At 67.9% G+C, this 57,226-nt stretch carries 46 protein-coding genes (2 of these 46 cut by a window edge); 17 read left to right on the top strand and 29 right to left on the bottom strand.

Annotated elements, in window-relative coordinates; all coding sequences use genetic code 11:
• The 3 genes in view from BLS74_RS34310 to BLS74_RS34320 are tightly spaced (at most 35 nt apart) and all read left to right on the top strand, a layout consistent with a single transcriptional unit that may run on beyond the window.
• Window positions 1-51 carry the 3' end of a hypothetical protein gene (locus tag BLS74_RS34310; RefSeq protein ID WP_170855528.1) on the top strand. The gene continues 126 nt to the left of window position 1, outside the view, so only the last 51 of its 177 coding nucleotides appear in the window; its start codon lies off the left edge, out of view; its stop codon occupies window positions 49-51.
• 35 nt (window positions 52-86) lie between these two features.
• Window positions 87-347, top strand: a complete 261-nt coding sequence (locus BLS74_RS34315; RefSeq protein ID WP_170855529.1) for an AbrB/MazE/SpoVT family DNA-binding domain-containing protein — start codon at window positions 87-89, stop codon at window positions 345-347.
• Complete coding sequence (locus tag BLS74_RS34320; protein WP_170855530.1) at window positions 344-742, top strand: PIN domain-containing protein; 399 nt, start codon at window positions 344-346, stop codon at window positions 740-742. Before BLS74_RS34315 ends, BLS74_RS34320 begins: the two co-directional genes overlap by 4 nt.
• Before the next feature lie 10 nt (window positions 743-752).
• Here BLS74_RS34320 and ruvC read toward each other — a convergent pair whose 3' ends face one another.
• The 8 genes from ruvC to BLS74_RS07060 form a co-directional block, all read right to left on the bottom strand.
• Window positions 753-1,301 (bottom strand): crossover junction endodeoxyribonuclease RuvC, encoded by a 549-nt coding sequence (gene ruvC, locus BLS74_RS07025; RefSeq protein ID WP_093104029.1) that lies wholly within the window; start codon window positions 1,299-1,301, stop codon window positions 753-755.
• Between the two features lie 7 nt (window positions 1,302-1,308).
• Complete coding sequence (locus tag BLS74_RS07030) at window positions 1,309-2,379, bottom strand: phosphatidate cytidylyltransferase (RefSeq protein ID WP_093104030.1); 1,071 nt, start codon at window positions 2,377-2,379, stop codon at window positions 1,309-1,311.
• A complete protein-coding gene (locus BLS74_RS07035) occupies window positions 2,376-3,134 on the bottom strand; it encodes a lysophospholipid acyltransferase family protein (protein WP_093104032.1) in 759 nt (252 codons plus the stop codon). Before BLS74_RS07035 ends, BLS74_RS07030 begins: the two co-directional genes overlap by 4 nt.
• A 102-nt stretch (window positions 3,135-3,236) precedes the next feature.
• Entirely contained in the window at window positions 3,237-3,986 is a 750-nt protein-coding gene (gene mtgA / locus BLS74_RS07040) for a monofunctional biosynthetic peptidoglycan transglycosylase (protein WP_093104033.1), read from the bottom strand.
• The gene (gene aroE, locus BLS74_RS07045) at window positions 3,983-4,825 is read right to left on the bottom strand and encodes a shikimate dehydrogenase (protein ID WP_093104035.1); all 843 of its coding nucleotides are present in this window, start codon (window positions 4,823-4,825) and stop codon (window positions 3,983-3,985) included. The genes mtgA and aroE overlap by 4 nt, the downstream gene beginning before the upstream one ends.
• A gap of 2 nt (window positions 4,826-4,827) precedes the next feature.
• Window positions 4,828-5,691 carry an energy transducer TonB gene (locus tag BLS74_RS07050; RefSeq protein WP_093104036.1) on the bottom strand — a complete coding sequence of 288 codons (864 nt, stop codon included), beginning with the start codon at window positions 5,689-5,691 and terminating at the stop codon, window positions 4,828-4,830.
• Window positions 5,688-7,751, bottom strand: a complete 2,064-nt coding sequence (locus BLS74_RS07055) for a ribonuclease catalytic domain-containing protein (RefSeq protein ID WP_093104038.1) — start codon at window positions 7,749-7,751, stop codon at window positions 5,688-5,690. The genes BLS74_RS07050 and BLS74_RS07055 overlap by 4 nt, the downstream gene beginning before the upstream one ends.
• Before the next feature lie 49 nt (window positions 7,752-7,800).
• A complete protein-coding gene (locus BLS74_RS07060; RefSeq protein ID WP_093104039.1) occupies window positions 7,801-8,397 on the bottom strand; it encodes a YqiA/YcfP family alpha/beta fold hydrolase in 597 nt (198 codons plus the stop codon).
• 49 nt (window positions 8,398-8,446) lie between these two features.
• Here BLS74_RS07060 and rodA point away from each other — a divergent pair, with 49 nt between their 5' ends.
• The 3 genes from rodA to BLS74_RS07075 all read left to right on the top strand — a co-directional run bounded on the left by rodA (window position 8,447) and on the right by BLS74_RS07075 (window position 12,431).
• Window positions 8,447-9,601 (top strand): rod shape-determining protein RodA, encoded by a 1,155-nt coding sequence (rodA, locus tag BLS74_RS07065; RefSeq protein ID WP_093104041.1) that lies wholly within the window; start codon window positions 8,447-8,449, stop codon window positions 9,599-9,601.
• A gap of 33 nt (window positions 9,602-9,634) precedes the next feature.
• A complete protein-coding gene (tldD, locus tag BLS74_RS07070) occupies window positions 9,635-11,095 on the top strand; it encodes a metalloprotease TldD (RefSeq protein ID WP_093104042.1) in 1,461 nt (486 codons plus the stop codon).
• Between the two features lie 217 nt (window positions 11,096-11,312).
• Window positions 11,313-12,431, top strand: coding sequence for a 3-deoxy-7-phosphoheptulonate synthase (locus BLS74_RS07075; RefSeq protein ID WP_093104179.1), 1,119 nt, complete (start codon window positions 11,313-11,315; stop codon window positions 12,429-12,431).
• Between the two features lie 16 nt (window positions 12,432-12,447).
• Here the strand turns inward: BLS74_RS07075 and BLS74_RS07080 are convergent, their stop codons facing one another.
• Together BLS74_RS07080 and mpl are read right to left on the bottom strand one after the other, a co-directional pair.
• Window positions 12,448-12,948 (bottom strand): cupin domain-containing protein, encoded by a 501-nt coding sequence (locus BLS74_RS07080; RefSeq protein WP_093104044.1) that lies wholly within the window; start codon window positions 12,946-12,948, stop codon window positions 12,448-12,450.
• A 4-nt stretch (window positions 12,949-12,952) separates the two neighbouring features.
• Entirely contained in the window at window positions 12,953-14,356 is a 1,404-nt protein-coding gene (gene mpl, locus BLS74_RS07085; RefSeq protein ID WP_093104045.1) for a UDP-N-acetylmuramate:L-alanyl-gamma-D-glutamyl-meso-diaminopimelate ligase, read from the bottom strand.
• A gap of 67 nt (window positions 14,357-14,423) precedes the next feature.
• Here mpl and BLS74_RS07090 point away from each other — a divergent pair, with 67 nt between their 5' ends.
• The 7 genes from BLS74_RS07090 (at window position 14,424) to BLS74_RS07120 (ending at window position 20,689) form a co-directional block, all read left to right on the top strand.
• Window positions 14,424-15,017 carry a hypothetical protein gene (locus BLS74_RS07090; RefSeq protein WP_093104047.1) on the top strand — a complete coding sequence of 198 codons (594 nt, stop codon included), beginning with the start codon at window positions 14,424-14,426 and terminating at the stop codon, window positions 15,015-15,017.
• Window positions 15,014-15,547, top strand: coding sequence for a TlpA family protein disulfide reductase (locus BLS74_RS07095; RefSeq protein WP_093104048.1), 534 nt, complete (start codon window positions 15,014-15,016; stop codon window positions 15,545-15,547). The genes BLS74_RS07090 and BLS74_RS07095 overlap by 4 nt, the downstream gene beginning before the upstream one ends.
• A 122-nt stretch (window positions 15,548-15,669) precedes the next feature.
• Window positions 15,670-16,137, top strand: a complete 468-nt coding sequence (gene accB, locus BLS74_RS07100; protein WP_093104050.1) for an acetyl-CoA carboxylase biotin carboxyl carrier protein — start codon at window positions 15,670-15,672, stop codon at window positions 16,135-16,137.
• A gap of 2 nt (window positions 16,138-16,139) precedes the next feature.
• Window positions 16,140-17,489, top strand: coding sequence for an acetyl-CoA carboxylase biotin carboxylase subunit (gene accC / locus BLS74_RS07105; protein WP_093104052.1), 1,350 nt, complete (start codon window positions 16,140-16,142; stop codon window positions 17,487-17,489).
• A gap of 16 nt (window positions 17,490-17,505) precedes the next feature.
• Window positions 17,506-18,390: a 50S ribosomal protein L11 methyltransferase gene (prmA, locus tag BLS74_RS07110; RefSeq protein WP_093104053.1), complete on the top strand. Its 885-nt coding sequence runs from the start codon at window positions 17,506-17,508 to the stop codon at window positions 18,388-18,390.
• A 42-nt stretch (window positions 18,391-18,432) separates the two neighbouring features.
• On the top strand, window positions 18,433-19,743 hold the full coding sequence (locus BLS74_RS07115) for a zinc-ribbon and DUF3426 domain-containing protein (protein ID WP_093104055.1): 1,311 nt from the start codon (window positions 18,433-18,435) through the stop codon (window positions 19,741-19,743).
• Between the two features lie 43 nt (window positions 19,744-19,786).
• On the top strand, window positions 19,787-20,689 hold the full coding sequence (locus BLS74_RS07120) for a carbohydrate kinase family protein (protein WP_093104056.1): 903 nt from the start codon (window positions 19,787-19,789) through the stop codon (window positions 20,687-20,689).
• A 103-nt stretch (window positions 20,690-20,792) separates the two neighbouring features.
• Here BLS74_RS07120 and BLS74_RS07125 read toward each other — a convergent pair whose 3' ends face one another.
• From BLS74_RS07125 to ccsA, 8 genes are all read right to left on the bottom strand, one after another.
• The gene (locus BLS74_RS07125) at window positions 20,793-21,272 is read right to left on the bottom strand and encodes a histone H1-like DNA-binding protein (protein WP_093104058.1); all 480 of its coding nucleotides are present in this window, start codon (window positions 21,270-21,272) and stop codon (window positions 20,793-20,795) included.
• Between the two features lie 193 nt (window positions 21,273-21,465).
• Window positions 21,466-22,692: a ribonucleotide-diphosphate reductase subunit beta gene (locus BLS74_RS07130; protein ID WP_093104059.1), complete on the bottom strand. Its 1,227-nt coding sequence runs from the start codon at window positions 22,690-22,692 to the stop codon at window positions 21,466-21,468.
• A gap of 150 nt (window positions 22,693-22,842) precedes the next feature.
• A complete protein-coding gene (locus BLS74_RS07135) occupies window positions 22,843-25,770 on the bottom strand; it encodes a ribonucleoside-diphosphate reductase subunit alpha (RefSeq protein ID WP_093104061.1) in 2,928 nt (975 codons plus the stop codon).
• A gap of 349 nt (window positions 25,771-26,119) precedes the next feature.
• Window positions 26,120-26,716 carry a 1,6-anhydro-N-acetylmuramyl-L-alanine amidase AmpD gene (ampD, locus tag BLS74_RS07140; protein WP_093104180.1) on the bottom strand — a complete coding sequence of 199 codons (597 nt, stop codon included), beginning with the start codon at window positions 26,714-26,716 and terminating at the stop codon, window positions 26,120-26,122.
• Complete coding sequence (locus tag BLS74_RS07145) at window positions 26,703-28,223, bottom strand: sigma-54-dependent transcriptional regulator (protein WP_093104062.1); 1,521 nt, start codon at window positions 28,221-28,223, stop codon at window positions 26,703-26,705. The genes ampD and BLS74_RS07145 overlap by 14 nt, the downstream gene beginning before the upstream one ends.
• 4 nt (window positions 28,224-28,227) lie before the next feature.
• Window positions 28,228-29,919 (bottom strand): two-component system sensor histidine kinase NtrB, encoded by a 1,692-nt coding sequence (locus BLS74_RS07150; RefSeq protein WP_093104064.1) that lies wholly within the window; start codon window positions 29,917-29,919, stop codon window positions 28,228-28,230.
• 12 nt (window positions 29,920-29,931) lie between these two features.
• On the bottom strand, window positions 29,932-30,168 hold the full coding sequence (locus tag BLS74_RS07155) for a PP0621 family protein (protein ID WP_093104065.1): 237 nt from the start codon (window positions 30,166-30,168) through the stop codon (window positions 29,932-29,934).
• Window positions 30,165-30,974, bottom strand: coding sequence for a cytochrome C assembly family protein (ccsA, locus tag BLS74_RS07160; protein ID WP_093104067.1), 810 nt, complete (start codon window positions 30,972-30,974; stop codon window positions 30,165-30,167). The genes BLS74_RS07155 and ccsA overlap by 4 nt, the downstream gene beginning before the upstream one ends.
• Window positions 30,975-31,054: 80 nt before the next feature.
• On the opposite strand from ccsA, the gene ffh reads away from it, so the two are divergent.
• A complete protein-coding gene (ffh, locus tag BLS74_RS07165; RefSeq protein WP_093104068.1) occupies window positions 31,055-32,437 on the top strand; it encodes a signal recognition particle protein in 1,383 nt (460 codons plus the stop codon).
• A gap of 54 nt (window positions 32,438-32,491) precedes the next feature.
• Here the strand turns inward: ffh and mdoH are convergent, their stop codons facing one another.
• The 6 genes from mdoH to BLS74_RS07200 form a co-directional block, all read right to left on the bottom strand.
• The gene (gene mdoH / locus BLS74_RS07170; RefSeq protein ID WP_093104070.1) at window positions 32,492-34,492 is read right to left on the bottom strand and encodes a glucans biosynthesis glucosyltransferase MdoH; all 2,001 of its coding nucleotides are present in this window, start codon (window positions 34,490-34,492) and stop codon (window positions 32,492-32,494) included.
• Window positions 34,493-34,884: 392 nt separating this feature from the next.
• Window positions 34,885-36,291: a sigma 54-interacting transcriptional regulator gene (locus BLS74_RS07180; RefSeq protein WP_093104073.1), complete on the bottom strand. Its 1,407-nt coding sequence runs from the start codon at window positions 36,289-36,291 to the stop codon at window positions 34,885-34,887.
• The gene (locus tag BLS74_RS07185) at window positions 36,288-36,944 is read right to left on the bottom strand and encodes a hypothetical protein (RefSeq protein ID WP_093104075.1); all 657 of its coding nucleotides are present in this window, start codon (window positions 36,942-36,944) and stop codon (window positions 36,288-36,290) included. Before BLS74_RS07185 ends, BLS74_RS07180 begins: the two co-directional genes overlap by 4 nt.
• 31 nt (window positions 36,945-36,975) lie before the next feature.
• A complete protein-coding gene (locus tag BLS74_RS07190; protein ID WP_093104076.1) occupies window positions 36,976-38,403 on the bottom strand; it encodes a sensor histidine kinase in 1,428 nt (475 codons plus the stop codon).
• Window positions 38,403-39,773, bottom strand: coding sequence for a tRNA (N6-isopentenyl adenosine(37)-C2)-methylthiotransferase MiaB (gene miaB / locus BLS74_RS07195; protein ID WP_093104078.1), 1,371 nt, complete (start codon window positions 39,771-39,773; stop codon window positions 38,403-38,405). The genes BLS74_RS07190 and miaB overlap by 1 nt, the downstream gene beginning before the upstream one ends.
• Window positions 39,774-39,874: 101 nt before the next feature.
• Complete coding sequence (locus BLS74_RS07200) at window positions 39,875-40,345, bottom strand: hypothetical protein (RefSeq protein WP_093104079.1); 471 nt, start codon at window positions 40,343-40,345, stop codon at window positions 39,875-39,877.
• 220 nt (window positions 40,346-40,565) lie between these two features.
• Between BLS74_RS07200 and BLS74_RS07205 the strand changes: the two genes are divergently transcribed.
• From BLS74_RS07205 to BLS74_RS07215, 3 genes are all read left to right on the top strand, one after another.
• Window positions 40,566-41,819, top strand: a complete 1,254-nt coding sequence (locus BLS74_RS07205; RefSeq protein WP_093104081.1) for an efflux RND transporter periplasmic adaptor subunit — start codon at window positions 40,566-40,568, stop codon at window positions 41,817-41,819.
• On the top strand, window positions 41,816-44,971 hold the full coding sequence (locus BLS74_RS07210; RefSeq protein WP_093104082.1) for an efflux RND transporter permease subunit: 3,156 nt from the start codon (window positions 41,816-41,818) through the stop codon (window positions 44,969-44,971). Before BLS74_RS07205 ends, BLS74_RS07210 begins: the two co-directional genes overlap by 4 nt.
• Window positions 44,972-45,080: 109 nt before the next feature.
• On the top strand, window positions 45,081-45,368 hold the full coding sequence (locus BLS74_RS07215; RefSeq protein WP_244503784.1) for a GSU2403 family nucleotidyltransferase fold protein: 288 nt from the start codon (window positions 45,081-45,083) through the stop codon (window positions 45,366-45,368).
• A 29-nt stretch (window positions 45,369-45,397) separates the two neighbouring features.
• Here the strand turns inward: BLS74_RS07215 and BLS74_RS07220 are convergent, their stop codons facing one another.
• The 5 genes in view from BLS74_RS07220 to BLS74_RS07240 are tightly spaced (at most 10 nt apart) and all read right to left on the bottom strand, a layout consistent with a single transcriptional unit that may run on beyond the window.
• Window positions 45,398-46,339 (bottom strand): alpha/beta hydrolase family protein, encoded by a 942-nt coding sequence (locus BLS74_RS07220; RefSeq protein WP_093104083.1) that lies wholly within the window; start codon window positions 46,337-46,339, stop codon window positions 45,398-45,400.
• Window positions 46,332-47,138 carry an alpha/beta fold hydrolase gene (locus tag BLS74_RS07225; protein ID WP_093104084.1) on the bottom strand — a complete coding sequence of 269 codons (807 nt, stop codon included), beginning with the start codon at window positions 47,136-47,138 and terminating at the stop codon, window positions 46,332-46,334. The genes BLS74_RS07220 and BLS74_RS07225 overlap by 8 nt, the downstream gene beginning before the upstream one ends.
• Window positions 47,135-47,854, bottom strand: a complete 720-nt coding sequence (locus BLS74_RS07230) for a 4'-phosphopantetheinyl transferase family protein (protein WP_093104085.1) — start codon at window positions 47,852-47,854, stop codon at window positions 47,135-47,137. The genes BLS74_RS07225 and BLS74_RS07230 overlap by 4 nt, the downstream gene beginning before the upstream one ends.
• 10 nt (window positions 47,855-47,864) lie before the next feature.
• Window positions 47,865-52,880, bottom strand: coding sequence for a non-ribosomal peptide synthetase (locus BLS74_RS07235; RefSeq protein ID WP_093104086.1), 5,016 nt, complete (start codon window positions 52,878-52,880; stop codon window positions 47,865-47,867).
• Window positions 52,877-57,226: the 3' portion of a type I polyketide synthase gene (locus BLS74_RS07240; protein WP_093104088.1), read on the bottom strand. Its footprint extends 2,973 nt past the window's final position; the window shows 4,350 of its 7,323 coding nt (coding positions 2,974-7,323); the start codon falls outside the window, past its right edge — the gene reads right to left on this strand; the stop codon is at window positions 52,877-52,879. The genes BLS74_RS07235 and BLS74_RS07240 overlap by 4 nt, the downstream gene beginning before the upstream one ends.

A 57,226-nucleotide genomic window follows, 5' to 3' on the forward strand; every position in this document is an offset into this window, starting at 1 on the left:
TTCGCGGCCTTCGGCTTCTTCGCGGTGCTGATCGCGGAGCGCGTGGTTTGACGTGATATCCTTACCTTTTGGTAAGGAAGGTTAGTATGCAAACCACCCTGACATCAAAGGGCCAGATGACGCTGCCAAGTGCCGCCAGGGCGCGGCTAGGCCTGGAGGCAGGCGATCGGCTTCTGGTGACGGTGGTGGACGACGACACCATCGTTCTGAAAAGGCCGACACCAACGCCTGTCAAGGCGCTGCGGGGTCTGCTGGCGCGGCCCAAGCGGGCGCTGACCGTCGAAGAGATGGACGTTGGGGTTGCGGCCCACCTGGGCGAGAAACATCGCCCCGGCACGGCGAAGTGATCGCGCTCGATACCAACCTGTTGGTGAGGCTCCTCACCAACGACGATGCGCGGCAGGCGGCCAAAGCCGAAGCTTGGCTTCGCGATAACGCCAGCGCGCGTTCACCGGCTTACGTCGATCACGTCGTTCTTTGCGAGCTGAGTTGGGTCTTGGAGCGCAGCTATGGCTACGCGCGTGATGCTGTTCACCAAGCCATGAGCGCATTGCTGAACCATGATCAACTCAAGGTCGAATCACCGGGCCTGGTTCGGCAGGCGCTTGGCCTGTACGAAGCTGGTCCGGCCGACTTTTCGGACTACCTGCTGGCCGTGCGTGCGCAGGCCGCCGGCTACGCGCCGGTGCTGACCTTCGATAAGAAGGCGGCCAAAACACCAACGCATCGGTTGCTGCGCTGACGCGCCCGAATCAGCGCGTCCGCCCCTGCCTGTACATCCCGCTGGTGCTGCGTGCGAGCACCGCGGCCTGGCCGAGCCGGGCCATCGAGCTGCCGACATGGGCGTGCGTGATCGCGATGCCGAGCGCATCGGCCGCGTCGCTGCCGGGCAGGCCGGGTAGTTGCAGCAAGCGCTTGACCATCTCCTGCACCTGCGCCTTCGCGGCCTTGCCGTGGCCCGCGACGGCCTGCTTCATCTGCAGCGCGGTGTATTCGGCGACCGACAGGTTGCTCGTCACCAGCGCCGTGAGGCAGGCGCCGCGCGCCTGCCCGAGCAGCAGGGTCGATTGCGGATTGACGTTGACGAACACGATCTCCACCGCTGCTGCATCGGGCTTGTAGCGCTCGACGACTTCGCAGATGCCGTCGAACAGCACCTTCAGCCGGGCCGGCAGCTCGCCCTGCGCGACGCGCTTGGTGCTGATGGTGCCGCTCGCGACATAGCGCAGCGTGTGGCCGTCCATGTCCACCACGCCGAAGCCGGTGGTCTGCAAGCCGGGGTCGATGCCGAGGATGCGCATGCGAGCCTTATGCGCCGAAATACCAGCGCACCGAATGGAAGAACACGGGTGCCGCGAAGCAGAGCGCATCGACGCGGTCCAGCAGGCCGTTGGCGCCCGTCACGCCGACGCCGCGTTGCCCCCAGTTGGGAATGCCGCGGTCACGCTTGAGCGCCTTCATCACGAGGTGGCCCATCGAGCCGGCGACGCAGGCGATCAGCGACACCGCGAGCGCCTGGCCGAACTTGAAGGGCGTGATGAAGGAGAACAGCGCGCCGACCAGGCTCGCGATGCCCATGCCGATCGCCCAGCTGGTCCAGTTGAAGCTGCGGCTCACGTGGGGCGCGACGGGTTCCTGTCGGAACAGCCAGTGCCCGAGCTTGCCGAGCCGGGCCTTGGCCTGTTCCTCGGGCGCCGGTGCGGAAGCATCCCCGGGCATGGTGCTGCGCCGCGAGATCAGATGCTGCGTCAGCACGCAGGTCTGGACCACGAACACCAGGAAGAACACGAGGAAGGGGCTCTTGCCCTCGTAGCCTGGAAAGGACAACAGGAGCAGCGCCGGCACATGGCTCATGCCGTAGACGCAGACCATGATGCCCCACTGCAGCTTGGCGTTGCGTTCCAGGAAGTGGTTGGGGTCGTCGGCCAGCGCGCTCACCACGGGAATCGCGATGAACACATAGACCGGGATGAACACGGTAAACAGGTCGAAGTGCGCGGTTGCGACCAGCCAGAACTGGATCGGCAGTACGACGAAGAAGGCCAGGATCAGGCTGCGATGGTCGCCGCGCCGCGTCGGCGACAGCGTGATGAACTCGCGCAGCGCGAAGAAAGAGATCAGCGCGAACAGCACGGTGGCGACCGTTTCGCCCAGCGCCCAGCCGATCCAGAAGATCACCACCATGACCCAGGTGGTGCGCAGCAGGGTGAGGAAGTGCAGCAGTTCGCGTTGCCAAGTCTCGTCGTGCACCGGGTTGCGGCGCTCCCTGAAGGTCAGCAGGAAGGCCACGGTGCTGACGATGACGAGCAGGCCGAAGACGATCAGGAACAGGGCCGCGACCTGGTGGTTCGGCGCGAGATGGCGCAGGTATTCGTTCATACGTAGCGCAGCGCGACGACCGCTTCGCGCGCCCGATCGAGGAAGGGCCGGCGGTCTTCACCTTCTTCGAGGCGAACCGGCTCGCCGAAAGTGACCGAGCAAAGAATGGGCACCGGCACGACCTCGCCCTTGGGCATCACGCGCTGCACGTTGTCGATCCAGGCCGGCACCAGCACCGCCTCCGGGAACATCTGGGCCAGCGTGAAGAGGCCCGACTTGAACTTCTGCGGCTCGCCCGTGTGGCCGCGCGTGCCCTCGGGAAAGATGATGATCGAGTCGCCGCTCTGCAGCGCCTCGATCAGGGGCTGCAGCGGCGCGAGGGCTTCGGCGCTGCCGGGCACTACCGCAGCCGCCGGTTCCGCGATCTCGGCCGCCGGCGGCGCGAGCGGCAGTTCCGTTTGCACCACCCCGTCGAACGAGGGCTCGATGCGCTCCGCGGGCCCTGGCGCCGCGGTGGGCGGCGGAACCGGCGCGCTGCCGCCACGCTCCACATAGATCGCGTTGAACACTTCGGTCGTGATCCAGTGCTTGAAGGGCGTCGTGGCCCAGTAGTCGCGCGCCGCGATCGGCCGCGTGATGCTGCGCAGTTCTTCGGGCAGCGCGGCCCAGATCATCACGAGGTCGAGATGGCTCTGGTGATTGGCGAAATAGATGCGCTGCTCGGCCTTGGGCGGACAGCCCCACCAGCGCGCCTGGGCGCCGGTGAGAAGCCGGATCGCGACCAGCAGGGCCCACCCCGTGAACTTTGCAAGCATGGCGGCGATGATACGGGCCCGAACCCGTTCACCCTGAGCTTGTCGAAGGGTCGAAGGGCTGCGCAAGGCTTCGACAGGCTCAGCCCGAACGGTTTGGGGAACTCAGGGCAGTTCTGCAGACGGCATGCGCGCCGCGATCGTGGCCGCGCGGCCCGAGAGATAGGCCGAGCCGGACCGGCGTTCGTAGACCTTGGGGCTCGGCAGCATCACCGCGAGCCGCGCCGCTTCGCCGGCGCTAAGCCGCGCGGCCGGCTTCCTGAAGTAGTGCTGTGCGGCCGCTTCGGCGCCGAACACGCCTTCGCCCCATTCCACGCTGTTGAGGTAGATCTCGAGGATGCGTTCCTTGTCGAGCAGAAGCTCCAGTGCCGTGGCCAGCACCAGCTCCTGGCCCTTGCGCAGCAGCGTGCGCTCGCCCGAGAGCAGCAGGTTCTTCGCGAGCTGCTGGGTGATGGTCGAGCCGCCGCGCAGCTGGGGCGGGCGCGGTTCCTTGCCGCGTGCCCGCATCTTGGCAGCACGCCGCGCGGCGATCTGCTCGGCCTTGGCATTGCGCTGGCGCGCGCGCTCGATGGCCTCCCACTCGACACCCTGGTGGTAGATGAACTGGTCGTCTTCGCTGGCGATCACCGCGCGCTTGAGCGTGTCGGAGATCTGCGTGTAGGGGACCCAGCGCTGCTTCCAGTCCCGTTCCCCATTGCTGCGCCCCTCGGTGGCGAGTTGCCAGGCCTCGGAGCGCTGGAAGGCGGTGGACTGCGGATCGATCGCCGCCATCGCGGCGATGCGCGCGATGAAAAAGACTTCGAGCGCGAAGCCCGCGACGATCAGGCACAGCGCCCAGCGAAGAAGCGCTTTCACGTCCGATCAACAATGGCGCGTAGCTCGGCCAGCACCTGTGCCGCGGGCGGCCGCACGCCGCGCCAGAGCGCAAAGGCCTCGGCCGCCTGCTCGACCAGCATGCCGAGGCCGTCGCGCGGCACGGCGCCGTGGTCGCGCGCCCAGTTCATGAAGCCCACGGCGGCCGGGCCGTACATCATGTCGACCGCCAGCGCGCCGCGCTTCAGCACACTCGCCGCGACCGGCACTTCGCCGCCCGCCAGGCTCGAGGCCGTGGCGTTCACCACGATGTCGAAGTTGCCGGGCACCGCGTGCAGTTCCTGTGCTTCCAGCGTGACGTGGTGCGCAAGCGCGAGCGCCGCATGGCGCTGCACCAGCGTGATGGCCTTGGCCAGCGTGCGGTTGGCGACCACCACGCGGCGAGGGCTGCCTTCCAGCAGCGGGCCCAGCACGCCGGCCGCGGCACCGCCGGCGCCGAGCAGCAGCAGCTCGCTGCCGGCGAGCGACACTCCTGCATGGACCGTGATGTCGTTGACGAGGCCGGCGCCGTCGCTGTTGTCACCATGAATGCCGTCTTCCTCGAAGCTCAGCACATTGACGGCGCGCGCCAGCGCGGCGCGCGGGCTCAGGTGCTGGGCGAGTGCCGCCGCGTCGAACTTGAAGGGCACGGTGATGTTGCAGCCGCGCGCGGTGCCGGCCGGGTCGGCGCGGAAGGCCGCCACCGCTTCATCGAAGCCGTCGATCGGCACCAGCCGGCGGCCGTAGTCCAGCGTCTGGCCCGTCAGTTCGGCAAAGCGCGCATGGATCCACGGCGAGCGGCTGTGCTCCACCGGATTGCCCATCACGCAGTACAGGTCCATGCTCATTGCCTCGATGAGGAAGACACCTGGGTTTCGAGCGTCTCGTCGCGGGTGAACTTGAAGCGCGAGGGCAGCACGATCTGGTCGGTCTGCCGGCGCATCGCGTCGGTGAACTTGCCGAAATTGCCGATGCTGCGCACGATCGCCTGGGCGCGCCGGTCCAAGGCCTGGTTGCCCGAACCTTCGATGACCTCGGTGCCGAGGATCGAGCCGTCGAAGTTGACGGTCACCATCATCGTGAGCTCGCCGTACAGTTTTTTGCCGGCGAGCTCGGGGAAGTTCTCGGTGCCGCGTTGCTCGATGCGCCTGCGCAGCGCGTCGACGTAGACGGCATACGTGGCTTCGCGGGTCGCCGGGCTCAGATAGCGCTTCTTGGGCCGCGCGTTCTCTTCGTTCACGCGGCGTTCGATCTCGGCCAGCATCTTGATCAGCTGGCGGCGCTTTTCCTCGCGCGCCGCGTTCTCGCTCGGGCTGCCCTGGTTGCGCGGGTCGGGCATCGGCATGGCGGCGAGCTGCTGTTTGATCTGCGCCAAAAGCAGCATCTGCTGCGCCTGCATCGCCTCCACCTGGCGCTGCGCGTCTTCCATCGAGTCGCCGACGGCGGTGAAGGTGGAGGGCGGCAGCGGACTGGTGGCGCGGCCGCGTTCGAGATCGCCGCCGCCGGCCAGCGAGGTCTGGGCGATGGCACGGGCCTTGTCGGGGCGCTCGTTGGTCTTGGCGTTGACCAGGATGACTTCGAGCGGCGTTTCGGTGAACACGCGGTTGAAAGTCTCCGGGTCGGCAAAGCGCAGCCCGAGCAGCAGCGCGTGCGCCGCGACCGACAGGCCGAGCGCGATCTGCAGGCTGCTCAGGTCGCGCAGGTTCATGCTGTTACCTTCTCCGGGGCAGCCTCGTCGCTGTCGGCGAGGTCGACCGCAATGGCGATCGGCCCGGCCACTTCTTCCTCGTCCTCGCCGCTCTCGTCTTCCGCGGCAGCCTCGGCCGGCGCCGCATCGAGGCGCTCGATGACGGTGCCGTGCACGTCGAGCGCGATCTCGTCGATCTCACCGAGCCTGACGCGCACGCGAGCGCCGCGCATCAAGCCTTGCGTGCCGGTGACCTGGAACACCAGCGGCAGCGTGTCGGCGCGCACCAGGGCGCCGTTGCCCACGTCCTTGATCAGGGTCGCGTCGAGTTCGGCGATGCCCCGCTGCTGGAGGTACTTGAGCGTCCAGAAGCGCTCCATGCCGCCCTGGTGGGCGTTGTAGGCGGCGTAGGCCGCGTCGAAACCCGAGAGGATCGAGAACAGGTCGGCGTCCTTGGGCTTGAAAGGCGCAGCCAACGCCGCGGTCTTGCCGTGGCGCGCGGCCGCGATGATCTGCCACTGGTTCACGAGGTCGGTATAGCGGCGCAGCGGCGAGGTGCTCCAGGCGTAGCTCTTCACGCCGAGGCCGGCATGCGGCAGGGCCCGCGTGCCCATGCGCACCTTGATGCCGGGCGCCAGGCTGGCCTGGCTGCGGTAGAGGCCGGGCACGCCGAGTTCGCCGAGCCAGCCGCCCCAGCTGCTGTTGGCCAGGATCATGGCCTCGGAAACGATCAGGTCGAGCGGTGCGCCGCGCTGGCGGGTGCTGATCTGCACCTGCTCGTTGCCGGTGGGTTCGCTGCCGTTGCCGATCAGTCGGAAGTTGTAGTCGGGCCGGTTGAAGCTCTCGGGCTTGCCGCGCACCACTTCGCGCTGCGCCTTCAGCTGCTTCGCGAGGCGGAACAGGAAGGACAGCGGGGCGCGCGCGCGTTTCGCGACCTCGGGCGTGTTCTCGCCGTCCATCGAGGCATCTTCGAGCCAGCCCTGCGTGACGACGCCGTCGAGCTGATCATGGCGTAGGTTGGCCACGATCGGCACGCGCTCGAGCTGGGTCTCTGCGCCTTTCAGTTCCAGCGTCGCTTCGTCGAAGCTGGCGTAGAGCGAGACGGCCGGGCAGTCGCGCCCTTCCTGCAGAGTGTAGGCCTCCACCACGTCGTCGGGCAGCATGGTGATCTTGTGGCCCGGCATGTAGACCGTCGACATGCGCGCGCGCGCCACTTGGTCGATCGGGCTGCCCGGTGCCAGCGCCAGGCCGGGCGCCGCGATGTGGATGCCGACGCGCACCGTGCCGCTGCCGAGGCCCGTGACCGAGAGCGCATCGTCGATCTCGGTGGTCTGCGAATCGTCGATCGAGAAGGCCTGCACCTCGGCGAGCGGCAGTTCGTCGGTGATGGCTGGCGCTTGCAGGGCCGGGAAGCCGGTGCCCTTGGGGAAGTTCTCGAACAGGAAGCGGCGCCAGTGGAACTGGTAGGGCGAATCGATCGCGCCCGCCTGCTTGAGCAACTCGAGCGGCGGCCGCTGCGTCGCACGCGCGGCTTCGACCACGGCCTTGTACTCGGGCGCGTTCTTGTCGGGCCGGAAGAGGATCTTGAAGAGCTGCTCGCGCACCGGCGCGGGGCAAACGCCTTCCGCCAGCTGCGCGGACCATTCGGCGATCTGCGCCTGTACCGCTTTTTTCTTCTCGATAGCGGCCAACGCCTGCTGCACGATCTCGGCCGGCGCCTTCTTGAAGCGGCCCTTGCCCGCGCGGCGGAAATAGTGCGGCGCCTCGAACAGCGCCAGCAGCGCGGCGGCCTGCTGCGCCAGCGTCGGATGAGCCTGAAAGTAGTCAACCGCGAGCTCGGCAAAGGCGAACTCGCCTTCGGGCGCGAATTCCCAGGCCAGGTCGAGATCCATGCCGGCGGCCAGGGTGCGCGCTTCGGCCAGCAATTCGGCCGGAGCCGGCTTCTCGAAGCGCAGCACGATGTTGGCGCCCTTGACCTTGACGCGTTTGCCGGACTCGAGCTCGACCTGCGCCGAGGCCTCGGCCTCCGACAACACGCGGCCGCCGAGGTACTTGCCGGCTTCTTCGAACAAAACAAACATGGCGCGGATTGTCCCATGCGCGGCGATGAACGCCGGCCGCGGACCGCGTTCAGGCCGGGTCGATGAAGGCCATCACATCGTCCAGGTGATGGCGCTCGAAATCGGACAGCGCATGGTCGCTGCCCTCGAGCAGCTTGATGCGGCTTCCGGGGTAGCGGGCCGACATCTCGCGCCAGTCCAGGAGCTCGTCGCCCTTGGCGATGACGGCGAAGACCTGCTCGGGCTGTGCCAGCGGCCCGAGTTCGAGCGCACGCAGTTGATCGATGTACTCGGGCCGGAAAAAAAAGTGCTCGGCCGGGTCGTGCCAGGAGCTCTGCTCGCCGATGTAGTTCGCCAGGTCGCGTGCCGGATGGACCGCGGGGTTCAGCAGCACGGCGCGGCAGCCTGTCATGCCGGTCACATGGGTGGCATAGAAGCCGCCGAGCGAGGAACCCACGACCGCCATCGAGCTGCGCGGCCATGGCGCGATGCCGTTCATCACGAGTTCGATGGCCTCGCGGGGGGAGGGCGGCAGTTGCGGGCACCACCACTGCAGTTGCGGGTGCCGTTCGGCCACGCGCTGCGCCATCTGCCGCGCCTTGGTCGACAGCGGCGAGGAGCGAAAGCCATGGAGATACAACAAATGGGTGGCGGGCAACGGGTTCATGCTGCTGGATTGTTACGGAAGCGCGCCGGGACGCGGATAATCCGCGCCCATGTCAGCCGTGTTCAACCAGCCGTCGCTCGCGCGTCGCATCGTCCCCGTGTTCCAGGGCTTCGACGGCTTTCTCGCTTTCGCCGTGCTGCTGCTGGCCTGCGCCGGCATGCTGACCATGTATTCGTCGGGTTTCGACCACGGCTCGCGCTTCGCGGACCACGGCCGCAACATGCTCCTGGCCGGCTTCATCATGTTCGTGGTGGCGCAGGTGCCGCCGCAGCGCCTGATGTTCTTTGCCGTGCCGCTCTACGCCCTGGGCGTGGGGCTGCTGATCGCGGTGGCGCTGTTCGGGATCACCAAGAAGGGCGCCACGCGCTGGATCAATGTCGGCATGGTGATCCAGCCGAGCGAAATCCTGAAGATCGCGATGCCCCTGATGCTGGCCTGGTGGTTCCAGCGCCGCGAGGGCCAGTTGCGCACGCTCGACTTCGTGGTCGCCACCGTGCTCTTGGCGGTGCCGGTCGGCCTGATCATGAAGCAGCCCGACCTGGGCACCTCGCTGCTGGTGCTGGCGGCCGGCCTGTCGGTGATCTTCTTCGCCGGGCTCTCGTGGAAACTGATCGTGCCGCCGGTGGTGATCGGGCTGGTCGCGGTGGCGCTGATCGTCGGCTTCGAGTCGCAGCTGTGCGCCGACGGCGTCGACTGGCGCGTGCTGCACGACTACCAGAAGCAGCGCATCTGCACGCTGCTCGACCCGACCAAAGACCCGCTGGGCAAGGGCTTCCACATTATCCAGGGCATGATCGCCATCGGCTCCGGCGGCGTCGGCGGCAAGGGTTTCATGCAGGGCACGCAGACCCACCTGGAGTTCATTCCCGAGCGCACCACCGACTTCATCTTCGCGGCTTATTCCGAGGAATTCGGTCTCATCGGCAATCTGGCGCTGATCGCGGCCTTCGTCTTCCTGATCTTTCGCGGCCTCGCGATCGCGCTGGATGCGCCGACGCTGTTCTCCCGCCTGCTGGCCGGCGCGATGACGATGATCTTCTTCACCTACGCCTTCGTGAACATGGGCATGGTGAGCGGCATCCTGCCCGTGGTCGGCGTGCCTTTGCCCTTCATCAGCTATGGCGGCACCGCGATGGTGACGCTCGGCCTGGGGCTCGGCATCCTGATGTCCATTTCGCGCGCCAAGCGGCTGATGCAGTCCTGAGCGCCATTCGGGGTGCGAGCCTAGAATCCTTCGATGATTTCACGCGAACCCACCATCGAGCGCCTCGCCACGGCGCAGCAGCTCCTGCTCACGCCCTTCGGCCTCGACGAGTCGCACCTGTCGCGCGCCCTGGCCGAAATCACCGCCCACAAGGTGGACGACGCCGACCTCTACTTCCAGTACACGCGCAGCGAGGGCTGGAGCCTGGAGGAGGGCATCGTCAAGACCGGCAGCTTCAGCATCGACCAGGGCGTCGGCGTTCGCGCGGTCAGCGGCGAGAAGACGGCCTTCGCCTATTCGGACGACATCTCCGAGGCCTCGCTGCTCGATGCGGCGCGGACCGTGCGCACCATTTCCGCTGCCGGGCGCAACGGGCGGGTGAAGGCTCCGGCGCGCAAGGTCGCGACGAGCCGTTCGCTCTATGGCGGCGTGGACCCGATCTCGACGCTCGACAGCACCGCCAAGGTCGAGTTGCTCGGCAAGGTCGAGAAGCTCGCGCGTTCCAGGGATCCGCGCGTCGCGCAGGTGATGGCCGGCCTCGCGAGCGAATACGACGTGGTGCTGGTCGCGCGCGCCGACGGCACGCTGGCGGCCGACGTGCGGCCGCTGGTGCGGCTGTCGGTCACGGTGATCGCCGAGCAGAACGGCCGCCGCGAGATGGGCTCGGGCGGCGGCGGCGGCCGCTTCGGTCTCGCCTATTTCGACGATGCGCAGATTGCCGAGTACGTCGACCAGGCCGTCCAGCAGGCGCTCACCAACCTGGAATCGCGTCCCGCGCCCGCGGGCGAGATGACCGTGGTGCTCGGCCCGGGCTGGCCCGGCATCCTGCTGCACGAGGCCATCGGCCACGGGCTGGAAGGCGACTTCAACCGCAAGGGGTCGAGCGCCTTCTCGGGCCGCATCGGCGAGCGCGTGGCGGCCAAGGGTGTGACCGTGCTGGACGACGGCACCATCGCCGACCGCCGCGGCTCGCTCAACGTCGACGACGAAGGCAACGCGACGCAGCGCAATGTGCTGATTGAGGACGGCATCCTGAAGGGCTACATCCAGGATTCGCTCAATGCGCGCCTGATGAAGGTCCCGCCCACCGGCAACGGCCGCCGCGAGAGCTACGCGCACGTACCGATGCCGCGCATGACCAACACCTACATGCTGGGCGGCGACAGGGTGCCGGAAGAAATCGTCGCCAGCATCAAGAAAGGCCTCTACGCCACCAACTTCGGCGGCGGCCAGGTCGACATCACGAGCGGCAAGTTCGTGTTCTCGGCCAGCGAAGCCTACTGGGTGGAGAACGGCAAGATCCAGTATCCGGTGAAGGGCGCCACCCTGGTCGGCAACGGTCCCGATGCGCTGACGCGCGTGACGATGATCGGCAACGACATGGCGCTCGATACGGGCGTCGGCACCTGCGGCAAGGAAGGCCAGAGCGTGCCGGTCGGCGTCGGCCAGCCCACGCTGCGCATCGACGGCCTGACCGTCGGCGGCACCGCCTGACGCCCGCAAACAACAGCCGAGCCCAAAACCCTGTGCTACATTCGGCCCCTATGTCTTCGCGCGTCGCGTTTTTCTTTTCGTACTTTTGGTTCCCGGTTTCCGGCGGACGAGAGGCGAGCGCGTAAAGCACACTGACACACCCTCCCAGAACCGCCGGCGCCTCGAGCCCCGGCGGTTTTTTTATGCCCCGATGATTTTCAAAGTGAAGGAAGAAGCGATGAGCACGAACACTGCCCCGGCCACCGAGAACTGGTATGCGAGCGTCGAGAAAACCAGCCGAACCGACGACGAACGCATCAAGGACATCACCGTGCTGCCCCCTCCCGAACATCTGATCCGTTTCTTCCCGATCCGCGGCACGCCGGTCGAATCGCTGATCACCGGTACCCGCCGCGCCATCCACAACATCATGGCCGGCAAGGACGACCGGCTGCTGGTCGTGATGGGCCCGTGCTCGATCCACGACCCGGCCGCAGCGCTCGAATACGCAAGGCGCCTGAAGGCCGAGCGCGAGAAGTACGCCGGCACGCTGGAGATCGTGATGCGGGTCTACTTCGAAAAGCCGCGCACGACGGTGGGCTGGAAGGGGCTCATCAACGACCCCTACCTCGACGAGAGCTTCCGCATCGACGAGGGCCTGCGCATCGCGCGCCAACTGCTCATCGACATCAACCGGCTGGGGCTGCCGGCCGGCAGCGAGTTCCTCGACGTGATCTCGCCGCAGTACATCGGCGACCTGATCTCCTGGGGCGCGATCGGCGCCCGCACCACCGAGAGCCAGGTGCACCGCGAACTGGCTTCCGGCCTGTCGGCGCCGATCGGCTTCAAGAACGGCACCGACGGCAACATCCGCATCGCGACCGACGCCATCCAGGCGGCGGCGCGCGGGCACCACTTCCTCTCGGTGCACAAGAACGGACAGGTGGCGATCGTGCAGACCAACGGCAACAAGGACTGCCACGTGATTCTGCGCGGCGGCAAGGCGCCCAACTACGACGCCGCGAGCGTGGCCGCCGCCTGCGAGGACCTCGAAGCCGCCAAGCTGCCGCCGACGCTGATGGTCGACTGCAGCCACGCCAACAGCAGCAAGCAGCACCAGAAGCAGATCGACGTGGCGAAGGACATCGCCGCGCAGATTGCGGGCGGCAGCAAGAGCGTGTTCGGCCTGATGGTCGAGAGCCACCTGAGCGCGGGCGCCCAGAAGTTCAGCGCCGGCAAGGACCGCGTGGCCGATCTGGAATACGGCAAGAGCATCACCGATGCCTGCCTGGGCTGGGACGATTCGGCCCAGGTGCTGGAGCTGCTGTCGCAAGCGGTGAAACAGCGCCGCGGCTGAATCGGTGCGACGGCGCTCAGATCAGCGCCGCCAGCTCCGGCCAGTGGTGGCGCAGCAGCGCCGCCTCGTCGCCGTCGGGCTGCATGAACGAGAAATCGCTGAAGTCGAAACCGGGTCCCACGGTGCAACTGACCAGCGTGTAGTCGTCGGTGGCCTGCGACACGATGGGCCGGGCTGCTTGCCACTGGCCTGCCGGAACGGTGTGCTGCGGTCGCGTTCCGTGGACATCGACCGGGCCCAGCCGCAGGTGGACCGGCGGCGTGCGCAGCGCCCCATCGCTGGTCCAGAGCGCGAGCGGAACCCCTTCGAGATGGATCCACACTTCGTCGGACGCCACACGGTGCCAGCGCGAATGCTGGTGGGCTTCCAGCAGGAAATAGATGGTAGTGAGCGCCTGGCGGGCCGGCCGCCCATCGGCGGGCATGACCTGCGCTGTCGAGCGGAACACCTCGCGGAACCAGCCGCCCTCGGGATGAGGCTGCAGATTCAGGGTATCGATGAGCTCCTGTGCGCGCATGAGCCTATTCTGCCGCGCCTGTCGCGCGCAAGGCGGAAAGAAGCTTCTCGTGCACGCCTCCGAAACCGCCGTTGCTCATGCAGACGATGTGATCGCCGGGCCGCGCGACCGCGACGATCTGCGCCACCAGCGGCTCGATCGCGCCGGCCACCTGCGCCCGGTCGCCCATCGGCGCGAGCGCTGCGGCAGCGTCCCATTCCAGTCCGCCGCTATGGCAGAAAGCGAGGTCGGCCGCTTCGAGGCTCCAGGGCAGCTGGGCCGCCATGGTGCCCAGCTTCATGGTGTTGCTGCGCGGTTCGAAGGCGGCCAGGATGCGCTCGCCCTGGTGGCCGTCGGCGTCGAGCTTCTTTCGCAGGCCGTCGAGCGTGGTGCGGATCGCCGTCGGGTGGTGCGCGAAGTCGTCGTAGACCGTGATCGCTGCGCCCGCGCGCGCGACGGTGCCGCGCAGCTCCATGCGGCGGCGCACGTTGCGGAAGCTGGCCAGAAAGCCGGCCGCTTCGGCCGGCGCCACGCCCACATGCTCCGCGGCGGCGATCGCGGCGAGCGCATTCATCTGGTTGTGCAGGCCGGACAGCGCCCATTCGACGCGGCCGACCTGCTCGCCTTGGCGCAGCACCTCGAACGCGTCGTGCGGCCCATGGGCCTGCCATTCGCCGCCGGCGCCGAATCGGGCCAGTTCGCTCCAGCAGCCCTGGGCCAGCACGCGCTGCAGGCTCTCCTCGGTGGCGTTGACGACCACGCGGCCCGTCCCCGGCACGATGCGGACGAGGTGGTGGAATTGCCGTTCGATCGCCCCCAGGTCGTCGAAGATGTCGGCGTGGTCGAACTCCAGGTTGTTCAGGATCGCGGTGCGCGGGCGGTAATGAACGAACTTGCTGCGCTTGTCGAAGAAGGCCGTGTCATATTCGTCGGCTTCGATCACGAACTTGTTCTTGCCGAGCCGGGCCGAGACGCCGAAGTCGAGCGGCACACCGCCCACCAGGAAACCCGGCGCCAGGCCGGCGCGTTCGAGGATCCAGGCCAACATCGAAGTGGTGGTGGTCTTGCCGTGCGTGCCGGCCACCGCCATCACATGCCGGCCCTGCAGCACGTGTTCTGCCAGCCATTGCGGGCCGCTGGTGTAGCTGGCGCCGGCGTCGAGGATGGCTTCCATCAGCGGGAACTTGGGTGTGCCGTCGGCGAGCCGGGCGCGGGACACCACGTTGCCGATGACGAAGACATCGGGCCGCAGCGCCATCTGGTCGGCGTCGTAGCCTTCGATCAGCTCGATGCCGAGCGAGCGCAGTTGGTCGCTCATCGGCGGATAGACGCCGGCATCGCAACCGGTCACCCGATGGCCGGCTTCGCGCGCCAATGCGGCGACACCGCCCATGAAGGTGCCGCAGATGCCGAGGATGTGAATATGCATCGGTCGATTCTAGGGACGCAGGGCGGCCGGTCTTCTGCCGGTGCCTTACTGCGGGCAAAATGGGCCGATGGACACGTCCAAGCAGGAAATTGCCGCCGCTGCGGCCCGCCTCGTCGTCGAGGAAGGGCTGGAGTACGGCCCCGCCAAGCGCCGCGCGCTGCGCGACCTGGGTCTGCCTGTGCGTACGCCGCTGCCGAACAACGACGAGATCGAGGCCGAGGTGCGGGATTACATCCAGCTCTATTGCGCGGACACCCAGCCCAAGGAATTGCACGCGCTGCGCCAGCTGGCGCTCGAATGGATGGAGCGGATGGCGCAGTTCCGGCCTCACATCGGCGGCGCCGTGTGGCACGGCACGGCGACGCGCCTGTCGGACATCTACATCCAGCTCTTCTGCGACGACCCGAAGTCCGCCGAGATCGCGCTCATCGACCACCATGTCGACTACGAGCCGCGCATGGTCACCGGCTTCCATGGCGAGCAGGTCGAAGCCCTCAGCGTTCATGTGGCGAGCCGGGCACTCGGCGAGGAGATTGGCGTGCACCTGCTGGTGTACGACCTCGACGATCTGCGAGGCGCGCTCAAGCCTGACGCGCAGGGCCGCATCCCGCGCGGCAACCTGGCCGCGCTCAGGCGGCTGATAGAAAAGGACAGTGGATGACTTCGAGCCCCACGCGCCGGGCCTGGCTCTATGGCGGCGTCGCCGCGGTGGCGGCCGTTGCCGGTCTGGGCGGTGCTCTGTGGCACCGCCGGGGCGGCGCGGCCGGCGGCGAGCAGCTGGACGCCGCATTCTGGGCGCAGCGCTTCGATCGGCCCGAAGGTGGCGAACTGGTGTTCGAGAGTCTGCGGGGCAAGCCGCTGTTGCTCAACTTCTGGGCCACCTGGTGTCCTCCTTGCGTCGAGGAGATGCCCATGCTCGATGCGTTCTTTCGCGAAAATGCGGCCAACGGCTGGCAAGTTGTCGGTCTGGCGATCGATCAGCCCACCGCGGTTCGCAAGTTCCTGACCAAGACGCCGGTCAGCTACCCCATCGGTTTGGCGGGGCTGCAAGGCACGGAACTGGTCAAGAATCTGGGCAACACGGCCGGCGGTCTGCCCTTCACCTTGGTGCTCGATGCCGGTGGAGCAGTGGCGGCGCGTAAAATGGGCAAGCTCGAGCCGGGTGATCTCCAGGCATGGCGACGGGCCTAGTTCACGGCTAGAATCGCTCGCCCGTTCGGGCAGTTGATGGCGAAACGCCGAAATACGCCGAAAAACACCGATTTTTAGGCGAGTTAAATCCTAATAGCCGGCAAAGCCGGCGCTGGAGTCCCATGGATCTGCGCAAGCTCAAGACACTGATCGATCTGGTGTCCGAATCGAATATTTCCGAACTGGAAATTACTGAAACCGAAGGCAAGGTCCGCATCGTCAAGGGCGGCGTCGCCGCACCGGTTCAATACATTCAAACCGTCGCCGCGCCGGCTCCGGCCATCGGCGCTGCAGCACCGGCCGGTGCCATCGCCGCGCCAGTCGCGGCGGCGCCGGCCGCAGAGGCGGCGCCCGTCGGCCATGCCATCAAGTCGCCGATGGTCGGCACCTTCTACCGCTCCTCCAGCCCCGGTGCACCCGCATTCGTCGAGATCGGCAGCCAGGTCAAGGAAGGCGACACGGTCTGCATCATCGAGGCGATGAAGATCCTCAACGAGATCGAGGCCGACAAGGCCGGCACCATCACACAGATCCTCGGCGAAAACGGTCAGGCGGTCGAATACGGCCAGCCGCTGTTCATCATCGAGTGACCATGTTCAAGAAGATACTGGTCGCCAACCGCGGCGAAATCGCGCTGCGCATCCAGCGCGCCTGCAGCGAGTTGGGTATCAAGGCCGTGATGGTCTATTCCGAGGCCGATCGCGATGCCAAATACGTGAAGCTGGCCGAGGAAGCGGTATGCATCGGCCCGGCCCCTTCCTCGCAAAGCTATCTGAACATGCCGGCGATCATCTCGGCGGCCGAAGTGACGGACTCCGAGGCGATCCACCCGGGTTACGGCTTTCTGAGCGAGAACGCCAACTTCGCCGAACGCGTGGAGCAGAGCGGTTTTCAATTCATCGGCCCCACGCCCGAATCGATCCGCATCATGGGCGACAAGGTGTCGGCCAAGCAGGCCATGATCAAGGCTGGCGTCCCCTGTGTGCCCGGCTCGGAGGGCGAACTGTCCGACGATGCCTCCACCAACAAGCGCATCGCCCGGGCGATCGGCTATCCGGTCATCATCAAGGCGGCGGGCGGCGGCGGCGGGCGCGGCATGCGCGTGGTGCACACCGAGGCGGCGCTGGTCAATGCGATCCAGATGACCAAGGCGGAGGCCGGCGCGGCCTTCAACAATCCATCGGTCTACATGGAGAAGTTTCTCCAGAACCCGCGCCACATCGAGATCCAGATCCTCGCCGACAAGCACAAGAACGCGGTCTACCTGGGCGAGCGCGACTGCTCGATGCAGCGGCGCCACCAGAAGGTGATCGAGGAATCGCCCGCACCGGGCATCCCGCGCAAGTTGATCGAGAAGATAGGCGAGCGCTGCGCGGCCGCCTGCAAGAAGATCGGCTACCGCGGCGCCGGAACCTTCGAGTTTCTCTACGAAAACGGCGAGTTCTACTTCATCGAGATGAACACGCGCGTGCAGGTGGAGCACCCGGTCACCGAATTCACGACCGGCATCGACATCGTGAAGACGCAGATCATGGTCGCCGCCGGCGAGAAGCTGCCGTTCACGCAGCGCCAGATCGAGATGCGCGGCCACTCGATCGAGTGCCGCATCAATGCCGAAGACGCCTACAAGTTCACGCCCTCGCCGGGCCGCATCACGATGTGGCATCCGCCGGGCGGGCCGGGGGTGCGCGTGGATTCGCACGTCTACACCAACTACTTCGTGCCGCCGAACTACGACTCGATGGTCGGCAAGATCATCGTGCACGGCGATACCCGCGACCAGGCCTTGGCGCGCATGCGCACGGCGTTGAGCGAAACGGTGATCGAGGGTATCCAGACCAACATCCCGCTGCACCGCGAGTTGATGGTCGACGCCAAGTTCATGAGCGGCGGCACCAACATCCACTACCTCGAAGAGTGGCTCGCGGCCCACAAGCGCTGAGCGGGACCGCGGCACCGTGTTCGAACTCCGCCTGCTCGCGCCGGAAGATCGCGTCGAAACCGTCAGCGATGCGCTCGAGGCGCTCGACGCGCTGAGCGTTTCGGTCGAGGACGCGGATGCCCAGACCGATGCCGAGCAGGCCCTGTTCGGCGAGCCGGGCATGCCGCCGCCCAAGGGAGGCTGGCAGCGCTCCCGGGTGATCGCCTTGTTTGCCGCCGAGGCGCAGGCGCGGGAGGCTGCTGCGGTGCTGGCCGCGCAGGACTTCTTTGTGGATTGCGAGGTGCTTGGATTGACCGAGGTGCCCGAGCAGGACTGGGTGCGGCTGACACAGTCCCAGTTCGCACCGGTCGAAATCACCCCCGAGTTCTGGATCGTGCCCACCTGGCACGAACCGCCGGCGCAAGCGCAGCAGGTCATCCGGCTGGACCCGGGTCTTGCCTTCGGCACCGGCACGCACCCGACCACGCGCATGTGCCTGCGCTGGATCGCAACGCGCGGGGAGCTCCGTGGGAAGCGCGTGCTCGACTACGGTTGCGGCTCCGGCATCCTGGCGATCGGCGCGGCCAAGTTCGGCGCGACCGACATCGACGCCGTCGACATCGACGAAGCCGCCGTGGATTCGACGCGGCTCAACGCTGAGGCGAACGAGGTGCAACTGAAGGCCGGCCTGTCCGACTTGGCAACTGGCCGCTACGACATCGTGCTCGCCAACATCCTCGCCACGCCGCTGAAGGTGCTTGCGCCTTTGCTGTGCGAGCACGTCGCAGCGGGCGGTTCGCTGGTGCTGGCGGGCATCCTCGAGCGCCAGGCCGACGAACTGAAGCTCGCCTATGCGCCCTATGCAGCGCTGGAAGTGAGCGACAGCGAGGACGGCTGGATTCTGATGACCGCGGCCCTCTAGATCGTCCTCGACGCTGGAGGTCGACCCTACAATCGGCGCCTCATGAGCCTGGTCACTCGCTGCCCCGCCTGCGCCACCACTTTCAAGGTGGTGAGGGACCAGCTTCGCATCTCCGACGGGTGGGTGCGCTGCGGCCGGTGCAGCGAGGTGTTCGACGCGACCGTCGATCTGCGTGAAGCGCCCGATTCGGCGCCTGGACCCGCGGCAGTCGCACCGACGTCGGCGCCCGACGAAGGCACCAGCAGCGTGCCGCCCGACGCCGATCCGCCGATCGAAACTGAGCTGGACGAAGTGGCAGAGTGGCCCGCAGACGAGGAACCCGTGCGGAACCTCGAGGAGGCGGACTTCCTCGACGACGAACAAGAGATCGAACCACCGGTCGCCGAGCCGCCCGTCGCCGTGCCGCCGCCGCCGCCGCCTGCGTCCAAGATCTCGGCGCCATCCGATCCGCTGTCGTTCGCTGTCGGCGTCGTTGCGGACGAGCCCTGGCCCCAGCGCTCGCAGCCGATGCGTGCAGCCGAAGCGCAAGTGATTCCGCCCTATCCCTCGCTTCCGCCATTCCCGAACATCGATCTGAACCTGCCGGCCGCCCCGCCCATCGGCCGCGAGCCGCCACCGCCACGGCCGTCGCCGCCACCTCCGCCGGCGGCTGAAGAAGACACCGGCAACGCGCAACTGCAGAAGGCGCTGCGCCGTGCGCGTGCCAAGTCCGCCAAGATCGCCAGGGCGAAGGCGCGCGGAGAAGAGCGGGCGGCGCGCGAATCGGCGCCCGTGGTGCTGGCCGCCAGCGAGCCTGAGCCTGCTATCGAGCTCGCTCGGCGCAGCCCTCGGTTTTTGGGCGCCGCCGCCGAGGGATCGGCATTCTGGCAGCGGCCAGCGGTGCGGCGCTCCCTGATCGTCGTGGCCGTGCTGGCTGCGCTTCTTCTGCTCATGCAGGTATTGCATCAGGAGCGCGACCTCATCGCCGCTCGCCAGCCGGGGCTGCGTCCCGCGCTCGCGGCGCTGTGCAGCCTGACGGGCTGCGAGCTCTCGGCGCTGCGCCAGATCGGCGACATCACGATCGATGGCGCCTCCTTCGCGCGCGAGAAAAGCGGCGATGCCTACCGCCTCAGCTTCACCTTGCGCAATGCCGCCACCGTGCCGCTCGCGATGCCCGCGGTCGAGTTGTCCTTGCTCGACATGCAGGAGCGTGCCGTGATCCGGCGCGTGCTCATGCCGGCCGAGTTCGGCGCGCCGCCCGTCCTGCCGGCCCGTGCCGAGCGCGCGGCGTCGTTGCCGCTGGCGCTGACCGGGCCCGAGGCCGCGGCACTGGCGCCGATCGCAGGCTACCGGGTGCTGGCCTTCTATCCTTGAGTCGCGCGCTCTTTTCTTTTTTCAATCAACCAACGGTTCATCCATGGCAGCAGTGATTTGCGGTTCCCTCGCGTTCGACACCATCATGACTTTCGAGGGACGGTTCGCCGATCAGATCCTTCCGGACCAGTTGCACATCCTCAACGTGTCCTTTCTCGTGCCCGGCCTCAGGCGCGACTTCGGCGGTTGTGCGGGCAACATCGCCTACAGTCTCAACGCGCTAGGTGGCACCGCACTGCCGATGGCGACGGTCGGCAGCGACGGCGTCGATTACCTGGAGCGGCTGCGAACGCTGGGCATCAGCACCGAGTTCGTGCGGCAGGTGGACGACAGCTTCACCGCGCAGGCCATGATCATGAACGACCGCGACAACAACCAGATCACGGCCTTCCACCCGGGCGCGATGCAGCAGGCGCACATCACGCGCATCGCGGCGCGCGAGGACATCCGGCTCGGCATCATCGCGCCCGACGGCCGCGAGGCGATGCTGCAGCATGCCGAGCAGCTCAAGGCTGCGGACATCCCTTTCGTGTTCGATCCCGGCCAGGGCCTGCCGATGTTCGACGGCAAGGAACTCGCGCATTTCGTCGACTTGGCCAGCTGGGTGGTGGTCAACGACTACGAGGGAAAGATGCTCTCGCAGCGCACGGGCTGGAGCCTTGCTGAGATCTCGAAGCGTGTGCGCGGACTGGTCGTGACGCTGGCCGCCGAAGGCTGCGAAGTGTGGACCGAAGGCGAGCGCGAGCACGTGCCCGGCGTGAAGCCGACGGCCGTGGTCGAGCCGACGGGTTGCGGTGATGCATGGCGCGGCGCGCTGCTGTTCGGGCTGGAGCAGGGCTGGCCGCTCGCGCGTTGCGCTGCGTTGGGCAACCGCATCGGCGCGCTCAAGATCGCGCAACGCGGGCCGCAGAATTACCAGGTGGATCGGAAGGCGCTCGGCCTCTGAGCCCATAAAAAAGCCCAGCACCTGTCTTCGGTGCCGGGCCAACCATAAAAAAGCCCAGCACCTTGCGGTGCCGGGCTTTGTGCCTTCAAGGCCGTTGAACGACTCAGGGCTTGCTGGCCGTCGGAAACGGCCAGGCTGCCTGGGGGTTCAGCGTCGTTTGCGCTGCAGGAGCAGGCGCTACGGCTGCCTTGGCGGGCGCTTTCGCGGCCTTCTTGGCAGCAGGCTTTTTCGCTGCTTTCTTGGCAGCAGGCTTCTTGGCTGCAGCCTTTTTCGCAGGCGCTTTCTTGGCAGGCGCCTTTTTCGCGGCGGCCTTCTTCGCCGGCGCCTTCTTCGCTGCTGCCTTCTTCGCAGGAGCCTTCTTCGCGGCGGCCTTCTTCGCCGGCGCCTTCTTCGCTGCTACCTTCTTGGCAGGAGCCTTCTTCGCAGCGGCCTTCTTCGCCGGTGCCTTCTTGGCTGCTACCTTCTTCGCAGGAGCCTTCTTCGCTACGACCTTCTTGGCCGGTGCCTTCTTGGCGGCGACCTTCTTAGCCGGAGCCTTCTTTGCAGCGGCTTTCTTGGCCGGCGCTTTCTTTGCAGTTGCCATTTCTATTTTCTCCTTGATCAAGTTGAAAAAATCAACCTTTTGAAGCACTCCACGCATGTTGGTAGCGTGAAGCGATTCATGGCGTTGGAGCAAGCCCCAGCACCATGAACACCTGAGCTTTTCACCGCCGCACTCTTCGGTGCGTGTAGCCGGCGAAAGCAATTCTTGAACTCACTTTATTTGTCGGAACGATTCAATCCCAGGAGAGCGCACCACCCGACTGATACTCGATCACGCGGGTTTCGAAGAAGTTGCGCTCCTTCTTCAGGTCAATCATTTCGCTCATCCAGGGGAACGGGTTTTCCTCGTTCGGGAAGAGCGTTTCCAGGCCGATCTGCTGCGCGCGCCGGTTGGCGATGTAGCGCAGGTAGCCCTTGAACATGGAGGCATTCATGCCGAGCACGCCGCGAGGCATGGTGTCTTCGGCGTATCGGTACTCGAGCTCGACGGCCTTCAGGAAGAGGGCCTTGATCTCGGCCTTGAACTCTGCGGTCCAGAGGTGTGGGTTCTCGAGTTTCAGCTGGTTGATCAGGTCGATGCCGAAGTTGCAGTGCATCGACTCGTCGCGCAGGATGTACTGGTACTGCTCCGCGGCGCCGGTCATCTTGTTCTGGCGGCCCAGCGCGAGGATCTGGGTGAAGCCGACGTAGAAGAACAGCCCCTCCATCAGGCAGGCGAAGACGATCAGCGACTTGAGCAGGGTCTGGTCGTTCTCGTGCGTGCCGGTGTGGAAGTGCGGGTCGCTGATGGCTTCGATGAAGGGGATCAGGAACTGGTCCTTCTCGCGGATCGACGGCACCTCGTTGTAGGCGTTGAAGATCTCGCTCTCATCCAGGCCGAGCGACTCGACGATGTACTGGTAGGCGTGCGTGTGGATCGCTTCCTCGAAGGCCTGGCGCAGCAGGAACTGGCGGCACTCGGGGGCCGTGATGTGGCGGTAGGTGCCCAGCACGATGTTGTTGGCGGCCAGCGAATCGGCGGTCACGAAGAAGCCGAGGTTGCGCTTGACGATGCGGCGCTCGTCTTCGGTCAGGCCGTTCGGGTCTTTCCAGAGCGCGATGTCGCGCGTCATGTTCACTTCCTGCGGCATCCAGTGATTGGCGCAGGTGGCGAGGTACTTCTCCCAGGCCCACTTGTACTTGAACGGAACCAACTGGTTGACGTCGGTCTGGCCGTTGATGATGCGCTTGTCGGCGGCCTTCACGCGGCGCGTGGCCTGCGCTTGCGGCATGGAAGCCGGAGCAGGCCGCAGTGCGGCGCCATCATCGAGTGTGCGGAAGGTCGGGGCGATAGGCGCAATTTGCGAAGTCGGGAACTCCGACGAGCGACCGACGGTCGCGTCGTTGTTTGATGAGTGCCGCAATCCTTGTTGCAGATCCTTTGGCAAGGAGGGCTTGACTTCTTCGTCCCAGGTCAACATAGAAAAATCCAATGCTCAAATTATGTGAGCAACGATGTGAGTTGCAAAGTGCTGCTTCACATCGCGCTCCAATTATGTTGCCGTTATGTTGTTCGCATGCATCGCCATTTGTCAGGCGATGCCGCGAATCACGGCAACTTCACGCTGACATCACTGGCACGCTTCGCACGTCGGATCGTCGACGCCGCAGAACGCGATGTCGGTCGCCGGCATCGCACTCAGCTGCGCTTGCGCTGCGAGCGCAGCCGCTTCGAGCGCGCTCATGCCCGACGAAGATGCGTCGCCACTGCCATTGCTTCCCGAGGACACCGCGTTGAGCCGGCCCGATTGCACCGTCGATTTCTCGGCGTGCGTCGCGCTCTGCGTGCGCAGGTAGTAAGTGGTCTTCAGGCCGCGCAGCCACGCGAGCTTGTAGGTGTCGTCGAGCTTCTTGCCCGACGCGCCGGCCATGTAGATGTTGAGCGACTGCGCCTGGTCGATCCACTTCTGGCGACGCGCGGCGGCTTCCACCAGCCAGGTGGTTTCGACCTCGAACGCGGTGGCATAGAGCGCCTTGACGTCCTGCGGTACGCGGTCGATCGGGCGCAGCGAGCCGTCGAAGTGCTTGAGGTCCATCACCATCACGTCGTCCCACAAGCCCAGGCGCTTGAGGTCTCGCACCAGGTAGTGGTTGATGACGGTGAACTCGCCGGAGAGGTTCGACTTGACCGACAGGTTGCCGAAGCAGGGCTCGATCGAGGCGTCGACGCCGATGATGTTCGAGATGGTCGCCGTCGGCGCGATGGCGACGCAGTTCGAGTTGCGCATGCCGTCGGCCTTGATCTTCTGGCGCAGCGCATTCCAGTCGAGCGTGGACGAGCGGTCGACGTCGACGTAGCCGCCGCGCGCCTTCTCCAGCAGGTCGAGCGTGTCCGGCGGAAGCACTCCCTTGTCCCACAGCGAGCCCTTGTAGCTCGAATACTTGCCGCGCTCGCGCGCCAGTTCGGTCGAGGCCCAGTAGGCGTGGTAGCAGATCGCTTCCATCGACTCGTCGGCGAACTGCACCGCTTCCTGCGAGGCGTAGGGAATGCGCAGCTCGTACAGCGCGTCCTGGAAACCCATCACGCCGAGGCCGACCGGGCGATGGCGCAGGTTGGAGTCGCGCGCCTTCTTGACCGCGTAGTAGTTGATGTCGATCACGTTGTCGAGCATGCGCATCGCGGTCGAGATCGTGCGTTGGAGCTTTTCCTGGTCGACCTTGCCGTCCTTCAGATGCTGCAGCAGGTTGACCGAGCCGAGGTTGCAGACCGCGGTTTCGGTGTCGCTGGTGTTGAGCGTGATCTCGGTGCACAGGTTGGACGAATGGACCACGCCGGCATGCTGCTGGGGCGAGCGCACGTTGCAGGCATCCTTGAAGGTGATCCACGGATGCCCGGTCTCGAACAGCATCGTGAGCATCTTGCGCCAGAGATCGGTGGCCTGGACCGTGCGGCTCGGCTTGATCTCGCCGCGCGCGGCCTTCTCTTCGTAGGCGACGTATGCGGTCTCGAAGTCGGTGCCGAACTTGTCGTGCAGGTCGGGCACGTTGGAGGGCGAGAACAGCGTCCAGCTGCCCTTTTCCATCACGCGGCGCATGAACAGGTCGGGAATCCAGTTCGCCGTGTTCATGTCGTGCGTGCGGCGGCGGTCGTCGCCGGTGTTCTTGCGCAGTTCGAGGAACTCCTCGATGTCGAGGTGCCAGCTTTCCAGGTAGGTGCAGACCGCGCCCTTGCGCTTGCCGCCCTGGTTGACCGCCACCGCGGTGTCGTTCACCACCTTGAGGAAGGGCACCACGCCCTGCGACTCGCCGTTGGTGCCCTTGATGTGGCTGCCGAGCGCGCGCACACGGGTCCAGTCGTTGCCCAGGCCGCCCGCGAACTTGGACAGCAGGGCGTTTTCCTTGATCGACTCGTAGATGCCGTCGAGGTCGTCGGGCACCGTGGTCAGGTAGCAGCTCGAGAGCTGCGAGCGCAGCGTGCCGCTGTTGAACAGGGTGGGCGTGCTCGACATGAAGTCGAAGGAGGACAGCACTTCGTAGAACTCGATCGCGCGGGCTTCGCGGTCGATTTCGTTGAGGGCCAGCCCCATCGCCACGCGCATGAAGAAAGCCTGCGGCAGTTCGATGCGGGTCTTGCGCACGTGCAGGAAGTAGCGGTCGTAGAGGGTCTGCAGGCCGAGGTAGTCGAACTGCAGGTCGCGCTGGGGCTTGAGCGCGGCGCCGAGGCGGTTCAGGTCGTACTGCAGCAGCTTCTCGTCGAGCAGCTCGTTGTCGACGCCCTTCTTGACGAACTGCGGGAAGTAGTCGGCGTAGGCCTGGGCACGTTCGGCCGGCATCACCTCGCGGCCGATGATCTCCTTGAAGATCGTGTGCAGCAGCAGGCGCGCGGTGGCGAAGGTGTAGTCGGGGTCCTTCTCGATCAGCGTGCGAGCCGCCAGGATCGACGCCTTGTAGACCTCGTCGAGCGGCACGCCGTCGTAGAGGTTGCGCATCGTTTCGGCCACGATCGGGCCGGCCGTGATGCTGTCGCCCAGGCCTTCGCAGGCGGATTCGATCAGGCCCTTGAGTTCGTTGAGGTCGAGCGCGACGCGCTCGCCGCGGTCGAGCACGTGCAGCGTCGAAACGGCGATCTGCGCGTCCTGTTCGCCCGACTTCGAGCGTTCCTGCGAGCGGCGCTCGCGGTACAGCACGTAGGCGCGCGCGATCTCGTGGTGGCCGCCGCGCATCAGGCCGAGTTCGACCTGGTCCTGCACGTCTTCGATGTGGAAGGTGCCGCCGCCCGGACGCGAGCGCACCATAGCGCGGACCACGCCCTGGGTCAGGTTGTCGACCGTCTCGCGCACGCTGGCGGAAGCCGCGCCCTGGGTGCCGTGCACCGCGAGGAAGGCCTTCATCATCGCGATCGCGATCTTGTTGGGCTCGAAGGGCACGACCGCGCCGTTGCGGCGAATGATCTGGTAGTGGGCGAGCGCGTTGCCGGCGGGCGAGCCTGCAACATCGTTTTTTTGCGGCGTCGAGGGTACGGCGCGAGGTGTGGCGGGGGTGTTCAGGGCAGTTTGCATTCGTTCCTCTGTTGGCAATTCTTGTTGGGGCGGTGGTGCCGCTTGTGGCCGGTTGCTCGGCATGAAGCACGGGGCAGGGCACACTATATCTAGGGTCTCGCGGGTCCACAACCCACTAGATGTAGTGTTTTCCCAATGGTTCAAGGAACAAGTTCACAGCGAAGAGCTCTCAGATGAAGAGCTATGCCGCGCCGTTGCTGACCCACCTTAGCGCCTGCCGCTGTCCATGGGCCTTGCAGGCGTTTTTGGGCCTGAAAGGCGCATGGTTGCTGCGCCGCCGGGGTTGCGCGATCGGCGTTGTTGCGCTGCATCCGCTGCGCATCGCGGGATGCATCGCGATTGAAAAATTTCAGCGCACCGCGACGACGTCGGGGAACATCGCGCGGTCCCAGCCCAGTTGCTCCTGCAGCAGGCGCCAGTCGAAGCCGCTGCCTGGGTCCGCCTTGCGCCCCGGCGCAATATGTTCATGGCCCGCGATGAACGCGATCGCATGGCGCTGCGCGAGCGCCGGGCAAAGGCTCGCGAGGGTCTCGTACTGGGCGGGCTCGAAGCCTTCGCCCTCCAGGCCTTCGAGCTCGATGCCGATCGAGTCGTCGTTGCAGTTGGCGCGGCCGCGCCACGATGAAGGACCGGCATGCCAGGCGCGGTCGTCGCAACTCACGAACTGCCACAGCTCGCCGCTGCGGCGCACATAGAAATGGGCCGAGACCTCGATGCCGCGGATGGTCTGGAAGTAGGGATGCGCATCCCAGTCCAGCTGGTTCGTGAAAAGCTGCTGGACCTCGTCGCCGCCATAGCGTCCCGGCGGCAGGCTGATCGAATGCAGCACGATCAGATCGATCTGCGCGCCCTCGGGGCGCGGCCCGAAATTCGGCGAGCGCAGTTGCCGGGCGAAGCGGTACCAGCCGGCCTGCCAGAGGCCTGCGTTGTCTTCAGTCGTCGGCACCGTTGCCATTCGCCTCGTCGCCGCTGGGGGTCGCGATGCCCAGGCGCGCGATCCGGTAGCGAATCTGCCTGAGGCTCAGGCCGAGCCGCGCCGCGGCAGCGGTCCGGTTGAAGCCGCTCTCCTGCAGCGCACGCACGAGGATCTCGCGCTCCTGCTGGTCGAGATAACTCTGCAGGTCGCTCGGTACCGCGGGTGCCGGCTTTGCTTCGGAGGGCGCTGCTGTCGTGCTGGCTGCGGGCTGCTGTTCCGGAGTTGCCGGCGCCGGGGCCACAGGCAGTGCCATGCTGGCGCTGCCCACGAAATCGAGATGGAGCACGTCGCCATCGCTCAAGGCCACGGCGCGATGCAAAAGGTTTTCGAGCTCACGCACGTTGCCGTGCAGCGGATGCTCCGCGAGGCGCTGCAGCACCTCGGGCGAAAGAACGGGCACCGGCATGCCGGCATCGCGCGCGATGCGTGCGAGCAGGGCCTCGCAGAGTGCGGGCAGGTCTTCGCGCCGCTCGCGCAAGGCCGGCACCGCGATCTCGATCACGTTGAGGCGATAGAACAGGTCCTGGCGGAAGCGGCCGGCTTGCACCTCGGCCTGCAGATCCTTGTGGGTCGCGCTCACGATGCGCACGTCGACCGCGTCTTCCTGGGTCGAACCGATGGGGCGCACGCTGCGCTCCTGGATCGCGCGCAGCAACTTGGATTGCATCGGAAGCGGCAGGTCGCCGATCTCGTCCAGGAACAGCGTGCCGCCGCGGGCGGCCTGGAAGTAGCCGTCGCGGTCCTGCGAGGAGCCGGTGTAGGAGCCTTTTCTCGCACCGAAGAATTCGGCCTCGAGCAGATTCTCGGGAATCGCGCCGCAGTTGACGGCGACGAAAGGGCCGTCGCTGCGCTGGCTGCAGGCATGCACCGCGCGTGCCACCAGTTCCTTGCCGGTGCCGGACTCGCCGCGCACCAGCACCGGCGCCATGCCGCGCGCCACCTTGGCGATGCGGGTCTTGACGAGGCGCATCGGCTCGGAAGCGCCAACCAGCCGTTCGAGCGCAGCCAAGCCGACGTTGCTGGTCGTCGCCGCGACCTTGCTGCTGCCCTCGTCGGCCTGGCGCATGGGCCGTGCAGGCGCCGCCTGGGCCTGCACGGCAGAGGCGACGACGGCGCGGAACTGCTTGAGGTCCACCGGCTTGGTGAGGTAGTCGAAGGCGCCGGCCTTGAGGGCCTCGACCGCGTTCTCGGCCGAGCCGTAGGCCGTCATCACCACGCAGCGCTCGCTGCGCTGGTCCTGCTGGATGCGCTGCAGGATCTCCATGCCGAGCCCGTCGGGCAGGCGCATGTCGGTGATCACGGCATCGAAGCGGCCCGCGTCCAGGTGCTCGCGGGCTTCCGACACGCTGCCGGCCGCCTCGACCCGGTAGCCCTCGCGCAGCAGCGTGAGTTCATAGAGCGTGCGCAGGTCGGGCTCGTCGTCGACGACCAGGATCTGGGCAGGGGGGCGAGGTGCTGAGGAGGTGGGGGTGCTCACGGCGCTATTGTGTCAGCCGGGTCTCGCCCGCAGCGAAGGAGACGAAGAATTCGTTGCCTTCCGGCCCCGCGGCGTAAAGGGCGCGGCGCTCGTAGCCGATCGTCGCGCCGTGCCGCTCGCACAGCTCGCGGCAGAGGAAGAGGCCGAGGCCGCTGGAGCGGCTTTCGGAGGAGAAGAAGGGTTCGAACAGATGGCGCTGCACCGCAGGTTCGAGCGGTGCGCCGTCGCTCCACACCTGCAGGCTGGCGCGGCCGGCCGCGTTCTGGCGCGTCGTCACCTGGATCGAGCCTTCGCGATCGCCGGCATAGCGCGCGGCGTTGTCGAGCAGGTTCACGAGGATACGCCGCAGATGTTCGATGTCGAAGCGCACCACGCTGCCGGCCGCTTCGAGAACCAGCAGCACGCCCTGGCGCTGCGAGTGCCGCACCCACTCCTCGGCGAGCGTGCGCACGGTCGAATCGAGGGCCAGCTGTTCGCCCAGCGGCAGCACCCGCTGCTGGCGGGCCCGCGCGACATCGAGCACTTCGTCGACGATGCGCGAGAGCCGCTGTGCGTTCTGCTGCACCATCGTCGTCAATTGGCGGTGCGCCGGGTCGACCAGGTCCTCGCCCAGCAGCGCGCTGGCCTGGGTGATGGCGGCCAGCGGGTTGCGGATCTCGTGCGCGACGGCCGCCGACATGCGGCCCATGGCCGCCAGCTTCTCGGTGCGGATGCGCGCCTGGAGCTCGCGCAGGTCCTGCAGGAACATCACGCACAGGCTCTCGGTGTGGCGGTCGGTGCCCGGCGTGAGCCGCGTGCGGACCCGCACTTCGCGCGGCGCGCCCTGCGCCTGCGCGACCGGAATTTCCTTCGATTGCGGCGTGCGCCGCGCGAAGGTCTGGCGCGCAATCGCGGCCAGGGCGGCCCAGGCCGGATAGGTGCTCAGCGCGAAGGGCAGTGCGAGTTCTGCCAGCCCCTGCCCGAGAATCGCGTTGGCGGCGGGGTTGGCGGCATGCACCTGCCCTCGTTCGTCGATCACGAGCACGCCTTCGCTGAGGGTCTCGATCACGAGGTCGTTCACCAGCGCGTGCATCTGGGCGGTGCTTCGATTGCGCTGCGCCAGCGCTTCTTCGCGCGTGAGCCGCCGCGCCAGCTCGTGCGCGAGCAGCGCCACCACGAACAGGCCGGTGCCGGTCAGCGCCGCCTGCACGAAACGCGGCGATGCGTCGCCCGGCTGCTGCAGCCAGTACCAGCCCGCATGCACCAGCAGCAGCAGCGTGACGGCCGCGGTGGTGCCCAGGCCCACCATGCCCGAGCCCAGCACCGCGCCCATCAGCACCGGCAAGGCAAAGAGCGGCGTGTAGTTGATGCTGCCGATCTGCAGCAGTTGCAGCGTGGTGAAGGTGATCAGGTCGATGCCGATGGTCGAAAGCCAGGCGGCGCCGAAGCCGCGCACCGGCAGCTGGAAGAGCGCATAGCGTGCCGCCAGCAAGGCCGCCCCCAGGTAGCCGACGGACAGCGCGATCGCCGCCGGCTCCAGCGGCTGCCCGAGCGCGAAGGTCACCGCCTGCAACAGCAGCAGCACGACGGCGACGAAGCAGCGCGCGGTCATGAAGCCGCGCCACAGGCGCAGCAGCGCCGAGCTTTCGCGGCCGAACTGATCGAGCAGGCTCCAGTCCGTCGCCGGCTCGCCACGCGACCAGAGGAAAGTGCTCATCGGCAATGCGCCTCAGTGCGCAGCCGCCTGGCGGTGCGCAGCGCTGCAATACACCGCGCCGTCGGGTCCGCTGATGGCATCCGCTGCCGGCAGATGCAGCCCGCAATGGGCGCAGCGCACCATGGCCTGCGGCGCCCCGACGGCCGGCGTGGCGGGCGGCGGCGGGCGCGAGCGCATCTCGTCGCGCCGATTCTTGCGCCAGAGCCAGATCGCCACGAAGACCACGGCGAGGACGAGAAGGTATTTCATGGTGTCGCGCGCGCCAGCACCACTTCGAGCACGAAGCGCGATCCGACGTAGGCCAGGAGCAGCAGGGCGGAGCCCGCGTAGAGCACGCGCCGGGCCGTGCGGCCGCGCCAGCCGAAGCGAGCGCGCCCGATCAGCAGCACCGCGAAACTGAGCCAGGCCAGCACCGAGAACACGGTCTTGTGGTCCCATTTCCAGGCCCGCGCACTGGCGCCGTACAGCGTCTCGCTGAACAGCAGGCCGGCGAGCAGCGTGGCCGACAGCAGCACGAAGCCGGCGGTGACGAAGCGGAAGGTGAGGCGCTCCATCGTCAGCAGCGGCACACCGCCCTGCGGCTCGGCCGCGAGCCGGATCTGCTTTTCGGCACGGGTCATGAGCCAGGCATGCACCACCGCCGCGGCGAACAGGCCGTACGAGGCGATGCCGAGCGCCAGGTGCAGCGGCAGCCAGGGCGAGGCCGACACATGCAGCGGCGTGCCGGGGAACAGCACGGCGAGCAGCACCGCCGCGGCGCCCAGCGCCGCAAGCACGCGCCGCACCTTGAGCTGCGGGTACATGCGGCTTTCGATCGCGTAGACCGTCAGCACCAGCCAGGCCGTGACCGACAGCGCCGGCGCGAAGCCGAAGCGCGGATCGCCGCCGACCAGCCCGACGCCCAGTGCGCAGGCGTGCAGCATCCAGGCCAGCCCGAGCAGCCATTGCATGGAGGGGCGGCCCAGCCACGAAGAGGCAGCGGCGGTCGTGCCATAGGCGGCGGCGGTGGCGATGCCCAGCGCCACGCCGAGTGGGGAGGGGATCGCTAAAATCATCGGTCGGAGTTTAGCGTCTCGCCTTGGCGAGGCGCCTCTCGCTCCCGTCTATATACCGGTCCCGCCGAGCGGGAAGCACCATGGCCACCGCCCTCACCGAAAAATTCTCCCGCCTCGTCAAGCAGGTCAGCGGCCAGGCCCGCATCACCGAAAGCAATGTGCAGGACATGCTGCGTGAAGTGCGCATGGCTTTGCTCGAAGCCGACGTCGCTCTGCCCGTGGTGCGCGATTTCGTCGCCCGCGTGAAAGAAAAAGCGCTTGGCCAGGAGGTGCTCGGCTCGCTGAAACCCGGCCAGGCGCTGGTCGGCATCGTCAACCGCGAACTCGCCGCGACCATGGGCGAAGGCGTGGCCGACATCAACCTGGTGGCCCAGCCGCCGGCCGTGATCCTGATGGCTGGCCTGCAGGGCGCCGGCAAGACCACCACCACCGCCAAACTGGCCAAGCACCTGATCGAAAAGCGCAAGAAGAAGGTGCTGACCGTGTCGGGCGACGTCTACCGTCCGGCAGCCATCGAGCAGCTCAAGACGGTCACGAAGCAGGCCGGGGCCGAATGGTTCCCGAGCACGCCCGACCAGAAGCCGCTCGACATCGCACGCGCCGCGCTCGACCATGCCAAGCGCCATTTCTTCGACGTGCTGCTGGTCGACACGGCCGGCCGTCTCGCGATCGACGAGGTGCTGATGACCGAGATCCAGCAGCTGCACACCGCACTGAACCCGGTCGAAACCCTGTTCGTGGTCGATGCGATGCAAGGCCAGGATGCGATCAATACGGCCAAGGCCTTCAAGGAAGCGCTGCCGCTGACCGGCATCATCCTGACCAAGACCGACGGCGATTCGCGCGGCGGCGCGGCGCTGTCGGTGCGGCAGGTGACGGGCGTGCCGATCAAGTTCGCCGGTGTCAGCGAGAAGATCGACGGGCTGGAGGTGTTCGATGCCGAGCGCCATGCCGGACGCATCCTCGGCATGGGCGACATCGTCGCGCTGGTCGAGCAGGTCACGGCCGGCGTTGACGTCGCGGCCGCGCAGAAGCTGGCGGCCAAGGTCAAGAGCGGCGCCGGCTTCGATCTCAACGACTTCCTCGGCCAGCTGCAGCAGATGAAGCAGATGGGTGGCCTCTCCAGCATCATGGACAAGCTGCCCGCGCAGATGGCGGCCAAGGCCACCGAGGCCGACATGACGCGCGCCGAGCGCGACATCCGGCGCAAGGAAGGGATCATCAACAGCATGACGCCGCTGGAACGGCGCAAACCCGAGCTGCTCAAGGCCACGCGCAAGCGCCGCATCGCGGCCGGCGCCGGTGTGCAGGTTCAGGAAGTGAACCGGCTGCTCAACGAGTTCGAGCAGATGCAAGGGATGATGAAGAAGATGAAGGGCGGCGGCCTCATGAAGATGATGAAGCGTATGGGCGGCATGAAGGGGATGCCCGGAATGGGCGGAGGCGGGATGCCGCGCTTCTGACCGCAATAAAAAAAGCCCGCTGACAGCGGGCTTTTTTATGGCGAGATCAGCGCGTCACACGCGTGCCAGTCTTACTGCATGCATCCACGCCCTGCGCAGCACGGCCGGCGAGCGCGACTCTTCGGGAATCAGCAGGAAGCCGCGATCGCGCAGTGAGTTGCCCAGCGCAATCTGGCTGGTCAGCACGGTCAGCGGGATCGCCAGCAGCAGCGGCAGGCCGACCGGCATCAGCCAGGCCAGCGCACCGGCGTCGATCAGCGCGATACCGACCGCCAGCGCCGCGATCACCAGGGTCATCGGCGCCAGCTGGGCGGCGGCGATGCGCCACGGCACAGCGGCCGCTTCGCGCGGAGGCGACTTCCAGTCCAGCTTGAGGCCGGTGAGCGCCACGATCACGAACAGCGAGTGGGCCAGCATGCGGACCGGCGCTTGCACGATGGCCAGCGCGCTTTCGAGCGCGGCGCTCTTGAGCAGGCTGCCGATGCCGCCGTACTGGCGCTGCTCGCCGCGCATCAGCACGGCCGCGATGCCCAGGATGCGGGGCAGGAACAAGAGGCACAGCGTCCACAGCCAGAGGCCGGCCAGTTCCATCGGCATCACCAGCCAGTGGGCGACCACGCTGGAGCCGGTGAGCCACAGGGCCGTGCCCAGCGTCAGGAAGGCGAGCCACAGCGGTGCCGAGACATAGGCCATGGTGCCGGTGACGAACATCGCGCGGTGCACGGAATGCAGGCCCGGTTCGGCCATCAGGCGCGCGTTCTGCAGGTTGCCCTGGCACCAGCGGCGGTCGCGCTGCAGTTCGGCCAGGAGGTCCGGCGGCTGCTGCTCGTAGCTGCCGACCAGGTCGGCCACCAGCCACACGTGGTAGCCGGCGCGGCGCATCAGCGCGGCCTCGACGAAGTCGTGCGACATGATGCCGCCCGACATGCCGCCGGTGCCCTTGATCGGCGCCAGCGCGCAGTGTTCCATGAAGGGTTCGACGCGGAGGATCGCGTTGTGGCCCCAGTAGTGCGATTCGCCGAGCTGCCAGAACTGCATGCCGAGCGTGAACAGCCGGCCCGTCATGCGCGATGCGAACTGCTGGGCGCGGGCATGCAGCGTGACGTGGCCGATGGCCTGCGTCGCGGTCTGGATGATGCCGGCCGTCGGGTTGGCTTCCATCAGCTTGACCATCGAGGTCAGGCAGTCGCCGCTCATCACGCTGTCGGCATCGAGGACCACCATGTAGCGGTAGTCCTTGCCCCAGCGGCGGCAGAAGTCGGCCACGTTGCCGGCCTTGCGATGGGTGCGGCGCTTGCGCAGGCGGTAGTAGACCTCGACCTGCGGCTGGTTCGGGCTCTCGGCCAGCGCGGCGCGCAGCTCTTCCCAGGCGGCGCGTTCGGCGGCGGCAACCTCGGGCGTGTAGCTGTCGGACAGCACGAACACGTCGAACTGCCGCGCATGGCCGGTCGCGGCCACCGATTCGCAGGTCGCGCGCAGGCCGGCGAACACCGTGGCCACGTCCTCGTTGCAGATCGGCATGATGATCGCCGTGCGCGCTTCCGGATTCATCGGGTGGTCGGCCACCTGCTTGGCCGAGAGCGCGTGCTTGTCGCCGCGCACAGAGACGTAGAAGCCCATCAGCGCGGTCACGAAACCGGTCACGACCCAGCCCGAGAGCAGGCCGTAGAGGGCGATCTGGCTGTACTCGAGCCAGAGATTGTCGTAGTCGGGCTGCACGCGGGCGAACAGCGTCGAGGCGATCAGCGTGCTGAAGACGGTGAGCGCCATGAAGGCCAGGCGCCGCTGCGTGGCGGCACGCTGCCAGGGCTGCTTGGCCGCCCGGGCCGGCGCCGCGCCGCGCGCCGCCTGGGCTGCGCTGCCGGCGCCGAGCTTGACCAGGAGGGCCGTGCCGATGCTGTTCCAGAAGCCGCGCCAGGGGCGGGGCGCCATCGAACCGCGGTTGATCGGGGGCGCCGTCACCGAATTGGGATGGCGCTCTTCGCGGATCGGGCTGCGGTGCGAAAAATCCGCGGCCGTCAGCACTTTCAGTTGGGAGAAATCGTTGGGCTTCATATGCGACTCACCACCGTTGCTTCTGGACGGATGGCGTGTCGCCAATTGCCGGAAAGCGCTTGAACACGCAGTCCGGTGCGGCACCGCCGGCGTTTGCCAGCGCGGCCGCTGAATGACCCGCGGCACGGGGCCGCGAGAGGGAAAACTGCTTTTGACGCAGGCCGTCGCGCTGCGGACGCAGTGCGAAAGATGGGCTGTTGTGTGCTGTCATGCCTCTACAGGGGCAAACCCTGTGCCAGCATGGAAAAACGCTTTCAGATCAAGCGCTTAGATCGCTTCGGTGGCCTTTCGACTGACCGTGAACCCCGCGAGGGCTCCAAAACCCCCGAATTTGTCGCCGAATCCCGACAAGCTCTGGAGTCGCACTGAGGATGTTCAATCGAATCAACGACTTAGCTGCGTCGCTCGTCGGCGACAGGATCGCCGCCGGGCGACGCCGCGTCGGCCTTGAAGTGGCCGGGCGTGAGTTCGTGCTTCTGCAGCAGCCGGTAGAACTCGGTGCGGTTGCGGTCTGCCAGGCGCGCCGCGTCGGCCACGTTGCCGTCGGTCAGCTTGAGCAGGCCGACCAGGTAATCGCGCTCGAAACGCTGCTTGGCTTCGGCGTAGGTCTGGACCTCGACGCTCGGCACGCGCAGTGCGCGCTGCACCAGCGCCAGCGGGATCAGCGGCGAGCTCGAAAGCGCGCAGACCTGCTCGACCACGTTGAACAGCTGCCGCACATTGCCCGGCCACGAGGCGGTGGTCAGCGCCTTCAGCGCCTCGGGCGCGAAGCCGGAGAGGCGCTTGCCGTACTTGGTCGAGAGCCGCTGGAGGAAATGGTTGGCCAGAAGCGGAATGTCTTCGCGCCGCGCCGCGAGCGTCGGCAGATTCAGCGTGACGACATTGAGCCGGTAATAGAGATCTTCCCGGAACTGCCCGGCTTCCATGGCCGCATCGAGATCGCGGTGGGTGGCGGAGATGATCCGCACATCGACCGTGATCGACTGGGTTGCGCCCACCGGCCGCACCGCGCGCTCCTGCAGCACCCGCAGCAGCTTGACCTGCAGGGCCGGCGGCATGTCGCCGATCTCGTCGAGCAGCAGCGTACCGCCGTCGGCCTGCTGGAACAGGCCCTTGTGGTTGGCGACCGCGTCGGTGAAAGCGCCCTTCATGTGGCCGAAGAGCTCCGACTCCAGCAGCGCCTCGGGGATGGCGCCGCAATTGACCGCCACGAAGGGCTTGTCGGCGCGCGCACTGGCGCGGTGGATCGCACGCGCCAGCAGCTCCTTGCCGGCGCCGCTGTCGCCGCGCAGCAGCACGCTGGCGTCCGACTTGGCCACCATGCGCGCCTCGGCCAGCAGCTCGGACATGCGGTTGCTCCGGCTCACGATCTCCGAGCGCCAGCTTTCGTCGCCGCCCTTGCCGCTGCCGGTCGTCGGCGCGCCGAGCGCCAGCGCCTGGGCGATCTTGTCGAGCAGCTCGCGCGCGTCGTAGGGCTTGGTCAGGTAGGTGAAGACGCCGCGCGCCGTGGCCTCGACCGCGTCGGGAATGGTGCCGTGCGCGGTCAGCAGGATCACCGGCAGCGTCGGATGGCGCTTGCGGATCTCGTCGAACAGCGCCAGGCCGTCGCGGCCCGGCAGCCGCACGTCGCTCAGGACCAGCTGCGGATGCTCGATCTCGAGCTGCGTCAGCGCCGATTCCGCCGAGGTCACGGCCGTGACCTGGTAGCCGGCCCCGGTGAGCCGCATTGACAGCAGGCGCAGCATGTCCGCGTCGTCGTCGACGACGAGGAGGCGGGCGCCGCTGCTGCTGTTGCTCATGGTGCGGGCTTGGGCGTGCTCGGCACCGGGGCCGCCGGTGGCGGGCTGTTGGGCCGTGAAAAGCTGCGCTCGATCGCGCGCAGCGCCTCGATGCGGTCGTTCAACTGGTCGATGCGCCGCTGGCTGTCGCGCAGCTGTTGGGCCTGCCGTTCGCGGTCGTCCTCGACGCGGCGCTGCTCCTGGTAGCGGGCAGCGAGCGCGCGGGCCAGCGGCTGCAAGGGCTGGGCATCGGCCGAGGGGTTGGCGGCCACGCGCTGCATCAGGCCGATGGCGCGTACGAGGTCGGCCGGAACGCGGGTCTGCGCCAGAACCAGCGCGACCTGCATCTGCGTCAGGGGGGCGTCGCCGGGCTCGCCGAGGCGCGCGAGTTCGGCCGCGAGTTCGTTGCCGCCGAGCGGCCGCACCCTGTCGGCGTAGGCGAGCAGGGCGGCCACCGGGCCCTGCGTGAGCTGCGTGAACACCAGGGCCGGCTGCGTGGCCGGAGCCATCGGCTCGGCTTCGACCGGCATGACGGGCGGGGGCGGCGGCGGCGCGGGCACCACGGCGACGGCTTCGGCCGGCGGCTTGGGAGGTGCGCTGCACGCGGCGAGCAGCATCGGCACGACGAGCGTCACGACGAAAGCGGATCTGCGGACGATCGGAGAAAAAAGCATGGGTCGGAAGTAGCGCGTGGAGCGGCAGAGTTCAGGCGGAGCGCGGCAGTTCGATGCGGAAGCGTGCGCCGGGCCCCTCCGGCAGCAGCGTGATGCGGCCGCCATGAGCCGCAATGTACTCCTGCACGATCGACAGCCCGATCCCGGTGCCCTTGACCGAATGCTGGGGTTGCCGCTCGCCGCGGAAGAAAGGTTCGAAGATGCGGTCGCGATCGCCCTCGGCGATGCCGGGGCCGGCGTCCTCGATGTCGATGCGCGCGGTGTCGGCCGTGCTCGAGACGGCGATCGCGATGGTGCCTCCGCGGGCCGAAAAACGGATCGCGTTCGACAGCAGGTTGGCCAGCGCGGTGCCCAGCTTCACCGGGTCCACCACCACTGCGATCGGCTCGCCTTCCGCCCGCACCGTGAGGCCGTTGGCCTGCCACTGCAGGCGCTGGGCCTCGATCTGTTCCTCGATCAGCGGCAACAGCGGCGTGCGCTGGCGGCGCAGCTCGCGCGCCTCGAAGGCCGCCGCGTTGAAGCGCAGCAAGGCCTCGATCTGTCCCTGCAGCGCGATGGTGTTCTGCTGCAGGATCTGCGCGACCTCGCGCTGCGCCGGGTTCAAGGCGCCGGTCACGCCGTCTTCCAGCAGCGAGACGCCTTCGCGCAGCGCGGCCAGCGGTGTCTTGAGTTCATGCGACACGTGACGCAGGAAGCGTGCCTTGTCGGCGTCCAGCTCGGTGAGCCGCAGCCGCAGCCATTCGAGTTGCTGCGATACGCGGCGCACGTCGGCCGGGCCGCGGATGTCGATCGGCTCGTCGAGCCGATTTTCCCCGAGCCCGACGATGGCGTGCTCCAACCGCTTGAAGGGCCGCGCCAGCCAGATGCCGAAGGCGAGCGCGAGCGATACCGCCAGCGCGCTGGCGGCCAGTACCTCGCGCATCAGCCGCCGGCGCGCGTTCTCGATGCGCTGCGCGAGCGCGTTGTTCTGCGTCTCGATCAGGAACTGGACCTGCTGCGCGATGTTGGTGTTCAGCGCGTCGAGGTCTCGGAATTGCATCGCCATCGAGCTCTCGCGCGCGAGCGCGGTCTCGGGAGCGCCGCCCATCAGGCCCTCGATCACGCTCATCTGGGCCCGCCACTGGTCGGGGCCGGCGGACGGCAGGCCGTTGACGCCAAGGCGATCGAGCACGTGGCGGGCGTCGCGCGCGGCCTCGTCGAAACGGCGGCGCAGCACCGCATCGTTGAGCACCAGCGACTGGCGCCCCGCGCGCTCCATCGCGGCGCTGCGCTCGGCCAGCGACTGCGCCGCGCCCGACAGCGTGAGGGCGCGCGCGGCCGCGTCGCGGCTCTGCGTCACCAGCGCGTCGTACTGGAACACCGAACGCAGCGCGACGCCCACGAGCAGCGCCGTGATCAGCAGGAACGCGAACAGCAGCAGCTGCCGGAACGAGCCGCGCGCCGACTTCAGTTTCGCCATCAGGCCGCCGGCACCGCGGCTTCGCGGGCCGATGCCTGGGGCGATTCGGCGGTCGGGACCTCGCCGCGCAGCGTGTAGGCCAGCGAGCGGGTGATGCGCACGTCGATCATGCGGCCGACCAGCCGCGCATCGCCTTCGAAATTGACCACCCGGTTGCACTCGGTGCGGCCCATCAGCTCGTGCGCATCCTTGCGCGAAGGTCCTTCGACCAGCACGCGCTGCAGCGTGCCGACGCGGCTTTCGCCGAAGCGCTTGACGTTGCCGTCGATCACGGCCTGCAGCCGCTGCAGCCGTGCGAGCTTGACCGCATGCGGCGTGTCGTCGGGCAGGGCGGCCGCCGGCGTGCCGGGGCGCGGGCTGAAGATGAAGCTGAAGCTGTTGTCGAACTCGAGATCGTCGATCAGCTTCATCATCTTGTCGAAGTCGGCATCGGTCTCGCCCGGGAAGCCGACGATGAAGTCGCTGCTGAGCGAAAGGCCGGGGCGGATGGCGCGCAGCTTGCGCACCGTGCTCTTGTATTCCATCGCCGTGTAGCCGCGTTTCATCGCCATCAGGATGCGGTCGCTGCCGTGCTGCACCGGCAGGTGCAGGTGGCTCACGAGCTGCGGCACGCGGGCATAGGCCTCGATCAGCCGCGGTGTGAACTCGTTCGGGTGGCTGGTGGTGTAGCGGATGCGCTCGATGCCGGGAATCTCGGCGATGTATTCAATGAGCAGGGCGAAGTCGGCGATCTCCGCTGTGTCGCCCATCCTGCCGCGGTAGGCATTGACGTTCTGGCCCAGCAACGTGACTTCGCGCACGCCCTGGTCGGCCAGGCCCGCGACCTCGACCAGCACGTCGTCGAGCGGGCGGTTCACTTCCTCGCCGCGCGTGTAGGGCACCACGCAGTAGCTGCAGTACTTGGAGCAGCCTTCCATGATCGAGACGAAGGCGGTCACGCCCTCGACCCGCGCCGGCGGCAGGTGGTCGAACTTCTCGATCTCGGGGAAGCTGATGTCGACTTGCGGCCGGCCTTCGCGCTCGCGCTGGTTCAGCATCTCGGGCAGGCGGTGCAGGGTCTGCGGGCCGAAGACCACGTCGACGTAGGGCGCACGCGCGATGATGGCCGCGCCCTCCTGGCTCGCCACGCAGCCGCCGACGCCGATCTTCACGCCGCGGGCCTTCAGATGCTTGACGCGGCCCAGGTCGGAGAACACCTTCTCCTGCGCCTTCTCGCGCACCGAGCAGGTGTTGAAGAGGATCAGGTCGGCCTCGTCCACGTTGGTGGTCGGCTCGTAGCCCTGGGCGGCGTGCAGCACGTCGGCCATCTTGTCCGAGTCGTACTCGTTCATCTGGCAGCCGAAGGTCTTGATAAAAACTTTGGGGGTCATGGGGTGCTCCCGGTGAGGTCCGGATGGCCTTGCTCTTTCGTCATGGCGCGCCTGGCCGGCGGCAAGGCGGCCGGGCCCTGGCGTCGAAGGCGGGCGCTTTTCTACTGCCCGTAGCGGGGCAGCTGGTCGAACGGCGTCTTGCCGTCGTCGCGCGGGCCGGTGTCGGCCACGAAGGGCCAGAAGTTCAGAAGCGGCTTCTCCGCCGATTCGCGCTTGGCCTGCGCCTCCTCGGGCGTGAGGATCCAGACTTCGCGCACCAGGCCGGCGGCATCGCGCGTGTAGTTGACCAGCAGGTTTTGGCCGGTGATGGAGGCCGGCATCACCAGCATGTGCTGGGCGCTGCGGATGCGCGCGCCCGGCGAGAGCCGCTCGGGCTGGCCGTCGAGCTGGATCTCGGGGGGGTTCACCACCATGAATTTGCCGCGCAGAGTGCCGACGGGGAAATTGCGGCCGCCTGCGGCGGCTTCGTTCTGGGTTTGCGGCACGGGCGCGTCCTGGGCCCAGGCGGGCGCCATTACTGCGCCGAGCGCTACTAAAATGAGAGCATTCCAGGGGGTGATGCAGCGGTTCATGGTGTTCATCCAGAGGCTGTGGGAGCGGGGATTCTAGCGGCCCGTTCCCTGTCGGCCCACGCCGGAGCCGCGTCCATGGCGTGCGGTCCCTCATGGTCGCTTTACTTATCTTTACGGGGGTGATGGACTCTTGCAGTCCGCCGCTGCTCCAATGGTCGCTGTCAGGTAAAAGTGCACCCACTGCGCCTGCGATCCGCCCACGATCCAACGTATACGCCCCATGAAGAAGAACCTCGTCCTCGCCTTTGCGGGCGTGTTGATCGTCGCCGCCTCAGCCGGCACCTGGTGGTGGTCCGGCGCCAAGACGCGCAGCGCGCCAGAAGCCGGCGCGCCGACCGCGGGCAAGGGTGCGGCGCCCAACGGGGGCGCGGTGGCGCTGGTCACGCTGGCCGCCGCGCAGCGGCAGGACGTGCCGGTCACGGTGCAGGTCAACGGCAGCGTGGTTTCTCTCAACAGTGTGGACCTGCGCCCGCAGGTGATCAACACGGTGCGCGAGGTGCATGTGAAGGAAGGGCAGTTCGTGAAGGAGGGCCAATTGCTCTTCACGCTCGACGACCGTCCCGACCAGGCCAACCTCGCCAAGGCGCGGGCGCAGCAACAGAGGGACGAGGCCACGATGGCCGATCTCGAGCGCCAGCACAAGCGCAGCCAGGAGCTCGTGGCGCAGAACTTCATCGCCAAGGCTGCGGCCGACGCGACGCTGTCGCAGCTCGAGGCGCAGCGCGCCGCGGTGGCGGCCGATCGCGCGGCGGTGCAATCGGCGCAGGTGGCGCTGGGCTATGCGACGCTGCGCGCCCCGATCGCCGGGCGCATCGGCGCCGTCAACATCTATCCGGGCACGCTGGTGCAGCCCAGCCTGTCGCTGGTCACGATCACGCAGCTCGACCCGATCGCGGTGAGCTTCCCGGTGCCCGAAGGAAAGCTGCAGGACCTGCTGGCCGCGGCCCGTTCTCACACGCCGGTCGAGGCGCTCGTGACCGGGCGTAAGGCGCCGATGAAGGGCGCGCTGAATTTCGTCGACAACACGGTCGACCCGCTGATCGGTACGGTGCGCGCCAAGGCGGTGTTCGACAACGCCGACCAGGGCCTCTGGCCCGGCCAGTTCGTCGAGACCCGCGTCACCGTGCGCACCATCGAGGGCGCGACGGTGGTGCCGGCGGCCGCGATCATGATGCTGACCGAGGGCAGCTCGGTCTACGTGGTCGATGCCAACAAGACGGCCGCGCGCCGCAAGGTCGAGACGCTCCACAGCTTCGGCACGCAGGTCGCGGTGCGCGGCGTCGAGCCGGGCGAGCAGGTGGTCATCGAGGGCAAGCAGAACGTGCGTCCCGGCGGCAAGGTGCGCCTCGACGCAGCGGCCACGCCACAGCAACAGCAGCGGCCCGGCGGCACGACGCCCGAGGCCACGCCCGGCAGCGCGGCCTCGGTCGCGCCCTCCAACGCCAGCCTGGTCGCGGAGCGGGAGCGCTCATGAACATCTCCGAGCTTTGCATCCGTCGTCCGGCGATGACGGTGCTGCTCTCTGCCGCCGCGGTGGTGGCCGGCATCTTTGCCTATTTCCAGATCCCGGTCGCGGCGCTGCCGAGCTACAACACGCCGGTCATCAACGTCAACGCGCAGCTGCCGGGCGCCAGTCCGGACACCATGGCTTCCTCGGTCGCGCTGCCGCTCGAAAAACAGTTCTCCACCATCCCCGGGCTTCAGACCATCAGCTCGGTCAACACCCAGGGCGTGACCTCGATCACGCTCGAGTTCGTGAGCAGCCGCGACATCGATGCGGCCGCGGTCGACGTCCAGGCTGCGCTGCTGCGCGCGCAGCGGCAGCTGCCGATCGAACTCACCCAGCTGCCGTCCTATCGCAAGGTCAACCCGGCGGACGCGCCGGTGCTGTTCATCGCGATGGTGTCGCAGTCGATGAGCCCGGCCGAGCTCAACGACTATGCCGAGAACCTGATCTCGCCGACGCTGTCGACCATCGACGGCGTGGCCCAGGTCGTGGTCTACGGGCGCAAGGCCTTCGCGGTGCGCGTCAAGGCCAACGCCGACCTGCTCAACGCGCGCAACATCACGCTCGACGAGCTGGCCGACGCGGTGCGCTCGGCCAATGCCAATACCCCGGTCGGCGTGCTCGACGGCCCGCGCCAGACGCTCACGATCCAGGCCAACGAGCAACTGATGAAGGCCGCCGACTTCGCCAAGCTGATCGTCGGCCAGCGCAATGGGGCGCCGGTGCGTCTGGACGAGGTCGCAACTGTCGAGGACAGCTTCGAGTCGGTCAAGACCGGGAGCAGCTTCAACGGCCAGAACTCGATCTCGCTGGCGGTGCAGCGGCAGCCCAACGCCAACACGGTGCAGGTGGTGGACGCAGTGCGCGCGCTGATGCCGCGCTTCAAGGAAGAGCTGCCGCAGTCGGTCGAGATCAACATGGTCAACGACCGGTCGATCTCGATCCGCGAGGCCGTGCACGACGTGCAGGTGACGCTGCTCGGCACCGTGCTGCTGGTGGTGCTGGTGATCTTCCTGTTCCTGCACCGCGTAGTGGCGACGCTGATTCCGGCCGCCACGATCCCGATCTCGCTGATCGGCGCGGTGGCGCTGCTCGCCGCCTTCGGCTACAGCCTGGACAACGTGTCGCTGCTGGGCATCACGCTGGCGGTCGGGCTGGTGGTGGACGACGCGATCGTGGTGCTTGAGAACATCATGCGCTACGTCGAGAAGGGCATGGAGCCGATGGCCGCCGCGCTGCGCGGCGCGCGCGAGGTGGGCTTCACCATCATCTCGATCTCGATCTCGCTGGTGGCGGTGTTCATCCCGATCTTCTTCATGCCGGGCGTGATCGGCCTGCTGTTCCACGAGTTCGCGGTGGTGGTGGGCCTCGCGGTCATGGTCTCGGCCGTGGTGTCGCTCACGCTGGTGCCGATGCTCGCGAGCCGGCTGCTCCGGCATACGCCGCGTGCCCACGGCGCCCTGGACCATGAGGAAGGCCACCCGGAGCCGGGCACTGCAATCGGGCGCGGCTTCGAGCGGGGCTACCGCTGGGTCCACGGCAGCTACCTGCGCTCGCTCGACTGGACGCTGCATCATCGCAAGCTCATGCTGGTCGTCGCCGCATCGACCTTCGCGCTGACGGCGTGGCTGTTCATCGTCATCCCGAAGGGCTTCTTCCCGGAGGAAGACATCGGGCAGATCTTCATCACGACCGAAGCCGCCGAGGACATCTCGTTCCCGGCGATGAAGGTCTTGCAGGATCGCGTGGCCGAGGCCGTACAGGCCGATCCGAACGTGGCCTATGTCAACTCCTTCGTCGGCGTCGGCGGTTCGAGCTCCACGCAGAATGCCGGCCGATTGTTCGTGGTGCTAAAGCCGCGCAAAGAACGCGCCGCCATGGCGCAGGTGATGGAGTCCCTGCGCACGCGCTTTCGCGAGATCGCGGGCATCACCGCCTACATGCAGCCGCTGCAGAACCTGCGCCTGGGCGGCCGGCAGAGCAAGGCGCGCTTCCAGTACACGCTGCAAAGCGTGAGCGCCGGCACCATGAACGTCTGGGCCGACCGGCTGATGGAGCGCATGCGCGCCGACCCGGCTTTCCGCGACGTGACCAGCGATTCGCAGAACCGCGGCCTGCAGGCCACCATCGACATCGACCGCGACAAGGCCGGCGTGCTCGGCGTCGAGGTCGGCGACCTGCGCACCGCGCTCTACAACGCCTATGGCGACCGGCAGATCGGCAGCATCTACGGCCCCAGCAACACCTACCAGGTGATCCTCTCGGCGGCCGACGACGACCGCCAGTTCGAGGAGGACATGGCACGCCTCTCGGTGCGCAACAAGGCCGGGCAGCTGGTGCCGCTGTCGGCCTTTTCGACGGTCAAGCGCACCGTCGGCCCGACCTCGGTCAACCACCAGGGGCAGCTGCAGGCCGTGACGGTGTCCTTCAACCTCGCGCCCGACGTGCCGCTGGGCAATGCGACCGCCAAGGTCGACCAGTTCAAGGCCGAGCTCAAGATGCCGGCCTCGATCATCACGAGCTACGGCGGCGACGCCGCGGTGTTCCAGAGCTCGCAGGCCAGCCAGGCGGTGCTGCTGATCCTGGCCGTGCTGGTGATCTATGTGCTCCTGGGCGTGCTCTACGAGAGCTATATCCATCCGCTGACCATCCTGGCCGGCCTGCCTTCGGCGGCGGTCGGGGCGCTGCTGTCGCTCAAGCTCTTCGGCTTCGACCTGACGCTGATCGCGACCATCGGCATCCTGCTTCTGATCGGCATCGTCAAGAAGAACGCGATCATGATGATCGACTTCGCGCTCGATGCGCAGCGCACCCAGGGCATGCAGCCGGTCGATGCGATCCGCGAGGCCTGCCGGCTGCGTTTCCGCCCGATCATGATGACCACGCTGGCGGCCATGATGGGCGCACTGCCGCTCGCGCTGGGCCTGGGCGCCGGCGCCGAACTGCGCCAGCCGCTGGGCGTGGCGGTGGTCGGCGGGCTGATCTTCTCGCAGGTGATCACGCTCTACATCACGCCGGCGATCTACCTCGCGCTGGACCGCTACAGCGGCAGCGGGCCGATGCAGGAACTGCCTGAGGAAAAGCTGGCGCACGACGTGGCGCCGGGGGCGGCTGGATAGCGCCGCTGGGAGCCATCCGCCCTGGCCGGCCCGGTCCCGTAGCCGCCATCTAAGTTGTTGATTTATATCGATTCACCGCATAAATTCAGATTTCTGTATTTTTGCGGTGATGGAGGATGACCCTCACCCTTTCCGGTTCTCTGCCGACGAAGGCCTGTGGCCGGTCCAGGCTGTCTGCGCCTCGGTACTCACGAGCGCACCGCGCTTCGAGCACGTGGTCATTTCGCCCACTGGCCGCATGGCGCTCATGAGCACTATCGCGCCGGCGACCTTCGTGGAGTTCAAGCGCTGGCTGGCAGAAGCGGCTTTGCAGCGCGAGGTCGCCAAGCGCCGCCGCGCCCGATTGCAGGCGGAGATCGTGCAGGACTTGCTGGACCAAGGCCTGCTGGTGGTCTGAGCACCGGAAACGGACGAGGAAGGGGGCGTTCAATGCACCGGATCGCGCTGCCAGGCCGCGGCGCTGCGCGCTCCGCCCGCATGCGTGCCGGCGCGACCCGTTGCAGCGGAATGGGCCGAGGCCGTACCGCCATGCGTCACGCGCAGCGCCCAATCGCACACCACCTTCATGAAGATCTGCTGCGAGGCCATCGAGGTGAGGCTGTGGTCGATTTCGCCGATGAACTCGTATTCGAACTGCTGCATGAAGGGCTCGTCGGCAAAGGGCCCCAACTGGTCGCGGTGGCGATCCGTCACGTGCATGGTGCCGGTGTAGAAAAGCAGCACCGCCACGTTGCGCTCCGCCAGCTGCGTCATCGAGCGGCGGAACAGCGCGGCCGTGACCTCCGGCGGTTCGGGCTCGAAGATGCTGGGCGAGGCGGCGGCCGCGGCGCTGGCCGAGAACTTGCGCTGCAGCCAGCGCACCGTCTTGCCGATCACGGCCGGATTGGTCGGCACCGCCAGCGCGCGGTGCAAGGTGCGCTCCCAGCGCGCGCGGCGGCCGGGGAAGGCGTAGCCGTCGAACATCAGGAGCCCGATCACGCGCGCATCGGCAACGGCGAGCGAAAGCCCGTTGGTGGCGCCCGAGCACAGGCCGATCGCAATGAAGCGTCGGATGCCGAGCATGGTCTGGATCAGGTTCATCGCCGCCTGCAGATCGAACACCGCCTGCGTAAGGAAATGCTCGGAGCCGCCGGCCGGGCCGCTGTCGCCCAGGCCCGCGAGGTCGAAGCGGATGCTGCTGATGCCGCGTGCGGCCATCTGCCGCGCCAGCTTCACGTTGATGCGCCGAGGCCCGATCCGGTGGTTCGCGCCCATGTTGAGCATGAGGCAGGCGACGGGCGCCAGCGAGCCCTCTGAGGGCGTCGTGATGACGCCGATCAGCGAGCCGTCGGGCCCGAACTGGACGGGGATTTCCTTGTAGTCATTCATGGACTTCTGCCAGCAAGCGTTGCAGGGCCTCAGTGGGGACCATCGCGTTATTGGGATGCGGATCGGAGGTCCAGATCAGGGGGTGCTGGAACGGCGTGACGCGCAGCGGCATGTGGCGGGCCGTCTCCTTGCCCGCCCATTGATGGGCAACATGGTCATCGGCATCGGCGAGCACCACCGTTTCGTGCAGCGCCGTGAGCTGCAGGGCTTCCGGGCCGAGCGCACGCAACTGCTGGCGCAGGATCGGCGACACGCCGAAGCCGAAGATCTCGTCGGTGAAGGCATCGCCGTCCTTCGCCAGCCGGCGCCGCCATGCCGGGTCCGGCACGCAGAAGGAACGTTCGAGCGCATCCACGTGGCCGGCGCGCAGCTCCTCGACGTAGCGCGCACCGTCGACGATCGGGTCCCACAGGATCAGCCGGGCCGGATCGCAGCGCCCACTCTTGGCCGCCAGCACCGCCAGCGCGGCGCCCAGGCGCGCGCCGAGCCAGACGATGCGCCGGCTGCCGGCGCGGCGCCGCAGCTCCTCGTGCGCGGTGCAGACGTCGCGCCGCCAGCCTTCGAGATCGCCGTCGGTGTCCTCGCCGGGCGAATCGCCGCTGCCGTGGTAGTCGAAGCGCAGCACCGCCACGCCGGAACGCGCGAGCCGGTCGGACAGCACGCGGAACAGGCGATGCGCGCGGACCGCCTCCTGCCCGAGGGGCGGGCAGATCAGCACCGCGATGCCGCTCTCGCGCTCAGGCGAATGGAAGAGCCCGAAGAGCTGCCGCGAGGCCGGGCCGAAGAGCATCGGAGTCATGCGTAAGTCTCGCTTTCGACGGCGGGCAGGCGCTGTACGACAACCGCCTCTTCGCATATCAGCACCCGTGCCACTGCACACAGGGCGCCCTGGACATCATGGAAGGAAGACAGCGCCAGGCGTACCACGCCATCGGCGGAGGTGATCTTCACTTCGCGCGAATCGGGCACCACGCCCACGTCGAAGCTGCGCGTGTCGACCGAGAGGCCCATGCCGGTGGCCTTCAGGCAGGCCTCCTTGCGGGTCCAGCAGGCGAGGAAGGCGCGGTCGCGTGCGCTGGGTTCGAGCTGGGCCAGCGCATGCCGCTCGGCCTCGGTGAAGTAGCTGGCGGCCAGCGCCGCCGCGTCCGGCATCGGGCGCAGCAGTTCGACATCGACGCCCACTTCGGCCTCGTCGCAGACCGCGATCAAGGCCACCGACTGGCTGTGGCTCAGGTTGAAGCGCAGCTGCGCATGCTCGACCAGCGTGGGCTTGCCGAAGGCGCCGTTGTCGAACTCCAGCAGGCTCGCGGGAATGCCGCATTGCGCGGACAGCGTCTCGCGCAGGGCTGCATGGGCGGCGACGAAACGGTTGCGGTCACGCCGGAAGACGAAGCGCCGGGCGCGCTCCCACTCGGCCTCCGACAAGGAAGCCACCGCCTGCGGCGCCGGCGTGGCGTCCAGGTCGACCTGCCAGAGGCGGCATTGTGCCGAGGAGGGGAGTTGTGTGATCGTCATGGTGGCCTCGTCAGCTCTTGCGGCTCCAGCCGGAGAATACGCGGCCGAGCAGGCCGCCGCGCCGCGACTCGCCCTCCGCCGACGCCGCGGCCAAGGCGTCGAGCGCGATGCCGGCAGCGGCCGACGCCAGCTGCCCCAGGCCTTCGAACACATAGCGGCGCGGTTCCACGCGGAAGCCCATCACCTGTTCGGCCTGCTGGATCACGCGCATCGCGAGCAGCGAGTCGCCGCCCAGGTCGAAGAAGTTGTCGTGGGCATGGATGTCGTTGACGTCGATGCTGAGCGCGCTGGCCCAGATCTGGGCCAGCTTCGCCTGTTCGGGCAACAGCAGCACCTGCGGCTGCGCCTGCCGCGGTCGCGCGGCCACGGTTTGCGCCGCGGTGGGCGCCGGCGCCGCGTCGGCCGCGAGCCGCTGCAGGTAGCTCGCGCTGTCCGAGCCGGCCGGCGCCGCGATGGCTTCCAGCGTGGCGTCCGGCTGCTGCGCGACCAGGCGCAGCAGCTCGAGGTAGCGCTCCTTGAAGGCGGCGCCGGTCTCGCGCTTGTAGATGTCGGCGTTGTAGACCACCGCGCCTTCGAGGCCGTCGGGCTTGTCCATCAGCCAGATGCCGAGATCGTCGGTCGCGCCGCGCTGCGGCAGGTGCATCTGGCGGTGCTGGAGGCCGCCGATGTCGCGCGGCCGCTCGCGCGCATCCTGGAACGAGAACAGGGCCTGGTAGAGCCCCACGCCCTGCGCGCGCTCCACGAACTCCGGCTCGCTGACCAGGCGCTCGAAGGGGATCTGCTGGTGGCTCATCACCGCGATCAGCTCCTGCTTGACATAGCGCATGAACTCGCCGAAGCGCAGCGAGCGGTCGATCTGGAAGGACAGCGGCAGCACGTTGTTGAAGAAGCCCATCACCGGCTCGAGCTCGGGCGCCTCGCGGCCGCGCACCGGCGTGGCGATGACGATCGAGCGGCTATCGATGATGCTGCTCATCATGAGAATATAGACGCCCAGGGTCAGCATGTTGAGCGTGACGTCGTGGCGCTGGCCGGTCTCGCGCAGCCGCTCGGTGAGCGCCTTGTCGACATTGATCCAGTGCGCGCCACCCTGACCGCTCATGCCGGCGCGGCGCGGCATGTCGGTGCGCGGCGCCTTCGGCGTCGGCGAGTTCGCGAAGCGGTCCTTCCAGTAGCGCAGCTGGAGTTCGGCCTCGGGCTCGGTGAGCCAGCGCGCATACCAGTCGGCGTAGTCGCCGTGGGTCACGGCCAGTTCGGGCAGGCCGTGCGCCTCGCCGCGCACCAGCGCGCCGTAGATGGCCGACAGCTCGCTTTGCAGGATGTCGAAGGACCAGCCGTCCCAGATCAGGTGGTGCGGCACGAACACGAAGGCATGATCGTCGGCCGCGATCTTGTAGAGCGCCGCGTGGAACATCGGTGCGCGATGGATGTCGATCGGCTGGTCGGCCATTTCGTGCATGCGCTCGACCAGCTCGGCTTCGCGCTGGTCTTCGGGCAGGTGGCCGAGGTCGATCACCGGCAGCTCGTAGGCCAGCTCCTTCGCGATCAGCGCGGCCGGTGCGCCGGTGGCCGGATCGGCACCGACAGCGGTGCGCAGCGACGGTTGCCGCTCGATCATCACGCGCAGCGCCGCCTTGAACTTCTCGATGTCCAGCGGCCCGCCGAGCCGGTGCGCGGATGGGGCGTTGTAGGTCGAACGCCCGGGATGCAGCTCCTCCACGAAGCGGATGCGCTCCTGCATCGGCGTGAGCGGTGCGCTCCTGCGGTCCGCGACATGCGCGATGGGTGCGCTGCGCGGCGCGTTGCTGCCGTCGAGGCCTTCGATCGCCGCGGCCAGCCGTTCGGCCGTCGGCGCCTCGAACAGCATGCGCAGCGGCACCGTGAGCTCGAACTCGCGGCTCAGCAGGGTAGCCAGGCGCGCCGCCAGCAGCGAATGGCCGCCCAGCGAGAAGAAGTCGTCGCGGATGCCGAGGCCTGGCAGGTTGAGCACGCGCTCCATCGTTTCCATCACGATGCGTTCGCGCTCGTTGCGCGGCGCCAGCCGCTCGCTCGTCTCCTGCCGCGTCGCGCTGGGCTTGGGCAGCGCCTTGCGGTCCACCTTGCCGTTGGGCAAGAGCGGAATGGCGTCGAGGCCGACCACATGCTGCGGCACCATGTACTGCGGCAGGCGGCTGCGCAGATGGCGGTCGAGCGCGGCCAGGTCGACCGTGGCGCCCGGCGAGGCCGCGAGGTAGGCCACCAGGCGCACGTCGCCCGGCTGGTCTTCGCGCGTGACGACCACGCTGCGCGCCACGCCCGGCGCCTCGTTGCAGCGCGCCTCGATCTCGCCGAGCTCGATGCGGTAGCCGCGCACCTTGACCTGGAAGTCGAAGCGGCCCAAGTGTTCCAAGAGGCCGTCGTTGCGCCAGCGGCCGCGGTCGCCGCTGCGGTAGATCAGTGTGTCAACGCCGTCGATGGCGGTCGTCACGAAGCGCTCGGCCGTGAGCTCGGGCCGGTCGAGGTAGCCCAGTGTCACGCCCATGCCGCTGATGCAGATCTCGCCCGGCACGCCGACCGGGCAGGGCTGCAGGTTGCTGTCGAGGATCCAGACGCCGGTGTTTGCCATCGGGCGGCCGATCGAGACGCCGCGCGCCGCGACGATCGGGCGCTCCATGCGCCAGACGGTCGACCACACGGTGGTTTCCGTCGGTCCGTAGAGGTTCCAGAGCTCGCTCGTGCGGCCCATCAATTCGAGCGAGAGATCCGCCGGCACCGGCTCCGCGCCGATCCAGGCGCGGAAGCCGCGCGGACCGGACCACTCTGCATCGAGCAGCAACCGCCACATGCCGGGCGTGGCCTGCAGGATGGTGATGGCTTCGGACTCGAGCAGCGCGCGCAGCCGGTTGCCGTCCATCGCGACCTCGCGCTGCACGATCACGATCTCGGCGCCCGCCGCCAGCGGCAGCATCACCTCGGGCACCGCCATGTCGAAGGACAGCGTGGTCACTGCGGCCATGCGATCGCTCGCGCCGATGCCCGGCTCGCGCTGCATGGTCTGCATCAGGTTCGCCGCCGCGCGGTGCGGCACGCAAACGCCCTTGGGCTTGCCGGTCGAGCCGGAGGTGTAGATCACGTAGGCCGTGTCTTCGCCCTGCGCATCCTGCGCGCCGGGCACGAGCGGCGTGGGCGCTTCGTTCTGCCAGCTGGTGTCCAGGTTGAGCAGCAGCACGCGGTCGGCCGCGTCTTCGCGCCACATCTTCGGCGCCGCGGCGATCGAGGAGCTGGTCAGCAGCAGCCCGAGCTTCGCGTCTTCGGCGTAGTAGTCCAGACGCGCCTGCGGGAAGGCGGGGTCGAGCGGCACATAGGCGGCGCCGCTCTTGAGCACCGCGAGCAGGGCCACGAACATGTCGAAGCCGCGGTCCAGGCACAGGCCGACACGTTCGCCGCGGCCCATGCCGCGCGCACGCAGCGCATGGGCCAATTGATTCGAGCGTTCGTCGAGTTCGCGGTAGCTCATGCGCTGGGCGCCATCGCGCAAGGCCGGCTGTGCGGGCTGTGTCGCTGCATGCGTCATGAAGCCCGCATGCATCAGCGGCGCGCCTTCCAGCGGCGTCGGCGCTGGCTGCAAGGCCGCGAGAGCATGCGCTTCGGCGGGCGACAGGAGCTCGAGCCGGCCGACCGGCCGCGTCGGATCGCGCACCACGGCGCGCAGCAGGGATTCGTACATGCCGAGCCAGCGGCGCACGGTCGCGTCGTCGTAGAGGTCGGCGTTGTACTGCGCCTCCATCTGCATGCCGCCCACCACGGGCGTCACGTTGAGGAAGAGCTCGAAGTTCTCGTAGCGGCGCGCGATGGTGCTCTGCTCGACCTGCAGGTCGGGAAAGTTGCCTTCGTTGGGCGCGGCATCGCGGTCCACGTTGAACAGCACGTTCACCAGCGGCAGCCGGCTGGGGTCGCGCGGCACGGGCAGCTTCTTGAGCAGCGCGCCGTAGGTCAGGGTCTGGTGTTCGAAGGCGTCGAGCAGGGCGCTGCCCGACTGGCGCGCCAGCGCATCGAAGCGAGCCTGGGCGTCGACCGCCACGCGGATCGGCAGCAGGTTGACGCAGTGGCCCACCAGCGAGGGCATGTCGCTGGGCATCTGGCCCGCGGCCGCGATGCCGATCACCAGGTCGTCCTGCGCCGTCAGGCGGTGCAGGGTCGCGGCGAAGGCGCCGAACATGGTCGCGAACAGGCTGGTGCCCGAGACGGCGCCGACCTTGCGCAGACCGTCGATCAGGTCCTGGCTCAAGACGTGGTCGATGCGGTAGGCATTGAAGGTGCGCACGGCAGGCCGCGGGCGGTCCAGCGGCAGCTCCAGCACCGGCAGGCTGCCGCCGGCGAAGCGCGAGAGCCAGTAGCCGACGTGGGCATCCATCTCGGGGCTGTTCGCCTCTTGCGCCTCCCAGGCGGCGTAGTCGGAGTACTGGGCCGCCGGCTCCAATGCCGGACCGGCGCCGATCTGTTCGGCATAGAGACTGCCGAGGTCCTGGCTGATCACGCCCCAGGACCAGCCGTCGCAGACCGCGTGGTGCGCGCTCATCACGAGCACATGGTCGATCGGCGACAGCCGGTAGAGCGCGGCCCTGAAGAGCGGACCCTGTTCGAGCTGGAAGGGCTCGAGCACGGCGGCCACGCCGTCTTCCTCGAGCCTGCGCTTCTGCGCCGCCGCATCGAGCGCGCCGAGGTCGTGTTCGGCCATGTGGACCGGCGCGGCCTCGCCGATCAGCAACTGCGTGCCATCGGGCGAGATGGTGGCGCGCAGCGATTCGTGGCGCCCGACCAGCCGGTCGAGTGCGCTGGCGAGCGCACGCGTGTCCAGCGTGCCCTTGAGCCGCAGCCGGAGCGTCTCGTTGTAGGCGAGCGAGGCTTCCGGACTCAGGCGATCGCCGAGCCAGACTTCGCGTTGCGCCTCGGTGGTCGAGACGACGCGCTCGATCAGGCCCGAGGCGAAGGGATCGAAATCCTCGGTGGCGTCCTCGGCGGACAGGGTGGCGACTGCGTCGATCATGCTTTGTACTTCGTGAATTTGCCTTGGGCGTTCGGATCGGGCACGAACCAGGCGGGTTGGCCATCCTTGTCGCGGCCCAGCCGCGCATCGGGTGCGGGCGGATGCGAGGGGTCGAGCACTGTCTTGGGCGCGGCGCGGCGCGGCAGTAGCTCGGCTTCCTGCATCTCGGCGATCGATTCCTTGAAGGCGGACTTGATGGTCGCGATGTCCTGCTGCGAATGCGCGGCCGTCATGAAGCAGGGGAAGTTGTCGAGGATGTGCACGCCGCGGCTGCGCATCATCGCGAACAGCAGGTCCTGCAGCGGATGATCTTCCAGCCAGCTCACGCGCCACAGCGAGGAGAAGTAGCGGATCTCGACCGGCGCGCCGACCTCGCGGCAGAAGGCCGAGAGCTCGTCGGCCATGGCCGCGGTGTGCAGGTTGAGCTGGGTCTGCAGCTTGTTGTTGTCTGCCTTCAGGTGCTCGAGCGCGGCCTTGGCCGCGGCCAGCGCGAGCGGATGCCGCACGAAGGTGCCGGCGAAGTAGGTCACGCCTACGGTGGGCACCGAATCGTCGCCGTACTGCCAGGGGCCGCCGTCGAGCGCATCCATGTACTGTCGCCTGCCGGCGATCACGCCGACGGGGAAGCCGCCGCCCAGCACCTTGCCGTAGGTGGCGAGATCGGCGCGGATGCCGAACAGCGCCTGCGCACCGCCCAGGTCGCAGCGGAAGCCGGTGATGACCTCGTCGAAGATCAGGCAGGTGTCGGATTTTTCGGTGATCGCGCGCACCTCGCGCAGGAACTCGCGCGGCTGGAAGTCGGGCCGGCGGCTCTGCACCGGCTCGACCAGCACGGCGGCCAGGTCCTCTGCGTTGGCGCGGATGAATTCGAGCGCCTCGGGCGTGCCGTAGTCCAGCACGCGCACATCGCCGAACATGCCCTGCAACACGCCGGGTGCCGCCGACATGCCCTTGGCATTGCGGCCCGCGCGCACCAGCACTTCGTCGAAGGTGCCGTGGTAGGAGCCGGTGAAGAGCACCACGGTACTGCGGCCGGTGACGGTGCGCGCGATGCGCAGCGCCGCCATCACCGCCTCGGAACCGGTGTTGCACAGGCCCGCGCGGTCGAAGCCGGTGAGCTCGCACAGCAGCCGGGTGACTTCGGCGGCCAGCGGATGCTGCGGGCCGATCTCGTAGCCGAGCTCGAGCTGCTTCTTCACCGCTTCGTTGATGAAGTCGGGCGTCCAGCCGAAGAGGTTCATGCCGAAGCCGTTGAGCGTGTCGACGTACTCGTTGCCGTCGATGTCCCACATGCGCGAGCCCTTGGAGCGCTCGATCACGATCTGGTAGGTGATCTCCTTGGTCGCGGGCCGGAAGCCGTTGACCACGCGCGGGTCGGCCATGTGCGGGCGGTTGCGCTCGGTGAAGGCCTTGCTCTTCTGCGTGCGCTCGACGTAGCGGCGCATGAAGGCCGCGAGCCGCGCCTTCTGGCGCTCGGTCGGCTCCTTGCTCTGCGTGTGGATGCGCGCGATGGCGCCGAAAGCCTTCTTGACGTCGTACTTCGGCGCGACGGGCGGCTCCTCGGCAGCCGGCTCGGGGGTGTTGGACGCCGTGGCCGCGGCGGTGGCCATGGGCGTGGGTTGCTCCACCGCCGGGGCCGGCAGCACGGGGCTGGCCGGAACCGTCGGCGCCGCCGACAGCAATGCGAGTTGCTGTTGCATCAATTGCATCTGTTGCGCGATGACCTGCTGCACCAGGCTGCTGTTGCCGCCCGCCATGGCCGCCGCGGGCTGCATGGCCGGCAGCGCTGCCGACAGCGCCGCAAGCACCGGCTGCTGCGGCACGGCGGCGGGCATCGCCGGCGCGGCCTGCGGCACCACCGCTGCTGCAGCATCCGGCGGCAACGTGGCGTCGAGGAACTCGGCCAGCGCGTCGAAGCTGCGATAGCTCTCCATCAGCTGCCGGAAAGTCAGGTTGACCTTGAAGGTCTTCTTGACCTGCAGCGCGGCCTGCGTGAGCGTGAGCGAGTCGAGGCCGATCTCGACGAAGGGCGCGGCGCCGTCGACGTCGGCCATGTCGGCGCCCGAGAGGTTCTCGAACAGCTCGCGCAGGCGCGTGACGAGGGAGGCGCGGCGCGCGGGTGGCGCGGAAGTGGCGACGGTCATTGTCAACTCCGGAATCGATGGGGTCAGGGGCACGGATGGGGCAGGAATTTCGGCGGGCAGTGCAACGGCGGCCGGCGCCGACGCGATGTCGACCCAGAAGCGCTTGCGTTCGAAGGGATAGGTGGGCAGGCGCACGCGCTGCTTGCGTGCGCGCGTATCGAGGGCGGCCAGGTCGATCTCCACGCCCTGGGCCCAGAGCCGGCCGGCGCCGAGCCGCCAGGCGGCGCTCTCGCTGCTCGTCTGGTCGGCAAGCAGCGAGGCCGCCGGCGCGGGCAAGGCCTTGCTCGCGTGCTGGCGCACCAGGGTGGCCAGCGTGTTGCGCGGGCCGATCTCGACGAAGAGCGGATGCGCGAGCTGGGCCAGCACTTCGCGCACGGCGGGCGAGAAGCGCACCGTCTCGCGCAGATGGCGCGCCCAATAGTGCGGGTCGGTCGCTTCCTGGGCGCTCAGGAGGCGGCCGGTGAGGGTCGAGTAGATCGGGAGGCGGGGCAGGGCGAGCGGCGTCTCGCGCACCAGCGCCTCGAAGGGCGCGACCGCCGCGTCCATCATCGCCGAGTGGAAGGCATGCGAGGTCTGCAGCGTCTTGGCGACGATGCCCCTGGCTTCGAGCTCGGCGCGCAGCTTCTCGATGGCATCGCTCGGGCCCGCGGCCACGCAGACCGCCGGGCCGTTGTCGGCTGCGAGCGAAATTCCTTCGGGCAGGAGCGGCTGCAGCTCGGCGGCCGGCAGGCGCACCGAGAGCATGGTGCCGGCGGGCAATGCCTGCATCAGCGCGCCGCGCCGCGCGACCAGGCGGGCCGCATCCTCGAGCCGCATCACGCCGGCCAGCACGGCGGCGGCGAACTCGCCGACGCTGTGGCCGATCATCGCGGCCGGCTTCACATCGAGCGCCATCAGCTGGCGCGCCAGTGCGTATTCGAGCGCGAAGGTCGCGGGCTGCGTGACCGAGGTCGGCGCCAGCGCGGCTGCATCGTCCGAGAACATGCGCTCGCGCAGGTCGAAGCCGAGCACGCTCTCGAAGGCCTGCAGGCATTCGTCGAAGGCGGCGCGGAAGACGGCATCGCCGGCATACAGCGTGCGACCCATGCCGGCGTATTGCGCACCTTGGCCGGGGAACATGAAGACCGGCTGCGGCACCCAGGCATTGACCGCGGCGCCGGCGCGGGCGGCCGAATCGGCGCTGCGCAAGGCCGTCACGGCTTCGTCGATGGATTCGGCGACCACGCAGGCGCGCTGGGCGAACTGCTTGCGTCCCACGCGCAGCGTGTGGGCGACGTCGGCCAGGGACAGTTCGCGGTGCGCGTCGAGGTGGTCGGCCAGCCGGGTGGCGGCGGCCGCGAGCGCCGCCGGCGTCCGCGCGGAGAGCGTGAGCAGTAGCGGGCCGCTCGCCGGATCGGAGGGCGCGGCGAGCGGCGCTTCCTCGACGATCACGTGCGCATTCGTGCCGCCGACGCCGAAGCTGCTGACGCCGGCACGCCGCGGCGCGGCCTCGCGCGGCCAGGGGCGAAGCTGGCTGTTCACGCGGAAGGGCGTGGCCTCGAAATCGATGACCGGGTTCGGCGCGTCGTAGTGCAGGCTGGCCGGGATCGCCTCGCAGTGCAGCGCGAGGGCGGTCTTGATGAGGCCGGCCGCACCCGCAGCGGTGACCATGTGGCCGACATTGCTCTTCAGCGAGCCGATGGTGCAGAAGTCGATGTCGGCGGTGTGCGCGGCAAAGGCGCGCGTCAAGCCTTCGACCTCGATCGGGTCGCCCATCGGCGTCGCCGTGCCGTGCGTCTCGACATAGGAGATGCTGCGCGCCTCGACGCCGGCCGAGGCGAGCGCCGCTTCGATCACCGCGGCCTGGCCGTCCACGCTGGGCGCGGTGAAGCTGGCCTTGGCGCCGCCGTCGTTGTTGATGCCGGCGCCGCGCAGCACCGCGTAGATGGTGTCGCCGTCGGCGATCGCATCGGAGAGCCGCTTGAGCAGCACGACGGTCGCGCCATCGCTGAACACCGTGCCCTTGGCCCGGGCGTCGAAGCTGCGCGTATGGCCGTCGGGCGACAGCATCGAGCCTTCGTTGTAGAGATAGCCGCTCTTCGGCGGGCAGGTAACGGAGGCGCCGCCCGCCAGCGCCATGCGGCACTGGCCGGTGCGCAGCGCGAAGAAGGCCTGGGCGATCGCCACCAGCGAGGTCGAGCAGGCGGTGTGCACGCTCACGGC

The sequence above is a fragment of the Variovorax sp. CF079 genome, assembly GCF_900101545.1.
Lineage (GTDB): Bacteria > Pseudomonadota > Gammaproteobacteria > Burkholderiales > Burkholderiaceae_C > Variovorax.

Bases quoted from the DNA above. Each gene is read 5' to 3' on its own strand.
- BLS74_RS07090 (WP_093104047.1), top strand. From the start codon at position 14,424: ATGGACACGTCCAAGCAGGAAATTGCCGCCGCTGCGGCCCGCCTCGTC.
- BLS74_RS07205 (WP_093104081.1), top strand. From the start codon at position 40,566: ATGAAGAAGAACCTCGTCCTCGCCTTTGCGGGCGTGTTGATCGTCGCC.
- BLS74_RS07220 (WP_093104083.1), bottom strand. From the start codon at position 46,339: ATGAATGACTACAAGGAAATCCCCGTCCAGTTCGGGCCCGACGGCTCG.
- BLS74_RS07225 (WP_093104084.1), bottom strand. From the start codon at position 47,138: ATGACTCCGATGCTCTTCGGCCCGGCCTCGCGGCAGCTCTTCGGGCTC.
- BLS74_RS07075 (WP_093104179.1), top strand. From the start codon at position 11,313: ATGAGCACGAACACTGCCCCGGCCACCGAGAACTGGTATGCGAGCGTC.
- miaB (WP_093104078.1), bottom strand. From the start codon at position 39,773: ATGACCCCCAAAGTTTTTATCAAGACCTTCGGCTGCCAGATGAACGAG.
- BLS74_RS07060 (WP_093104039.1), bottom strand. From the start codon at position 8,397: ATGAACCCGTTGCCCGCCACCCATTTGTTGTATCTCCATGGCTTTCGC.
- BLS74_RS07180 (WP_093104073.1), bottom strand. From the start codon at position 36,291: ATGAGCAACAGCAGCAGCGGCGCCCGCCTCCTCGTCGTCGACGACGAC.
- aroE (WP_093104035.1), bottom strand. From the start codon at position 4,825: ATGGACCTGTACTGCGTGATGGGCAATCCGGTGGAGCACAGCCGCTCG.
- BLS74_RS07185 (WP_093104075.1), bottom strand. From the start codon at position 36,944: ATGCTTTTTTCTCCGATCGTCCGCAGATCCGCTTTCGTCGTGACGCTC.
- BLS74_RS07125 (WP_093104058.1), bottom strand. From the start codon at position 21,272: ATGGCAACTGCAAAGAAAGCGCCGGCCAAGAAAGCCGCTGCAAAGAAG.
- BLS74_RS07235 (WP_093104086.1), bottom strand. From the start codon at position 52,880: ATGATCGACGCAGTCGCCACCCTGTCCGCCGAGGACGCCACCGAGGAT.
- ccsA (WP_093104067.1), bottom strand. From the start codon at position 30,974: ATGATTTTAGCGATCCCCTCCCCACTCGGCGTGGCGCTGGGCATCGCC.
- BLS74_RS07130 (WP_093104059.1), bottom strand. From the start codon at position 22,692: ATGTTGACCTGGGACGAAGAAGTCAAGCCCTCCTTGCCAAAGGATCTG.
- BLS74_RS07215 (WP_244503784.1), top strand. From the start codon at position 45,081: ATGGAGGATGACCCTCACCCTTTCCGGTTCTCTGCCGACGAAGGCCTG.
- BLS74_RS07080 (WP_093104044.1), bottom strand. From the start codon at position 12,948: ATGCGCGCACAGGAGCTCATCGATACCCTGAATCTGCAGCCTCATCCC.
- BLS74_RS07030 (WP_093104030.1), bottom strand. From the start codon at position 2,379: ATGAACGAATACCTGCGCCATCTCGCGCCGAACCACCAGGTCGCGGCC.
- BLS74_RS07210 (WP_093104082.1), top strand. From the start codon at position 41,816: ATGAACATCTCCGAGCTTTGCATCCGTCGTCCGGCGATGACGGTGCTG.
- BLS74_RS07200 (WP_093104079.1), bottom strand. From the start codon at position 40,345: ATGAACCGCTGCATCACCCCCTGGAATGCTCTCATTTTAGTAGCGCTC.
- BLS74_RS07120 (WP_093104056.1), top strand. From the start codon at position 19,787: ATGGCAGCAGTGATTTGCGGTTCCCTCGCGTTCGACACCATCATGACT.
- BLS74_RS07230 (WP_093104085.1), bottom strand. From the start codon at position 47,854: ATGACGATCACACAACTCCCCTCCTCGGCACAATGCCGCCTCTGGCAG.
- BLS74_RS07035 (WP_093104032.1), bottom strand. From the start codon at position 3,134: ATGCTTGCAAAGTTCACGGGGTGGGCCCTGCTGGTCGCGATCCGGCTT.
- accC (WP_093104052.1), top strand. From the start codon at position 16,140: ATGTTCAAGAAGATACTGGTCGCCAACCGCGGCGAAATCGCGCTGCGC.
- rodA (WP_093104041.1), top strand. From the start codon at position 8,447: ATGTCAGCCGTGTTCAACCAGCCGTCGCTCGCGCGTCGCATCGTCCCC.
- tldD (WP_093104042.1), top strand. From the start codon at position 9,635: ATGATTTCACGCGAACCCACCATCGAGCGCCTCGCCACGGCGCAGCAG.
- mpl (WP_093104045.1), bottom strand. From the start codon at position 14,356: ATGCATATTCACATCCTCGGCATCTGCGGCACCTTCATGGGCGGTGTC.
- BLS74_RS07190 (WP_093104076.1), bottom strand. From the start codon at position 38,403: ATGGCGAAACTGAAGTCGGCGCGCGGCTCGTTCCGGCAGCTGCTGCTG.
- BLS74_RS07155 (WP_093104065.1), bottom strand. From the start codon at position 30,168: ATGAAATACCTTCTCGTCCTCGCCGTGGTCTTCGTGGCGATCTGGCTC.
- BLS74_RS07115 (WP_093104055.1), top strand. From the start codon at position 18,433: ATGAGCCTGGTCACTCGCTGCCCCGCCTGCGCCACCACTTTCAAGGTG.
- BLS74_RS07150 (WP_093104064.1), bottom strand. From the start codon at position 29,919: ATGAGCACTTTCCTCTGGTCGCGTGGCGAGCCGGCGACGGACTGGAGC.
- accB (WP_093104050.1), top strand. From the start codon at position 15,670: ATGGATCTGCGCAAGCTCAAGACACTGATCGATCTGGTGTCCGAATCG.
- BLS74_RS34315 (WP_170855529.1), top strand. From the start codon at position 87: ATGCAAACCACCCTGACATCAAAGGGCCAGATGACGCTGCCAAGTGCC.
- ruvC (WP_093104029.1), bottom strand. From the start codon at position 1,301: ATGCGCATCCTCGGCATCGACCCCGGCTTGCAGACCACCGGCTTCGGC.
- ffh (WP_093104068.1), top strand. From the start codon at position 31,055: ATGGCCACCGCCCTCACCGAAAAATTCTCCCGCCTCGTCAAGCAGGTC.
- BLS74_RS07095 (WP_093104048.1), top strand. From the start codon at position 15,014: ATGACTTCGAGCCCCACGCGCCGGGCCTGGCTCTATGGCGGCGTCGCC.
- mdoH (WP_093104070.1), bottom strand. From the start codon at position 34,492: ATGAAGCCCAACGATTTCTCCCAACTGAAAGTGCTGACGGCCGCGGAT.
- BLS74_RS07135 (WP_093104061.1), bottom strand. From the start codon at position 25,770: ATGCAAACTGCCCTGAACACCCCCGCCACACCTCGCGCCGTACCCTCG.
- BLS74_RS07050 (WP_093104036.1), bottom strand. From the start codon at position 5,691: ATGAACCTGCGCGACCTGAGCAGCCTGCAGATCGCGCTCGGCCTGTCG.
- BLS74_RS07055 (WP_093104038.1), bottom strand. From the start codon at position 7,751: ATGTTTGTTTTGTTCGAAGAAGCCGGCAAGTACCTCGGCGGCCGCGTG.